Raw genomic sequence first — 48,245 nt, forward strand, 5'->3', positions numbered from 1 at the left:
AGGAGTGGTAGTTCAGCTGGTTAGAATACATGCCTGTCACGCATGGGGTCGCGGGTTCGAGTCCCGTCCATTCCGCTAAAAGAGCCTTAAAAATGCTCAAAAACGCTTAGATTTCTGGTCTAAGCGTTTTTTTTGCTCAAAAAACCGCATACTACCTCAGCATTTATGACCCATCCGGTGACCTATTCGGCGACTGGTTCAAACCTCCTAATTTAGTCACCAAATCAATGATTAACTAATTGATAGTCAAATAATTATAATCATAAATTTTGGACTCAAAACACCTCAATTTATATCAAATTTTTGGCTTCAGAAGTGATCTGAAAATTGGAAAATATCAAAAGGGCTCAAACGCACGGAAGCGTTTGCTCCGAGGGTTCCGGTTCCGGCAAAAAATGCTGTTTTTGCAGTATTTATGTCCAATTCGGTGACCTATTTAACAACCTTAAAAAAGGTCACCGAATAAGAGGTTAATTGATTGATTTTAAAGCACTTGATATTAAAAAAGAAGGTCAAGGAAAGCGAGTTTCCAAGCCATCACAGTTAAACAAGTATTTTAAAATTCATTCAAATGAAAAATGTACAGAAATTCTCGGTCCTGATCTGGGCCGACAAACGGAAAACAGATTTACAGGAAATGGCTCCCCTTTATGCACGGATCACCTATTTAGGCAAACGTTCGGAAATTTCACTTGGCAGAAAAGTCGCCCCCCAAAAGTGGGATGCAGAAAGCGGGTATTTAAAAGGGAGCGGCCAGGATGCTAAAGATGTCAATGCCACCATTTCCGAAGCGATCTACGGTATACGCAGGGCTTTCGAAGATCTAAAGAGGCTCGAAGATTTTATAACTGCCGAAAAGATCAAACGCAAGTATACCGGAGAAGAAGAAAAGCGCCGGATGCTCCTGGAGGTTTTTGATGAGCACAATAATGATCTTGAAAAGTTAGTAGACAAGGATTTCGTAAAGGCCATAATCCGTGCCATGCCTTTTCCTTAACACTAAAAAAACTGTGCTGGTCTGTTTGTTGGTTATAAAAAAGATTGTGTGCCATTTTCTTGATTTTTAAAGGTTAATAAATCTGTTCCTTTGGGTGGGGTCAGGCTGATTTGATCAGCATATTGATTTGTTCGGTGCGGAATTTCAGGCTTGCCATCGGCTCACCGTCACGGCTTACCCAGGGCTCGGCGGTCATAAACCCCGATAACTGAACGACCATGCCTTTGGTTAGATAGGGTGCGATGCCCTCGCCCCGCCAGTAGGTGCAATTCACGAACGCGGTTTCCTCTTTACGTTCGCCCTTTGATTGGTAAGTGCGGTTAACCGCAACCCTAAACCCTGTTACTTTTTTGTCCTCGCTTACTGCTCTCACGGTAGCGTCTGCTACCAGTCTTCCTGTGATTTCCATCGCTTTTAATTTTTAATTGAAAAAAACTGTTATCCAATGATCATTTCGGCGGAACCCTCATTTGGCCTTTGATAGAGGCAAAAAACTTGCGCGGGGGGTGAGCGGGGCAAGGCTGCCGCAAAAAATACGACCCGGAGCGCAGCGGAGGTGTGGAGATTTTTTAAGCGGCATTCGCATGGCCTTGCCCGCTGAAGAGGGGTAAATTTGCCTCAAGCAAAGGCTAAATGAAAAGGAATTAAAACTTGTAATAGTCCGGGAACGGCAATGGAGAAACGCTTTGGGGTATCTGCGCAATTGATCTGAACCGGCTGAAAGGAAACTGCCCTTCCGGCTACCGTTGCCGGACGAGGCACCCGGAGGGCCCGGTATTCCTTCCAGCCGGGTATTTCGTCAGGGGCGCACCTGTGCAAATCAAAAAAGGATCAATGAGGAATGCAGGCAGGCGCAGTTTTTTGGGCAGAATAGCATGAAGTGTGGCCAGCCAGCACAACCGGAATAATGCGTTAAATTACGATCCGACCTTAACGGCAAGCCTCATGCAGCAAAGCTAAAAGACAATTAAAGTATTCGGGATTACTCCCTTTGAATTTTTTAGCGAAGGTTTTGACTAATCAAAAATACTTGCCGTCCGACTCGGATAAACTCGGATAAAACCCGCTGTCTTTTGAGGCAAATTTGTGATGGCTGGTAGTTGGTATTTATGACAACCACCAAGTTGAAATTTAAAAGCTAAAGCTATGGCAGCAGAAATTATCACCAAAGAGGACTTGCAGGAATTCGGCAAAAATCTCCTTAATCAGATTAAAGGACTATTGGGGCAAAGCATTGAGGAGCCTAAGAAATGGCTAAAGTCTTACCAGGTAAAGAAGCTGTTAAAAATATCGGATAACACTTTGCAAACATTAAGGGATAACGGTACGATCCCATTTACCAAGATCGGCGGAATCCTGTATTATAGCTATGAAGATATCAGCAAGGTTTTAAGCGGGGAGGTAAAAAGTAAGTGAATTAAGGTTGGGAGGGGATCGGAAGCGGCCTGAACAACAAAGCCACTAAAACGGTATGCCGCGGGAATGGATCGGTGCCTGCCCGGACAACACGAAAAAGCTTAACCGTACCACGTTCAGCAGGCAACGCAACCGGGAACTGCTGCCTTGAAAGCGGCTGCGGGGTGCTGTGTCCAAAAGCAGAACACCTGAAAAAATGACTTTACCTGTTTTCCGATAGCATATTCACCGATCTCGACAGCTTTACCCCAAGACAACCATTTGTTTATTATTTAATATTGTAATGCATTCTTTATAACTATTAAACAATAACACGATGGGAGATATTTTCCAGTTAGACCCAAAAAAGGGCGGACCTGGTGAGTAATCCTCCGTATTAATAAAAGAAACCATGGAAAATTTAACAGAATCCTCAGAAAACCCCAAAGTGGTCATTCGTGATCAGGTCTTTGAGGTTACGTGTCCTTAATTTTTCATCTTTGTTTTTAACATCTTTCCGGGAAGTAGTTCCATCCGATTCGTACATCGTTTTACCCCAGATCAGCTTGCCAAAATACTTGCCGTTTGCTTTATAAACATCAATTTTACCCGTCTTATCTTCGCTCAGCCATACGCCTAAAATCTTATGGGCTTCGGGTGTTTGTGCAAAAGTTTTTGTTACTATAAAAAGGCATAGCACTAATATTATTCTTATCTTTTTCATCATTATGGGGGGGAGGCATTGTGTTGAACAAGCAACAACTTTATTTAATTTTAACAACAACTTTTCCTTTAGCTCTTCCGCTTTCAACATAGGCCATCGCTTCTTTGATCGATTCAAACGGAAAAACTTTGTCCACAACCGGTATTATAGTACCAGAATTTATAAGAGAAGTAATCTCTTTTAACTGCGCTCCATTTGCCTTCATAAATAGAAATGAAAAGCCCACTTTAAGTTGTTTTGCTTTTTTTCTTACTCCAGAGCTCAGCAAGCGCATAATTAATTTTACGAACCAAGGGGCTCCGATTTCTTCCGCAAAGTCCGGATCAGGTGGACCAGAGATTGAGATGAGTTTTCCATCAGGCTTTAATATGCGCAGCGACTTCTCGAGTGTCTTTCCGTCCTGGCTATTCAAAACCAGGTCGTAACCGTGCAGCACTTTCTCAAAGTCATCTTTCTTATAGTCGATAATAACATCTGCACCAAGGCTTTTTACTAACTCAATGTTGGCTGCACTTGTAGTGGTAGCTACGGTAGCACCCAAATGTTTCGCCAGTTGAATAGCAAAAGTACCTACGCCACCGGAGCCTGCCTGGATGAATACTTTTTCACCTTTCTTTAGGTTACCTTTTTCAATCAGTGCCTGCCAGGCAGTCAGGCCCACCAAGGGGATGGATGCGGCTTCTTCCATGCTCAATTTCTTTGGCTTAAGTGCAATATCGGCTTCTTTAATGGCAATGAACTCGGCAAATGTGCCAATGTGATGATCCGCTGGCCGGGCGTAAACCTCGTCTCCAACTTTAAATTGTTGAACACGTGCTCCAACTTTAGTTACAACACCTGCCACATCATGACCTAAAACAAACGGTGTCTTATACGGCAAAATGAGTTTGAACTCCCCGTTTCTGATTTTGGAATCCAGCAGGTTGATTGCAGTGGCATGTACTTCTATCAATACTTCATCCTGTTGTGGTACAGGAACGGGTATTTGCCCAATGCGCCCGCCATCCTTGCTTTTATACTTGTCTATAATGAATGCTTTCATTTTTTTATGGTTATAATGGTTTTACGAGGCTATTACTTTGTAACTTTTCTTCGGATTAACCAGACTAAAAGCCACTTTTGGAAAAAGCCGGTTGACGATGTACAATGCTTTTGTATCTCCTACACGAATGGTAAACTGATCCTTCTTGAGACCTGCGATAAGCGCTTTTACCAAACTTTCTGTAGTCATTTTTTTGCCGTCTCTATCAGTCGTCATTTCTGTAGCCACCACAGGGGGCAAAAGCTCAAATACCTTCAGATTACTGTTTAAAATTTGCAGGTGCTTTCTCAATGCTTCTGTATAAAACCGCAATGCTACCTTAGAAGCTGAGTAAGTGGCTTCCAGTAATGACGGAACATAACTGAGTATGGAAGTTGTGTTGATGATCGCGCTTTCTTTTCTTGATTTCAGCATATCAATGAAAAGGTTGTTAAGGCGGATCACCCCCAGGTAATTGACGTTCATTTCGTAAGCCGCGTCCTCAAAATGCTGATCGTTTGCTGTACCGAGGTTGATCGGGTCAGTTAATACCCCTGCGTTATTATATAAAATATCTATACCGCCCAATTGCTGTACCTGGTTAAAAAGCTTTTGCGCATCACCCGCGTCTGATACATCACTTCTGATAGCTGTAATTGCCGGATACAACTTCTTTGCTTCATCTAATTTCCCCTGGTTCCTGCCGGTGATGATCACTTTTCCACCATTGGCTAAAAATTGTTTTGCTGCTTCCAGCCCGATACCTGATGCACCACCTGTGATCAATACCGTTTTTCCTTTTAATTGCATGATTTTAATTTCTTATTGTTAATTCTATTTTGAAGCGTTAATCGATTTCAGAATGGATTTCTCGAAAAACTTATAGGCGAAATATTGAAGCAGGAGTACGATTGATGATCCTTTTCCGACAGGGTAACCAAACGTTGGATTTTTTTCCTTCACTGCCCGCAATAAAGTATCGATAACCGGCGTGGGCTCGGGTGCCTTATCAAAGGCCGTTTTGGTATACGCGATGACCTTCTGCCGGAACTGATCATAGTCCGCGATCGTTCCTTTCGCTATAGTTGCACTTTCGCCGATATTGGTTTTGAAGCTGATCGGCTCAACCATAACCACTTTGATGTTAAATTGGTTCAATTCAAACCGAAGTGCCTTAAAATAGCCTTCGAGGGCATGTTTGGAAGCCGAGTAGTAGGAAGTATTTGGAAGACTCACTAAACCCAGCAAGGAACCAAGCGTAATTATTTTTCCATGTTTTTGCCTCCTGAAATAGGGCAGCAACTCGTTAGTTATTTTGATCGTTCCCCAAAAGTTGGTCTCAAACTGCTGTTTGCCTAACTCAATGGGGGTTTCCTCGGCAAGTCCGTTTACTAAGAAACCCGCGTTATTGATCAGCACATCTAAAGTTTTGATCTCACTGAACAGCTGTTTGCCAAAAGATGCTATGGAATGGTCATCATTCAGATCCAATAGCAGTAGCTTAAATGGTAATTTTGCCTGGTGTTTTTCCGGATCCCGGCTTGTGCCGATTACCTGGTAGCCATTTTCGTGTAGCTTGCTGGCGACAAGCAGCCCGATACCCGATGAGGCACCTGTGACCAAAACTGTTTGTTTCACTTTTCTGTTTTTTTAATATTTTATAAACTATTCTTGTTCGGCCATGACCGGATAATCAATATAACCTTTTTCTCCCGGCGTGTAGAAAGTCGAAGGATCGGCCTGGCTGAGCGGCGCGTCTGCTTTAAAACGTTCAACAAGATCAGGGTTGGCAATAAAGGGAACCCCGAATGATACCAGGTCGGCATCACCGTCGTTCAATACCTGGCTGGCTGTGGCCTTGTTAAATCCGCGGTTAATGATTATCGTGCCATCATAAAGCGGGCGGTAACGTTTGGCAACTTCCTCAATAGCCCAAGGATTGCCCGACACATCGGTAAAAGGCTCGGTCAGGTGGAGGTAAGCCAGGTCGTATTCATTCAATTTAGCAACGATGTAATCATGCACCGCCACAGTTTCCTCGTCAAGCATCATACCCTGGATACCGTGAAGAGAAGGGTTTAATCTTACCCCTACCTTCCTCATATCGATTACCGTATACAGTTCATCCAGGACGTCGAATAATATGCGCGCACGGTTCTTGATGGCGCCGCCGTACTGATCCTGGCGTTTATTGGAATAAAGATTGAAAAACTGGTGCAGCAGGTAGCCATTGGCTGCATGCAGTTCAACACCGTCGAAACCTGCCTCCACCGCGTTTGCGGCAGCCTGTTTAAAATCATTAATGGTCTTTTTGATTTGCCCCAGTGTCATCTCCCTGGCATCTACCGTGTCTTTAAAACCTTCAGGTGTGAATGCCTTGGCCAGCGGATTTAATGCTGATGGTGCCAACGGAAGCTCACCGTCAAGCAGGTCAGGGTGCGATAATCGTCCTACGTGCCATAATTGGGCGAAAATTTTCCCACCTTGCTGATGCACTGCATCTGTAACCAGTTTCCAACCTTCAACTTGCGCTGCTGTATAGATTCCAGGCACATTAAGGTACCCTACGGCGTCACGGCTGACATAAGTTCCCTCGGTGATGATCAAACCGGCCGAAGCGCGCTGCTGATAATAGCGTGCTGTGAGTTCTGTAGCCACATTGCCCGGGTTAGCCGAACGGCTGCGGGTCATTGGTGCCATTACGATGCGGTTGCTCAGTGCAAGGCCATTTAAATTATATGGCTCGAAAATAATTTGGTCATTCATTGTTTTAATTTTAAATAGTATCAGGAAGCAGGTTTGCAACCTTGATTCATCATTGTTTAATTGTTATTTTATACTTTTTAGTATATTTTATTTCGTTTTGATTGTTTGTAATCTTTACTAAATAATGCCAGCGGTAGCGGGCTGAGTACGCTGTCGCAAAATAGTTCTCGTGTTTATAAAAAATACTTTTTAGTATATTTTATAGCGAAAAAAATCATATCGCATAACTTTCTAATTCCGCTTTCAGGCTCCTAAGCAAACCGGCCATCGGCTTTGCTGTATTCATCGCCCTGCACATCACAACAGCACCTTCAACGGCAGACACCGCTTTGAACGCATAGATAGCCGGATCAAGTTTTTCAGAAAATTCACCCTCGGCAATGCCTTGATTTAAAATACTAACAAATAACTCCTGTCCATGCCGGATGACTCCTGCTATTTTTTCTTTAATGGCTGGAAAGTTATCATCGGATTCAACCGCAATATTAAATACAGGACACCCACCTTTAAGGTAAGTATTTAAAGGATCTTTGTAAAAATCGAGAAAGGCAAATACTTTAGCTTTCGCTGTTTTACCCTTGCTGATAGTTAACAACATCTTCTCGCCGTTAGTATTCAGCATGTGGTCAACAACCTGCAGGGCCAGGTCTTCCTTGCCTTCAAAATGACCGTAAAGGCATCCCTTAGTCAATTTTGTGGCAGCGAGCACGTCGTCTATATTAGCACCGGATATTCCTTTCTGATTAAAGATAGGGGCTGCTGTTTCCAGGATGAATTTTTTTGTTCTTTCCGCCTTAGTAAGCATGTTCATAAATTTTCAATACAAAAATATACTAAAAAGTTTAATTAAAAAGACTTTTTAGTATATTGTATTCTTTATGATATGAAGGTGACAATCATTGTGATCCTGAAAATTAATTGAAATGGCGCTATCGGACATAGCCTGCTTAACAATAGGTTATGAAGAGATCCGTTTGCTTTTACTTATTATAATTTGCGAGAAGACGTCGTCCGTTACTGGTAATTATACCGTTTATAAATAGTTGGAGTGCTTCAAATATGTCAGCCGGAGTCTTTACGTTATTAAACAAATAAAAGTCTGTTACCGATACGTAGATGCTTGCTGTGCCCGGAACATCCAGGCCCCGCCGGTACAACCCCTTTGCTACACCATCTGATAAATTTGATTCGATAACTGCCTTCAGGTGATTGTTTTTAAACTCATGGAACGCTTTCATGGCCCTCGGGTACCTTTTCAACATCATGTCGTTAAAAAGGTACCGTAAGGCGATCAAATGTTTAAAAAGCCCTTGCTGAAGAACCAACTCCTGTACCGGGTCATCCGCGGCATCGATATTTGAACTGATGATGCTTTTAGATTGACCGATCAGCTGGTCAACAACGGCTTCGACAAGGATTCCCTTATTGGAAAAACATTGGTAAACGGTTTTCTTTGACATACCGGCAGCTTTCGCCAGTTCATCCATGGTTACACTGATGATGCCGTGATTGATAAAAAGCTGAATTGCAATACCAATTAGGCGTTTTCTTTTATCTTCCATTCCGGTTGCTTTAGTTGTTACTTCCAACGCTTCAGGGATGCTATTTTTCAAGGCAGCCTCAGGGCTGATTTTCGGTTTTCGCAGTAACATAATTATATATGGCTGCCCTTACATAAAAATCAGCAAATGCAGTAGCAACCGTGCTTGAAGCCTGCTGATAAGCGGCTTGTGCATCCAGTACTTCAGAAATGGTAGCCAAACCAGCTTTGTAATTATCCTGGTTAACCTTCAGGTTTTCGGTAGCCTGCTCCAGGTTGTCTTTTGCATAGCTGATCTGCGTAAGCTGGTCCTGCATATCATACCAATAGCGTATAATGCCTACTCTCAGCTGGTTTTGGCCGTCGCGGAAATCGTTCTGGGCTATTTGCTCATTGATCCTTTGCTTCCGCATCTTTTGCTTACCCCGGCCCCATAAACCGCCGGAGAGGGGAATACTCAAAGTAACAAAGCTGGCCGGTGCAAAATTGCTCCCGATCCCGCTGTTGATCGATCCTGTCTGTGATGCACTTAAACCAACTGCTAAACTGGGCAGGTTATCGCCATTAGCTAAACGTGTTTGTAATTTTTCACCTGCTATACGTTTGGTCAATAATTGATAATTAGCATTCCTGTCTAAAATGGTGTCCGGCTGCAAGGCTGGTAATACCGGGGTGCTGTTTTTATTCAGTGTGTCCTGCATCACCATGAGCGAATCAAAAGCTATACCTGTATACATGGAAAAATCCAGCAGGGCAACGCGGCGGCCATTTTGCAGTTTGCTTTTATTAACGAGCAGCTGACTAAGCTGAACCTTTACTTTCAGCAGGTCGTTCCGGGCTATCAGGCCGGATGCCAGCATATCTTTCTGGGTTTTCAGCACCGCATTAAGCAATGCTTCATTGACCAGTAACGTTTTCTGCTGTTCCTGTATGTTGACCAGGTTCCAGTATTTCTGCTCGGTGAGTAAAATCACAGAATCCGCTGATTGTTTTTTCCTGATCTGGCTTACCTGTAACTGCAATGCCGCCAACTGGTTACCGGTTTTAATTTTACCGCCGGCGTAAAGCGACTCGGTACCGGTTACCCCAAACAGGTAAAAATTATTAATGCCTTTCTCTAATAATGGCGGCGCGGCCGATACGAAATCTTTAAACCCGAACAAACCGAGCCCGGTCGCGCTAACCGAAGGGAGATAATCTGATTTGGCTGCAGCTACATCAGTTTTTGCTGAGCTTATCCTCAGCTCACCATTTTTTAAAGCGTAACTGTAGGCAATGGCGGCCTGCTTGCTTTCCTGCAAGGATATGATATGCTGCTGGGCTCCAGCCTGCAGACATGTAAAAGTGAATATTGATAATAGGAATGTTTTCATGATCATGGACTTATACGTTTACAGGTTCCGGTGTTGTGCTTACCGGCCTGTTTTGATCCTCTTTGCGGAAGAACAGCCAGTAAAGCGTTGGCAGGACAAACAGCGTGAGCAGCATGGAAACCAGTAAGCCGAAACAGATCACTGTACCAAGCGGTCCCCAAAGCGAAGACCTGCTGGCTACCATTGGTATTACCCCGACAGCTGCAGCTGATGAGGTTAAGAAAATTGGCCGCATCCGGCGTTCTGCGGATAGTTTTGCGGCTTCGAATACAGATTTCCCTTCGTGTATCCGCAATTCTTCGGCAAAGTCTATCAGGATGATACCGTTACGGACCACAATTCCGCAAAGGGCAAGCAAGCCGAGAAATGAAGTAAATCCGAACGGATATCCTGCAACCAGCAGGCCGAATGACGCGCCGAGTATACTTAAGGGCATTGTGGTTATGCTTAAAAGTGCATGTTTAAGATGCTTAAAATGCCAAAGCAGGATCAGGAATATCAATATGATACTTACACCCAAAGCAATGCCCATGGGCCCCTGATTTTCGCCCTGCAACTCAAATTCTCCTCCGTAATGGATCTCGACACCCTGAGGCAGCTTAATTTTTTCTATAGCCGGTTGAATATCCATTAAAACGCTATTGGCTACCGCATCCTGGGTTACGTCCATCCGGACAGTCAGTGTGCGTACGCTGTTCCTGCGGGTGATTTGCCCATCTTCCCACTCTTGGTTTACATCGGCTACCTGCCTTAATGGTATAACCGATTTTGTCTGAGGGGAAACTATATTAAGATCCCGCAAATCTGAAAGGTTGCTCCTTGCAGCTTTTGGGGATTTGATCTTTACATCCACTGCATACGTATTTTCCCAAAGCTGGGTAGCCGTGATGCCTTCCGAATGCATTGATACCGCATTGGCAATATCGTTTTTGCTCAGCCCGAGGCGCGCTGCGTCGGCCGTTTTTACATCAACCTGGAGGGTTGGCTGCATTTCATTGTAGTCTGTCCTGGCCCAGGTTATCTGCTTATGCGTTTTGCCAATGGCCAAAACCTGCCCTGCAACCTGTTTTAAGGCCGAAATGTCGTTCCCGCTGATCCTGACCTCAATCGGTGCAAGCGCATTGATCATGTTCAGCTGTTTCATCCGGACATACGCCGACGGAAACAGGTTACTGTACTTGTGCTGGTAATCTACAATGACCTCGGCCGTAGCATCCTCAGATGCTGTTTTGACTAAAATCTGGGCATAATTCTTGGCCGGAAGATTAGGGGCATATACCGAGTGAAAACGCGGAGAACTGCTGCCAATGAAACTGGTATACGTGACGATACGTTTGTCCCGCTTTAGTATCCGCTCCATGCCCTTGACAACGCTGTCTGTCTGCGACAGGTTATACCCGGAAGGCAGATAGATCTCCATTGCGAACTGGTTACGTTCCACTTTAGGGAACAGCTGCTGGGGCAATACCCCCATAATGGCAATCCCAATGACCACCGCCAGGATGCCAAAAAACACGGTCAGCTTGTAGTGTTTCATGGAGTTACCGATATGGTTGTTGAAGAAATCCTGCAGCCGGTCCAGAAATGATCTTTTTTCATCATTCTTACCATGTAATAAACCTTTTTTAATAAAGAGGGTATTGAAAAATGGCACCAGCAACATGGATATAATCAATGATAAGGTGAGCGCGATCATGATCGTTACCGGGAAAAGCCGGATGAAATCTTTGGATACGCCGGTCATGAAAAAAGCCAGCGGTACAAAAGTGGCTGAGATGGCCAGTGTAGCTGTAAATACAGAAGGGAATAATTCCTGCGCGCTGCTTTTTGCAGCATCCCAAACGGACATGCCATGATCCAGTTTTTCCACATGGTTATCGATCACCACAATCGGGTCATCTACAACAATCCCCAATACCACAATTAAAGCTGCGAGCGTTACTGTGTCGAGCTCTATACCAACCATATACATAATGGCCAGCGTTGCAGCTATGGTAATAGGAATGGTGGCTGCGGCAACAGCTGCAACCCTAAAGGGCAACAACAGCAATGCAACGCATACCACGCCGATAAGCGCGAAAGCAAACTCTTTCATAAAGTGGCTGATCGAATCATCCACAACCTGGGGTTGATCTGCCAGCTTAACCAATTGGATATCCGGTGGCAAATGCTTGCTTACTTTGTCGATGCGCTCCTCCAGTTCTTTCCCAAACTGCACAATGTTTTTACCGGTAATCATCTCCAGCGATATCACAATGGATTTGGTGCCGTTGGATGTGACATAACTGTCGGGCTCATCGTATTCACGTTTCAGCGTGGCCACATCGCGCAGTCGTACCGAGTTCCCGTTGGCATCCTGCCGGATGATCTGCTCTGCAAGTTCTGCTTCTGTTTTATAGAAAGCACTCAGATGGATCGGCTGGTCAACTACTTCGCCATCTTCCTTCCCTGTGGAATTGATAGCGCCTTCTTTTTGCAGTATCTGCATAATATTGTTCACTGATACGCCTTTTTGCAGCAGCTTATTGTTGTCCACGTAAACTGTGATCTGCTCATTCAGGTTCCCGGTATGCGAGATCTTGGCGACATCCTGCACTTGCCTGAGCTCGGCCTCGATATCTTCAACATTACGGAGTAGCTCTTTATAAGGCCTGGTTTTCGATTCAACAGCCATCAGCATGGCTGATGTATTGCCAAACTCACTGTCGATATAAAAACCTTTAACCTCTTTAGGCAACTGGCTCTGCAAAATGAGCATGCCGTTTTTGATCTTATTCCAGAATGCCTTGGTCTGGATAGCATTTAAATTGTCGGCAACTTCAACAAATACATACATTACCCCATCGCGTGAATAGGAATATGTTTTTTTCTTATTTACTTCATTATTGCTGAATAAATATTCTTCTACTTTTTTTGTCAGTTGCTCTTCTACCTGTTTTGACGAAGCACCGGGGTACTGCCCAACGATCAGTCCCTGCCTGATGGTAAAATCAGGGAATTCGTTTCGCGGCATGTTGAAAAGGGCTGCGATACCGAGTATAAAAAATATGGCAGACAGGGCAAGCGGAAATACATGGTATTCCATAGCCCATTCAATTAAATTACCTTTCTTTTTCATGATCTGCTGTTATTTATTGACGATGACAGGGGTTTGGTCGGCAAGTTTCTGATAACCGGAGGTGATCACCTGCTCGTTTCCGGCAAGTCCGGACTGGATGGCAATACCGTTACTGTAAAGCTGGCCGGTAGTTACATTTTTCCGTACTGCCTTATTTTGGGCGTTCATGATGAATAAGAAGTTGGTTCCTTTATCATCTACCTGCACAGCCTGTACGGGTACAATAATTTCCTTAACATCAGCTGTCTTAGTGCTTTTATTATCGGATACATCAAAAGATACTTTACAAAGCATGCCGGGCCTTAACTTCATCTCATTATTGGCCAGCGATATTTTAAGGTTATAATTGGCGCTGCCGCTAAGCGCTAAAACACCCACTTCGGATACCTTGCCCTGCAAAGGCTGATTCCCTAAGGCATCGATTTTTACCGTAGCCGGAGTTCCAGCTTTGTAGTGATTGATTTCACTTTCAGGCACTGCAACCAATACTTTCACCCAACGGGTATCCAGCAGCTGCAAAACCGGTTGCCCTGGGTTGGCAACGGCCCCTGCTTCAGCTTTCTTTTCACCAATATAACCGCTTACCGGTGCATAAAGATGGGTGTGGGTTATATTCTGGTAGGTTGCGCGGGCTGTAGAGGTTGCTTGCTCATAATTCGATTTGGCTTCCAGCATTTTTATTTCGGCAATGCTGCCTTTTTTAAATACATCGTTGATGCGGGTGTAATTTTCTTCGGCAAGTTTAGCCTGCGCCAGCTGTGCGTTATACTGGTTACGGTATACCGTTTCATCTATAACACCTACCAGTTGTCCTTTTTTAACAAAATCGCCGGTTAGTACCGGGAAAGACAGAATAGTTCCGGAAACCTGGAAACTTAAATCAATTGTCTTTTCAGCTTCAAGCGTTCCATCATAAACGATCCGGTCATTGTTTGGCACGGATTCCGCACTCAAATTAAATACGTTCACCGCTAAAGTGTCCGGGCCGTTCTTTTGCTCTTTTTTGCCTGAGCAGCCGGAAATCCAGATAGCAGCTATCATTACTCCTGCAAGTGTAAGTTTGGTTTTCATATAATTAAATTGAACATTATTTGTTTTTTTGTCGATTACTATTCCACAGTTTATTAATCTCTAAGAGTACCGCATAAAGCTTCAAAAAAGTTAAAATAAAGCTTAATATGTAATCTTTGTCCTTGCTTAGATATTTTCGACAATTATACATTATTTGTCTTTGTGATTTTTTAATAATTCTGTCATATTATTAATCTTGTATAATCCGGCATTCATTAATAAAAAAGACATCAACAAAATTTGTATTTTTGTCGAATAATGAAAGTAGATCAAAACGACAGCATAAGGGAGGAGATTATCGCGGCAGCCGATGCGGTATTTGAGCGTTACGGCTTTGTAAGGGTATCAATGCAGGATATATCAAATGAATGCAAAAAAGGGCGAAGTACACTTTATCATTATTTTAAGAATAAAGCGGAGGTGCTTGATGCGTTGTGTCACAAAATATTTTCCCAGTGCCTGGAGGAAAGCAAAGCCACGATAAGCAAACGACGTTCTTTTTCAGCCAATATAGAATCATTTAACGAAGTAAAGATCAAACGCCTGCGTGAAGTCGTTTTAAAATACAAGCTGGTTATAGAAGACATGAGGCAGGATCCTTCGCTGTTGATCATGCAGTCCCGCATTATGTCTGAAGAGGAGATCCTGGTGGTGAAACTCATGATCAAATGGGCATTGGAAAACAAAGAAATAGCGGAACTAAATGAAGAAGACAGCCAATTTTTGGCGGAAACCTTACAAAGTGTTTTCAAGTGCTTTGATCAGGAAATTATCCTTTTCGGAAAGTTTCCACAATTTGAAAGCAAAATAACCTGGCTGGCGCAAATATTACATAAGGGCCTGATGTAATTGGTTTGATTTTAGCTTAGGAGATATGTATCCGTTGACATGCAATTGTATATGAGTAACCTGTATACCATCAATAAGGTAATCAACGAGGTTAACGAATCAGCAGGCGGGTCGGCTGAACAAAAGGCGGTGTTGTCGGCTGAAGCGCAGGCAACTCGGGCCAGGAAACGTCATCTGTCTTGGGTTCTGTAAAAATTGCATGAATATCTTTACCGGCTTCAGCGGGGAAAATCATGTTAAGTATTTTGAAGTCTAAATGCAATACAACATTGAAATTTTCCGATGTTAGTGGTTTATAGATCCCAGGATTCGTTGAAAGTAAAAACGTTATCATTACGACTGGAAAGTAGCTGAGATCGGTTTTAGCCCGGGATTCGATGATCCAACGCACCTTAATTACTTTTTCAGAAAGCAAACCAATAGCACGCCAGTGAGTTTCAGAAATTGAAATAAATCTCCATAAACTCCTGATTGATCCGATAAAGTCTGCCTGTTTAAGGTTCTATGAGAAATGAACGAGATATAAGGTTCCCTATAATGAGAGATTGGGGCGTGTTTAATATAAAATTTAAAATCCGTTCGCCACTTTGAGTTACATGAGAAGCATACTGTCCAGCTCGGAATGTGAAGGGCGTGCAGTGAGCGCTTGTCAATTATTAAACAACCGTTGCTTTTTATTCCAAATTTCCAGGTATAGTGCCTTTTTTTCGGGGCTCAGGAATGATGCTTCAATCATCTTACCAACCTCCTTATTACCGGAGGAAAATTTGTTATAGGTATTCCGAACGGCGGTTTCAGGTATATTCATACTTCTTGCCAACACATCAAAATCAGATAATCCAATTCTTTTCTTTTTGCCGTTTATTGTCAGGGCCAATTCTTCATCGTCCTGTGGATTAACAAGATTTACATTTAAAAGGTCATAGGCAGGGCTTAGGCTTATTCCTTCGTCCGTATATAGCACAGAAAAGTTCTTCAGGTGCATATCATTGTTGCCTGTCAAAAAAGAAAATAATACCAGTTCAAAATAAGTCAGTGCATCAAAACCAGTTTGAGTACAGTATTTCAGGATAAGTTTACCGATCTTTTCATAAGAGCCCCTGTATTTGTTTTCTGTTAAAAATTCAGAAAGCTGGCAGAAATCTTCCATGTGAACTTTATGGCCTTTTACCCGGTCAAATCGTTTGGCAAGATAAACCAAACTACCGTCTGACGCCTCCATTAAAGTATGATCACAAGTTGGCATTTTAAATAGCCTTGCCAAATGCATCGTCAGATCTTCTGATTGCGGCATTTCCTGAAAATCAGGATGCTGCGGTTTAAGTATGTATTCTCCCCAAAGTCCTACTATCGTCAAACGGTTCTGCTCCTTTGCCTTTTCCAGGGTAACAGAAAGCTTTGGCTGAACTCCGGTCACAGATATCCTCTCGTTGATGGTCTGTTCGGCCAACGTTTTCAAAAGTTTATTATTCAATTCCAGCTCAGGTACTTTAGCCGTACCAAAAAATCGCCTTGAACATTTTTCATGATAAGACGATGTACCTGCATCCTGATAACAAAACCAACAATTTGCCATAGCTTAATCTATTTCGGGAATAACCGTTACAGCTCCGATTGCATCCCTGCATGTTAATAGTAATAATTCAAACCGGTCATTGCTTTTGACCTTCCAGTGTTTTGTTGCCAGATCCAGTAGCCAACCTTCCGGTATTAAGCCATCGAAAAAAGCAAACAATACTTTACTTTCATATTTCTGGGTTGACAATGGCAGCGTTAAGCTTACCGGTTTTGCGTTTTTATTCTCTAAGTAATTCGCCTGGTAAGTAAATTCGTAACCATCATCAGTTTCCGCAAGTACACCAGCCAGCGTGTCCTGAAAATACACCAAACCTTTCTTACTCATCATTTTTTACTTTTAATACCACTCCGAGTTCTGCGCCAAATAACATCAACACCTGATTCACTTTATCCATCCGCAATGTTGGTTTTCCCTGTTCCATCTCACGAACGACCCTAAGTCCGACCCCCGCTTTGGATGCCAGGTCTTCCTGTGTGAGATTTAGTGATTTCCTTTTTTTCTTCAAATACTCTGACAACATATTTATACCCTTTCGGGTACAAATATAAATAAAAGTTTATTAACTATACCCTATCGGGATTATATCCTCTGTTAATATCATAATTATACCCTATCGGGACTATATAGTAAAATTATGCTTGTTTTATACCCTATCGGGATTAGTGGTTAGTTTAAAAAAAATCCCATACTGGTACTCTCAGTACCAGTATGGGACACTCTTTTACCATTCAGATTTTCAAATAACGGGGCCTGATGAATCACCACTTTCGTTATTGATGACGAATCCATGATTAGGAACCTAGAAAATGGGGCAAAGAATTAGTATTCTCAGTCAGAAGCAACAAGCTAACACAGTCTACTACCTAATATTTGCTCTATTTACGAACCTCGGTGTTCTTAATTGAAAAGCGATTGTGGGCTATTGGTCCAAAAGCAGAACACCTGAAAAAATGACTTTACTTGTTTTCCGATAGCATATTCACCGATCTCGACAGCTTTACCCCAAGACAACCATTTGTTTATTATTTAATATTGTAATGCATTCTTTATAACTATTAAACAATAACACGATGGGAGATATTTTCCAGCTATGCCCAAAAAAGGGCGGACCTGGCGGATAATCCTCCGCATCAATAAAAGAAACCATGGAAAATTTAACAGAATCCTCAGAAAACCCCAAAGTGGTCATTCGTGATCTTACCGAACTCTTACATTTAGTTTACGATGGTAAGGAAGGCTACCAGCATGCAGCCGAAACAACCAAAACGCCGGCACTGCACATGCTTTTCCTGAAGTTGGCGCATGAAAGAGAAGCTTATGCCAATGAGTTAAAAGAACACATTGCCTTTCATGGCGGAAAAGCCCATGATCAGGAAGGGGGTGTATTGGGCGGGTTGCACCGTACCTGGATCACGATCAAGGATGCTTTAACGGGCAAAAGTGACGCTGATCTATTGGCAGCCATCGTAACAGGTGAGCAGGCTGCTATTGCTAAATTTGACGAATGTATCGCTGATCATAAGGATCACGCGGATCATTTGAAGTTGCTTGTCCGGCAAAGAGATGGGATATGGGCCGCTTTAGGTGAAATTGAAGTTTTGAAAGACAAGTATTGATAGCGCTCTGTTATTTAAGGTAAGCTTAAACGCAGGTATGACAGCCGGCGTTTTTTTGTTCGGGGCAGTTAATTCCTAAAATGATGCGCTATATGCTCCTCATCAATTGCCAGTGCCCATCATTTATTAGCCATCGAAACCAGCCGCAAAACCCTTATTTTGCATAGGTGAAAGCATTAAAACGTTTTGTTAAGTTACTGTGGGATTTTATCTGGCACATTGTGGTGGTGCTGCTATTGCTGTTGTTTGGCTTTCATTTATGGTTCATCCGTCACTCTGAAAGCGCGATCGATGAGCTGATCACGTGGAGTTCGAAGGGAAAAGTGAAGTGCACGCTTCACCGGGTAAGTATCAATTATCTCAGCAATGACCTTGATGTAAAGGATATCGTTTTTTTTAATACGGACTCTGTCCAACAGGCAACCTCCTATCGTTTCAGCACACAGGATTTTCACCTGAAGATCCACTCCAAATGGGACCTGCTGTTTCATAAACGGCTGGTGATCGACGCGGTTACCTTTAATGCGCCCGATATTACCGTCACCAGGAAGGCGAATGTTCAACAAACGGTGTCCGGCCCCAGAATCGCGCTGACCCGGGAGATCGGGAACCTGTACCGGACGATCCTCCGCTCGCTCAGGGTCCTGAATCTCCGGTTATTTGAGATCAAAGACGGACGGCTGCAGCTTAATGATGCCGGGGCAAATGCCAGCCAGCCGCTAAAGATCAGCCACATCAACTTTACGATCAACGAGCTGCAAATAGACTCCGCCAGCTTAAAGAACAAATCGCGGTTCGTTTTTTCGGAACAGGTGCGGCTGCGCATCACCGACCAGCACATTGCTTTGCCCGGTAACCACGGCAGCGTTGGTTTCAAGGAACTGCTGATCAATACCAGGGACAAGTTCATCCGGATCACTTCCCCGGATATCCAAATACTGCCTTCGAAAGGTGGCAGGAACAGGCTCGCATTTTTTGCCAATAAGATCGGCGTAACAGGCCTTGATTTTAATGCACTCTACCAGCGGCAGTTCATCAAGGCCGATTCCGTTTTCCTTGACGGGCTGACGAGCAATTACGATATTTTTGGCGATACCCCCAAAAAACAAACCGGGCTGAAGGTCGCCCCGCTGAACGGCCTGCTGACTAAGTCGCCGCTTAGTTTTAATATCAGCCATATCGTGATGTCCAAAGGCAATGCCGCCATTCACCTTCATCTTGCGGGGAAAGTAACATCATTTAGTACCCGGAATGACGACATCAGTATTTCCGGGTTTCATTTAAATGATTCCACTCAAAAGGGACTGACCATTAAAGGCTTTAATTATACCGTTCGCAATTACGTCGGCTACACGCCGGATAGCCTGCTCCGGTTTGGTTTCGACAGCCTGCAATTTGTGGATAGTAAGATCGTGCTTTACAACCTGGCCGCTGCGACCGACCGCCGCGCCGGCACCGGCCTGCAACAAACTTACACGGTCCCCCGGTTTGAAATAACCGGGATGGATTGGCTTTCGTTTATTTTCCGAAACAAATTCAAGGCAAGGTCAGCGGCCTTATATAACCCGGTGATACGCCTGATCAAAAACGATGGGGGCATTAGTGATCCTGATAGGGGTAAGACTGACGGCAGGTCGATTTACCAAAATTTATCGCTGTTGCATAAGGTACTGTCGCTGGATCAGCTGCGGATCGTGCATGGAGATCTCGCTTATCAAAATGCCGGTAAATTTCAGTTGCATGTTAAAAATTTAGGCCTGGACGTCCACGCGGGCCAATTGGAAAAAGCCGGATCACCGGATCAATTGATGAGGTCGCTGAATAGCCTGTCTTTTGAAAATGTGGCTGCTACCGTTGACGGCACCGGCATGAACGTCGACCAAGGGGCATGGAACGGCAGGGAAAAGCAATTTTCCTTCAGCAAGCTGCGGATGGCTGCGGACAGCGGGCATACAAGGGTCGCCCTCAGCGGCGTTTTACTGAATGCCGTTTCTTTTGAAAGCGACCGGCTTAAGATCAACGGCATTTCCTGGAAAGATGGGAACCTGCAGGTCAACGCAGGCCATGAATCCCGGGCAAATGACAGCAGCAGGAAAAGCCCGCCCGGGGTGTGGGTAGATCATATTTCCGGAAAGAACACCCGGCTGAGTTTTGCCAATAAAACCCTGAATGCGGAGGCCTATATCCAAACGATCTCCGGGCAGCACTTTCGGAAAGAGCCCGGCAAGCCGCTGGAACTGGAAAATCTGCTGATCGGGGGCAGCGATCTGCTGCTTAACTCCGGCGCAGGCCAGCTGAAATGCACCAATTTTTTTCTCCGGGACGGGGAAAACTCGATGCTCAAAAATGTCAGCATTCAACAGCAGCGACCCGGCGATAGCCTGCTCGTCCGTATTCCCGAACTCAGCTTCAAACCATTTATCAAACGGTCCCTGGAATCTCAAAAGATAACGATCGGTAAGATCAGTGTCAACCGGCCAGAGATCATCTACTCTTCGAAAAGTGTAAGCCGTCAAAGCGGTGAAAAATCGCCATCGGTCACTTTTCCCGGACTCCTGCTGACCGGGATCGGGATAAACGATGCTTCAGTGCGGCTGCGTCAAAATTCTTCCGTCATAAAGATCGCGGACCTGTCCTTAAAGATCAATAGGATAGCTACCCGGGCGGACGATGCTGTTTCCGTTGACCAGGTACAGATAAATACCAGGGGCCTGCTGGTTATGCCGGATAACAAGCAGGCGATAAAAGCCGCCGGTGCATTATCGGCCGGGTTTCATTCTATTTTATTTCACCCGGTTACTAAGGCCTGGGAAATACAGCTGGATAAATTCCTGACGGATAGTATGTCCTATCTTAATACCCATGCTGGCCACGGTACGGTTTCCTTATCGGCGGATCATTTACATGTTTCGGGGGTCAGGGCGACCAGCGATGACCTGAAACATTGGCTGCCCTGGCTGGCCGATCATTCCCGGGCAACGATCAGCCTGGGAGCCCTGCGCTGGCAAACCGTGGGTAACAACCTTACCGCAAGGGACATCACGTTCAGTCAAAATGAAAGACACGCCAGCATAGGTTCACTTAGCCTCGACCCGCGAAAAAACAGGGAGGAGTTTTATAAACAACTGATTTACCGGAAGGACTATATCCGCCTGGGCTCAGGGGCGATCACTTTAGACGGTCTCGGAACGACCGGCGGTCAGCTGCATATAGCGGACATGGACATCAAAAACCCGGTTCTGAGCATTTTTAGCAATAAGTTAAAAAAGCCGGGGAGCGAAAGCGAGCAGCCGCTGCCGATAGCGGCTTTGGGCAGCATACCGATGCCCTTGCAGGTGGAAAAATTACAGGTGGAAAATGCAAAGATCGGTTATACGGAATTGAACGAGGTTTCACGGGATACCGGACAAGTTTACTTCACGGCCATCAATGCACTGATCAGCAACGTGGCCACGCGGTGGGATGCGGCTACTGACAGCCTGCGGGTCGCTGTTAAAGCTAATTTCCTGGACCAGATGCCCCTGAACTTAAACATGGCCCAATCCTATCACGATGATAAGGGCGGGCTTGCCCTGCATATGCAGTTGGGGCGCGGCAAAGCGGCCTTATTGAACGGGTTTCTGGCACCACTGGTTTCGATGCAGGCAAGATCAGGCTATGTGGATACGATGTATATGAGCGCTGCGGGCAATGAATACCTGACCAGCGGAAGAATGCACCTGAATTTTCATGGCCTGCGGGCGAACATCCTGGACTCGGGTAATGTGAAACATCAGAAATTCAGCACCAAACTGGTCACCTTTTTGTTCAATACATTCGCCTTAAAAAGCCACAATCAGAACAAAGGCGCTGATTTCTATTTTGTCCGGGACCGCGACGGCTCTACCATTGATTACTTTTTGCAAATGGTCGTTGAAGGCGCGGCGGGCAGCACAGTCCCCCTGACCAGGCACATTTACCGCAAGGAATATAAAAAGGCACTGGAAGCGATGGCGCTTTCTGCAAAGAAACTCCATTGATAGTCACAACGCGGCTAGTTGCAATTGGCGAAGCGGGTAAAGCTAAATGTTTTTCAGGGACCAAATTGCCGCCGGCTGATCTTCAGCGGCAAATACAAAGCTCCCGGCAACCAGGACATTGGCGCCGGCCGCTATTAATTTTGCGGCATTTTGGGGAGAAACGCCGCCATCAACTTCGATCAGGAGCCCGGGGTTGCTTTTGTCGCTTAGGCTCTTCAGTTCGCTGATCTTCCGGTAGGTTTGTTCAATAAATTGCTGACCGCCAAAGCCGGGGTTTACCGACATGACCAGTACGATAGCCACATCGGCAATGATATCCGCTAACAGCGCGACCGGCGTATGCGGATTAATGGCCACGCCGGCAAGGCAGCCCAGCTCTTTTATCGCGTGAATAGTTCGATGCAAGTGCGTACAGGCCTCGTAATGGACAAGGATGTGGTCAGCTCCTGCAGCTTTAAACCGCTGCAGGTAACGATCAGGATCAACGATCATTAAATGCAGGTTTAGCGGTTTCCGGGCATGTTTTTTTATCGCCCCGATCACCGGAAAGCCGAGCGAGATATTAGGCACGGACAGGCCGTCCATTACATCCACATGGATCCAGTCGGCGGCACTGTTGTTGAGCATCTCTATTTGGCGTTGCAGGTTGCCAAAATCGGCTCCGAGTATAGAGGGGGCGATTAAATGAGTCATGGCAATAGTCGCTGAGCCTGTACAATTTGGTGAACCCAAACCTCTTACCAGCCTATTTCTGATCCATTTTTTCAAGTATGGCCAAAATCTTATCCAGTTTATCTACGTCGATCTTATTAAGACGTATTTGCAGATCCTCGATGTCTTTTTTTGCCTCCACGTTGGTTTTGAAATCCTCGTCAGCCTTAACGCGGTCGCGGTCACTCTGGCGATTCTGCGCCATCATGATGATCGGTGCGGCATAGGCCGCCTGGGTCGAGAAAAGCAGGTTCAGTAAAATATAGGGGTAAGGATCCCAATGATAAATAATAGCAACAACGTTAAGCGTCATCCATAGGGCGACAATGATGGTCTGAATGATGATGAACCGCCATGAGCCCATGCCCGTTGCCACGGAATCGGCCAAACGTTCGCCGAAGGTCATGGAGTCATTGTGCTTTTGAAACCAATTTTTTGTAGTGAGTGCCATTGTAAAGTAAGATTAAAGGGTTTAAATTGTAATGAATGAACTAAATATTTTAATTAGGCGGAACGTAATAAATGTTACCCCGAAAACGGGCCTTTAACGCTCCATCCGGTCAGGGCTTGGCGGTATTGTTAATCCCGTGGATAACCCCATCCGGCTTTTCTGCCTGTTTGCTTTAAATATTCAACTACCTGGCTTACGGTGTTCGCCCCTGCCAAGTTCTTCGGCCACGTTAACCAGGCCGGCAATGCTATAATAAATATATGGATCAATATTGAAAATAACATGCGATCTGCCTCCCATTTCAAATGATCTCTATTGGCCGCCATGATCATTTATCGTCACAAGAACCTCCTTAATAACAGATGAGGTGACCCTGTTAAATTTCTTCGCGTCGCAGTCTTCATGGCTTATATTGATTAAGATTTATGATAAAATTTCAGAATAACGGTAATAATTAATACCACTACTATAAACAGGGAGAACACATTTCCGAAAAAGCTACCCAGGCTGTTTGATTTTCCGTTTTTGGCCATGAACGGCCGGATCGTCATTAAGAATAACAGGCAAAAGGTGAATGTCAGAATTAAGGTAGTGATGCTTAACATAGTTTTTATGATTACAAGCCGGTAAACAGCAAAGCTTTTCCTTCTTTAAATTGCACCTCCATCTCTTATCTCCATGCCTTATATTGATTGATCAGACCGTTTGTGGACTGATCATGGCTTTTGACCTCGCCGGCAGCCTTTAGCTCGGGAAGTATTTTCCCGGCCAGCTGCTTACCGAGCTCAACGCCCCATTGATCAAAACTGTAAATATTCCAGATGATGCCCTGCACAAATATCTTATGTTCATAGATGGCGATCAGCGATCCTAATGACCTGGGCGTTATTTTCTTCAGGAGGAAGGAGTTCGTCGGCCTATTCCCGTCGAATTGCCTGAACGGCGCTATTTTTTCAATTTGCTCACCGGTAAAGCCTGCCTTTATCATTTCATTAACCACTTCAATGGTCGTTTTCCCGTTCATCAAAGCCTCCGTCTGCGCAAAGAAATTGGAAAGCAGCATTTCGTGGTGTTCTCCAATCGGGTTATGAGATTCGGCCGGTGCTATAAAATCGCAGGGTACAAGCTTCGTACCCTGGTGGATCAACTGGTAGAAAGCATGCTGGCCATTGGTTCCCGGCTCCCCCCATACTATGGGCCCTGTGGAATAGTCAACCGGCTCTCCATCACGGCTGACATGTTTGCCGTTGCTCTCCATGTCGCCTTGCTGAAAATAAGCGGCGAAACGATGGAGATATTGGTCATAAGGCAGGATCGCGATGGTCTGGGCATCAAAAAAATTATTGTACCAGATGCCGATCAGGGCAAGGATTACGGGTATATTTTCTTCAAAGTCGGCATATCTGAAATATTCGTCAATCTCGTGCGCGCCGCTCAGCAGCTCAATAAAATTATCATAGCCGATGCTCAGAACGATAGGGAGGCCGATCGCGCTCCATAACGAATAACGCCCGCCTACCCAATCCCAGAACTCAAACATATTTTTCGTATCGATCCCAAATTTCGCCACGCCGGCAGCGTTGGTCGACAATGCCGCAAAATGGCTGGCGACGTCGGTGTCTGTTGCCCCGCTTTTCAGAAACCATGCACGCGCGCTGTGGGCGTTGCTCATGGTTTCCTGCGTCGTGAAGGTTTTGGACGCGATCAGAAACAGCGTTGTTTCCGGGTCAAGTTCCTTTAGCGTTTCGACCAGGTGCGTTCCGTCTACGTTAGAAACGAAGTGCATGGACAGGTGATTTTTATAGGGCCTGAGGGCTTCGGTGACCATAACCGGTCCCAGGTCCGAGCCACCGATACCGATGTTAACGACATCCGTGATAGCCTTACCGGTAAAGCCTTTCCAGCTCCCTGAAATGATCGCTTCACTAAAGCCCTTCATTTGTTCAAGCACGCGGTTGACCTCGGGCATGACGTCCTTCCCATCCACGTAGATCGGCGTGTTGCTGCGGTTGCGTAAAGCGATATGCAGCACCGGCCTGTTTTCCGTCAGGTTTATTTTCTCGCCGGTGAACATCTCCCGGATCGCGGTGTCCAGGGAGCAATCCCGCGCGAGCTGTACCAGGAGCGTCAGGGTTTCATCATTAATGCGGTTCTTCGAGAAATCCAGTAAGATGTCGTGGAAGACCAGGGAATATTTCTGAAAGCGATCCCGGTCTGCGGCAAAGAGCTCCCTGATGTGCTTTTTTGAAATATTGTTATAATGTCTGACCAGCTTTTCATAAGCCGGGGTTTTCGTAAAATCCGTATTGGGTAGCATATTTTTTTTATTGATATCTTTTGTCTGATTTCCGATCCGAAGGATTAACCGTTAAAAATGTCACTATATCAGGCGATGGTCGCGTTCTTCTTCCAATACCCATCGGGTATGGAAAGCACCTGTTTTTCCGATCAGTTCATAAGTATGAGCGCCGAACAGGTCGCGTTGCGCCTGGATCAGATTGGCAGGCATCCGCTGGCTTCTGAAGGCATCAAAATAACTTAGCGATGCCGCATAGGCGGGTGTGGCAATGCCGGCGGTGACTGTTGCGGACACCACTTTCCTTGCACCCGTTTCCGCCTGAGCGATCAAGTGTTGTATATGTTTGTCGAGTAACAGATGCGGTAGGCCTGGTTCTGCCCGGTAGGCCTTGACGATATCGTTTAAGAATGCCGACCTGATGATGCATCCGCCGCGCCAGATCCGGGCGATTTCGCCCAGGTCAAGCTGATAGCCGTAGACATCGGAAGCTTTGTCCAGTAAATGCATGCCTTGCGCATAGGTAATGATCATACAGGCGTAGAAAGATTCCTCCAGTGCAGCCAGGAATCCGTCCCGGTCCACATCAAGCCTGGCCGGTTCATCATAAGATTCAGCGGCCTGCTTCCGTAAATTTTTATATTTGGAAAGATCGCGCATAGCTACGGCCATATCGATCGTCGGAACGGGTACTTCGAGGTCCATGGCCACCTGCGAGGTCCATTTTCCGGTCCCTTTTCCCTTGGCTTCATCTTTAATTTCATCTAAAAGATAATGTTGCTGTCCGCTTTGCTTATAGGTGAAGATGTACGTGGTGACCTCCAGTAAAAATGACCGTAGCCTGCCGGAGTTCCACTTGCCGAAGAGCGCGGCGATGGCTTCATTATCCATTTTTAAGCCTTTTTTCAGTATTTCATAGGTTTCAGCGATCAGCTGCATCAGGCCATATTCAATACCATTATGTACCATCTTGACAAAATGGCCCGAAGCACCGGGGCCGATGTAGGCCACACAGGGCGTGCGGTCAACTTTTGCGGCAATGGCCGTTAGTACGGGTTTGATCACATCAAATGCCTCTGTATCGCCGCCGGGCATCAGGCTCGGGCCCCTGCGGGCTCCCTCTTCACCGCCGGAGATGCCCATACCTATAAAATGAAAGCCTTTCGCCGACAGTTCTTTTGAGCGGCGTTCGGTATCTTTAAAATAAGAATTGCCGGCATCGATCAGGATATCCCCTTTTTCCATCAGGAAAGCCAATTCCGCGATCACATTGTCTACAATTTTGCCGGCGGGAACCAGCATGATGATAGCCCGCGGTTTTTTTAAGCTGGCTACAAATGCCGTGATATCATTAAAACCTTTGAGATGGGTGTGCTTACCTTCCTGATCCAATAATCCACACTTAGCGGGATCTGTGTCGTAGCCGGCGGCATGGATGCCGTGGTCGCCCATATTGAGGATCAGGTTCATTCCCATGGCCCCCAGGCCGATCAATCCAAAATCGTATTTTTCGTCTTTTTTATTTGTTTTGCTCATATATCATAGATTAGGCCATGTGAGGAAACAGGCTAAATAACCTCTAAAAGAGCCTTCGCCCTTCGGATAACGTTCTCCACGGTGAACCCGTATTCCCTGTAAAGATCGGCGGCCGGAGCAGACTGGCCGTAGGTCGACATCGCCAATACGTCACCCTCATCGGTCACATATTCGCGCCAGCCAAGCGGCGAACCCATTTCGACCGCCAGGCGTTTTCTAACCGCCTTCGGCAATACCTGTTCGCGGTAAGCGCTGTCCTGCTTACCGAATAACTCCCAGGAGGGCATGCTTATCACCCTCGCGGCAATGCCTTCCCTTTCCAACCGGACCTGTGCCTCCAGGATCAGCGCGACCTCGGAGCCGGAAGCCATCAGGATAATATCCGGGAAAGCCTGCGCTTCGGAAAGTATATAGGCTCCTTTTTCAAGACCATCCGCATGGCCATATTTGGCCTGGTCGATGACCGGAATATTCTGGCGGGTCAGTATCAGTGCGACCGGGCCGTCGTTACGCTGCAAAGCGACACGCCAGGCCTGGGCTGTTTCGTTGGCATCTGCCGGCCTGATCACGACCAGGTTGGGAATGGAACGCAAGGAGATCAGCTGTTCCACAGGCTGGTGCGTAGTGCCATCCTCGCCCAGGCCGATACTGTCGTGGGTAAATACATATACAGGCCGTATCTCCATAATGGCCGCCAGCCGGATCGGGGGCCGCATGTATTCGGAAAAGATCAGGAAGGTCGCGCCGTAAGGTATCAACCCCCGGGTCAGCGCCATGCCGTTGAGCGCGCTTCCCATCGCATGTTCGCGGATGCCGAAATGAAAGTTACGGCCCTCCCGGTGTTCTGCATTAAAGGAATAGTAATTCTTTAAGATCGTATCGGTGGATGGAGAAAGATCAGCAGCGCCGCCAACAAGGGCGGGTAAGCGCTCCGCGATGGCATTGAGCACCTGGCCGGAAGCGGCACGGGTGGCCATCCCTTTTTCGTCCGGCTCGAATACCGGCAGGCAGGCCTCCCATCCTTTAGGCAAGCCGCCACTGCTGAAAAGCTCATATTCCGCAGCTAACCCGGGAAAATCTTCTTTATAGGATTTAAAAAGATCATTCCATTGCTTTTCCTGCCCCATGCCCTTTGTACCGGCATCACGATAATATTTCAATACCTCCTGGGGTACGACAAAGGATTGCTCCGTGTCAAAGCCGAAGAACTGCTTGACAAGTTTTAATTCACCGGTGCCCAGCGGCGAGCCGTGTGCTGCAGCGGTATTGACCTTATTGGGGCTGCCATAGCCGATTTGGGTACGCAGTCTGATCAGGGAAGGCCGGCTGGTTTCCCCGATCGCGGTCCGTATTGCTTCGGCGATCGCCGGCAGGTCATTGCCGTCGGCTACGGTTTGTACGTGCCAGTTATAGGCTTCAAACCTTTTACCAACATCTTCAGTAAAGGCAAGATCGGTATCCCCTTCAATAGTAATATGATTGTCGTCATAAATGCAGATCATATTGCCCAATTCCAGCTGACCTGCAAGGGAGGCGGCTTCCGACGTCACCCCCTCCATCATATCACCGTCCCCGCAGATACAGAATATTCTGTAATTAAATAGCTCAAATCCCGGCTTATTGTAGCGCGCAGCCAGGTGCTTTTGACCAATCGCAAAGCCAACGCTATTGGCAAAACCCTGGCCCAATGGCCCCGTGGTGACCTCAATTCCCGGTGTCAGCCCATATTCTGGGTGTCCAGGGGTCTTACTGTTCAACTGACGGAACGCTTTGAGGTCATCGAGGGTGAGGTCATAGCCCGTCAAATAAAGCATGGCGTACTGGAGAATGCAGGCGTGCCCGTTGGACAGGATAAAACGGTCCCGGTTCGCCCACTGGGGGTTAAAGGGATCGTAATTCATGAACGATGTCCACAGGACATGGGCGACCGGGGCGAGTGCCATGGCCGTACCCGGGTGGCCGGAATTTGCTTGCTGCACGGCATCGGCTGCCAGGACCCTTACGGTATCGATCGCCAGCGTTTGAATCAGTTGACTATTTACTTTCATCTTTCTTTATGATCATATATCATATTCAGTTGATTAAAGCCTGCCGGATTAACCGGTGGCCCATTGGTCTTTTGTTTCCTGACCGTTTATTGATGGTCAGTCTTTTTTCAGGGATACTACGACCAGGTAAATGGCAATAAAAACGCCGGCCAATGACAGGATACAGGTAACCCATTGGATACGGTGACGGGCAGCCGTATCTATCCTGTAACCCCCATAGGCAAATGCGCCGATAATAACGAGCATCTGGATACCAAGTCCGCTGTATTTCGCATAGCCATAACCCGGCGATTCTTCAGGCCGGGTTTGATATTGATTATCCGTTTTATCACCTGTGCCTGTAGTTTTTTTATTATGGTTATTTTTTCTCATAAGTGCCGTGTATGCATACCGGTAATGGTATCCAGACCCATTTAAATGTCAGGTAAGCAGGCTATATTAACCTTCGCTCATACTCCCCTTTCCTGTATTACCAATATAGGTCCTAAGAAATTTGTACCCCCAGTTAATAGCTATCGCAAACCGTGAGAATAGTATCGAATACTATTTATTGCTTCATTTAAAGCATCAATGGTTTGCGTTATCAATTAAATTTGAATGGAAAGTACCCGTCGCAAATAATAGAAGGGATGCGGGCATCGGCTATGGCATCATGAAGTACAGGCGACAATAAAAAGATAAATCAATGGCGACAACAAGCACCTATCTGACATTTGACGGCCTCTGCGAAGAAGCATTTGCGGTTTACAAAGCTACATTTGGCGGTGAATTTACGCAGCTGTCCCGGTTCAATACGATCCCGCCCAGTGAAGGGTATGTGGTATCGCAGAGCGATCAGCATAAAATTCTGCACATCGCATTGCCGATCGGGAATACGGTGCTCATGGGGTGCGATGCGGGGGATGAATATGGTGATTCGCTGGTACAAGGAAATAATTTTGCAGTGTCTGTTTCGACAAACAGCAAGGCGGAGGCGCAAACTATTTTTGATAAACTTTCGCAGTACGGGCAGGTATCGCAGCCGCTTGCGGATACCTTTTGGGGCGCTTATTTTGGAGCTGTTATTGATCAGTTCGGTATCAATTGGAGGATCAGTTTCGATGAAAAAGCTGCGGCGAAAGGGGCACACTGATCCGTCCTTCCCTTTTCTGATTATATATTTTTCTTGTCTATATTTATCCTATCAAACAGTTCCGGGGATTTTCCGTGGGCCTGATTTATTTTCATCATTCATCTAATCGCACCTAATGACACCAGATTCACAGAATGTAACGGACTATACCAATAATAACACCATTTTCCTGGTGTGGAACTTCAAAGATGATATGCAGGTCAAAGATCAGTTCAACCGGCTTTGTAAGCTGGTCATTAATTTGAATAACTCCGCCAATGTCCGCTTCCCGGTATCACGGGCCAGTTGCGTACTCGGGATCGGGCATGATGCCTGGCTGCGACTCGGCCTGCCCAAGCCCCTGCCTAAAGAACTGGTCAGTTTTGCCCCGGTTACCGGCTCAAAGCATACCGCGGTAGCGACCCGCGGGGACCTGCATTTGCATATCAGAGCTGACAATGCGAGTATCTGCTATGATATGGCGGCGGCGATCTCGGAGATCCTGGTGCCGGTGGCGGACTGTGCTGAAGAGGTACATGGTTTCCGGTATTGGGACAGCCGGTCTATTTTAGGTTTTGTTGACGGGACGGAAAACCCGCATGGCCTGGACCGCGAGTTCTTCGCCATTGTGGGCGATGACGATCCGGCTTACAAGGGCGGCAGTTATCTTTTCGTGCAGAAATACATGCACAACCTGAGTGCCTGGAAAGGGTTGTCCACAGAGGACCAGGAAAAGGTAATCGGAAGATCAAAGGAAAACGACATTGAAATGGCCGATGATGTGAAGCCATCCAATTCACATAGCGCACTGGCCAACGTTGGCGACGATTTCAAAATTGTCCGGGATAACATGCCCTTCGGAAACATGTCTACCAACGATATGGGCACCTATTTTATCGCTTATGCGAGCACCTTTTCCACGGTACAGAAAATGCTGAACAGTATGTTCATCGGGATCCCGGAAGGGAACTATGACCGGATCCTCGATTTCAGTACGGCAAAAACCGGGACGATGTTTTTTGTACCGCCATTTAACATGCTGGACGATTTCTCGTCCTGACCTGCGGCGGGGCTTAGTCGATGACCGCCCCTTCCTTCATTTTTGTATCGGGCAGGTTTTCACCGATCATTTCCAGTAAGGTGGATTCGATCACGCGGCACATGGCATTCAGGGCCAGATCATTGGGTTCTTTTCCAAATGGCTGTTCGATCTCATCGGCAATAGCTTCAAAAGCAACGAATGTGTAAGCTATGAAAACGACAAGAAAAGGCGTAAGCCATTGCAGGCTGTCTACCAAACCGAAGGGCAATAAAAAACAATATAAATAGATCGTGCGGTGCAGTAATACACGGTAGGAATACGGCATGGGAGTCGACTGGATCCGTTCGCAGCCGCCTACGATATCTGACAATTTATCAAAATTCTGATCGAAGCGGGATTGCTGGATAGAATCGATTTTTTTTTCCTGACGCGCTTGCTGTACCCATTGCGCCATCAACTTCATGATCAGGATGGGTTTAAACCGGGCATTTTTTACCAATTCAAACTGCGCTTCATTTAAGCGTTTCTGCAGGTCTCCGGACGGGTTGGTATGCCTTAACTGATGCTTTAAAGCATAGGTAAAAGCGACAAGCATCAGCACGAATGGCTTAGCACTTTCCGGCTCATCCGCTTTTTCAGGCAATGTCAGCACCTGACGGGCCAGTGAGCGGGTGTCGTTGAGCAATGCCCCCCAAAGTTTGCGTCCTTCCCAAAAACGGTCGTAACTGACGTTATTGCGAAATCCCAGAAAAAGCGCCAGCACAAAACCAAACAAGGTTAACGGCGTCGGATTCAAAGGAACCTTAAATGAAAAGATAATACCGTGCAGATAAACGATAATGAGCGATAACAGAAAGAGCAGGGACAGTCGCGGCAATATCCTGGGTAGTACAGAGCCATGCCACACAAACAGCATCTTAAACCAATGTTCTTTTTTTCTGATGATCATGTATTATCTATCTATAAATATCGGGGACAAAGTTAACTTACTTTTGTATATCGTATGAGCCGGCCGGCAAATGACCGGGGGCTTTATTTGTTATATCCGGGGTTGGGTTAACCAGTACAGTACCTTGGCCACCAGTTCATCAAGACCGAAAGGCTTTGATAAGACATCGTCCACCATAAGAGATCGAAGAAGTTTTTCAGGCTGATATTCCGTAGTTGTTACGATAATGGGACAAAGTTCCGTCAGCGGATCGTCCTTAAGCCTGCGGCAAACTTCAGGATGCTCTTTAACGATCCGGTAATCGAGAAAGATCAGGTCAGCCCTCGACCTTTCGAAATCCGACAGGGATGAACCAATACTTTCTGTAACCACATCATAGCCCAGATCCTCCAGTATAGACTGCATTAAAGCTGAAACGTCGGTATCAATTTCTAATATGTATATGATCTCTGTCATGGATGTTGGCCTGAATTTATAGCGCTACTAAGTCTATCCTTTACATGCCGGGTATCTTGATACCCGCATCTTTTACGGCTTGCAACAGCATGCCCTGGATCAAAAGCTTATTCTCGTAAAAATCAGGGGCGCTGGTCCAGATACTAATGCTTAAGGCGTAGCCGTCGGGCAGCAATTCGCCTACGCCGATGCGTACCGCGGGCGATTTAAGACATTGATCGCAATTTTCGAGGGTTTGGCTGATGACCCGGGTCAGGTCGCCGGCATTGATATTATTCGGCACCTGGTAACTGATATCGAGGCGCCGGGTAAGCTGACGGCTCATATTGGTGATCACCTGATTGGAAAGCTGGCTGTTTGGGACGATCACGACCAGGTTATCGAAGGTGGTCAGGATCGTGTAAAATAGCTGGATCGAGGTCACCGTACCCTCGATGCCTTTCGTGTTGATCTGGTCGTCTACCGCAAAAGGTTTTAACAATAAGATCAGTATGCCGCTGGCAAAGTTTTGTAAAGTACCGGACAGGGCCAAACCGACCGCCACGCCGAATGTTCCGAGCAATGTGGCAAACAAGGTTGTTTGGATGCCCATGACCTGCATTACCCCAATAATAAGCATGATCCTTAAAGCGACGCCAAGCATGCTCATCAGGAAAGGTTTGAGTGTGGGGTCAATCTCTTTGGCGTGCATTTTCCGGAGCAGCTGATTCAGCAGGACCCTGATCAGCCAGAGGCCGCCAAGCAGCATGAGCATGCCGATGATAAAACGTGGGACATAGCTGATCAGCCAGCCATAAGTATGTTCGTAAAATCGTTGGAGATCCAGGTTGGTTTTCATGTAATCTTAATAAATAAAATAGCTGAGGCAGGATATGGGACACAGGATAGGTATACCTTCAGGGGTAATACAGGAGATCTATCCTGAAATAAAGGCCTCCTTGATCCGGCCGCTTTCTTCCGGGAGGGCTGGGAAAATATACAACGGGGATGTCCCGGTGTCGCCCCAAATAATACCTGACGCGATCAGCATGCCGCCGGCGGACAGCGTTTTTATACGGGTATCCATAACGGCAGATCCGAATAGGTTAGGTCATTGCTTTCAGCATTGTGATCATGTTTAGTAATAAAGCCGGTCAACAGGCTTAAGCCGAATGAACAAATGATTAAACCTTTCACGGCCGGCCGATTTCAGACAGGCATCAATTCATTTCTCCGTTCGGTTTGTTGAATTTTCTCGACCCGTTCAAAAATCTCCGGAACATGCTTCCTGATCTTGATCCTTACATATTTTGAAGCCGGCATATTGCTTTCGCCGACTACATTATTTATCGATACCAGCACATTGGTTTCCGGAAAATAAGTAACCGTATTGCGTTCGGGTATCGGGTAGGCCACAATAATGAAAAGTGGCGCGATCCGCTCAATACCCTCATCGTAATTGAACAGGTCAACTTTTTCGCCGTTCACAAATCCGCCGTCATCAATATCTTTTTGGTTCATGAAAATAACGCGCCGTTCATTTTTAATCCCGCGATAACGGTCCTCCAGGCCATAGATCGTCGTATTGAACTGATCGTGCGTACGCGTGGTCGCCATCAGGTATTCATCATTGGCAAGTGTATTGTCCGGAACGGTTGTCAATGTAAACGGAGCGCGGTCTCCATATTGGGCAGTAACAAAATTGCCGTCACGGGCAGCATTGGGCAGATAAAACCCATTGCGTTCGCGAACCCTTATATTGTAGTTCTCAAAGCCCGGTATGCATTTTTCGATAGCATCCCTGACCGCATCATAGCTATCTGCATACCGCTGCCAGTCAACTACTGATCTGGAGCCCAGTGTCGCCATCGCCATCCGGCAAGCGATCTGTGTTTCATTGATCAGGTCAGCTGATATGGGCTTTAGTATCCCTTTAGAGGACTGGACGATGCCCATGGAGCTTTCGGTGCTGATGAACTGCGCCTCGCCGTTCACGATGTCCAGGTCGCTTCGGGAATAGGTGGGCAATATCAAAGCCTCCTGACCGTGTACCAGGTGTGTCCGGTTTAATTTCGTTGAAACACATACGCTCAGATGAAGTTTTCTTATCGCATCCGCGGTATATGTAGTGTCCGGCGTTGCGGATAGAAAATTGCCGCCCATACAGAACAACACTTTTAACTTGTCCGCATGCATGGCTTTGATGGCCCTGACCACATCGTAGCCGTGTTCCCGCGGAGGTTCAAAGCCATAGAAATCCCGCAGTCGGTCCAGCTGTTCATTAGTCGGCTTTTCATTGATCAACATGGTGCGATTCCCCTGAACATTGCTATGGCCCCGCACAGGGCATACCCCTGCTCCGGGCTTGCCGATACTGCCTTTAAGCAGCAGCAGGTTAACGATCTCCTTGATCATATCTACCCCGTTGGGCTGTTGGGTAAGCCCCATGCCCCAGCAAAAGATGATGCGTTTTTTAAAGGCCAGCATTTGCGCAGCCTGGTAAATTGAGGCGGGCGATAAACCGGATTCTTCGGCAAGTTTATCCAGTTCATAGGCCTCAAACTGTTTTATAAAATCTTCGTAACCTACGGTTTTGCTATTGATGAATTCGTGGTCAAAAACCTCACCGGGGGATTTTCTTTCAAAATCCAGCAATAAAAGTTCCAGGGCTTTTAAAAGCGCCATATCCCCGTTTATTTTCACAGGCAGGTAAAGGTCAGCGAGCTCAACGCCGTGCCCGATCACGCCATTGAGTTGCTGCGGATTACGAAAACCCATGAGCCCCGCTTCCGGCAAAGGATTGATGGCAATGATCTTAGCGCCATTTTGTTTGCCCTTCTCCAACGCGCTCATCATCCGGGGGGCATTGGTGCCGGGGTTATGGCCAATGATCACGATGACATCCGTATCATAAAAATCATCCAGCTTTACAGTGCCTTTGCCGATACCGATGGTGGGTAACAACGCTGTTCCGGATGTTTCATGGCACATATTGGAGCAATCCGGCATATTATTGGTCCCAAACTCCCTGGCAAAAAGCTGGTACACGAATGATGCCTCATTACTTGTTCTTCCTGAAGTATAAAAAGCGGCCTCATCAGGGGATTCCAGGCGATTCAGGTGGTCTGCTATTTTTTTAAAAGCATCATCCCAACTGATCGGCTGATAATGTGTCCCGTTTTGCGGCATATACATAGGTTCGGCCAGCCTTCCCATACGGCCGATCTCGAAATCCGTTAGTTTAGCGAGATCGTAGACCGAATTCTTTTTAAAGAATTTGGCCGTTACCTTTTTGGTGGTCGCCTCTTCCGCCAGTGCTTTGGCCCCATTTTCACAGTATTCACCCACTGGTGACCGTTCATCGTCAGGATCGGGCCAGGCACAGCTCGGGCAGTCAAAACCGCCGCGTTGATTCATAGAGAATAAAGCCCGGGTGCCCCTGACCGGAACACCTTCTTCAAACAGGTCACTGAAAGCCGCCATGACCGCCGGTATGCCAGCAGCCCATTTTTTTATCGGTGACACCTTTAGATCCAACAGTTTGTAGGGCGGCTCTGCCGACGGTTCTTTTTTTGTCTTTTTCATGGCCTGCGTATTTGATTATTGGGTAAGTAAGGGGTTGGGGAAATTATCGCTTTGATCTTCTTCCACGTTATCCAGACAGGTAAAATCTTTTTCGACCAACAGGCTTACCGGGCCGGTACTGTCGTCAAAGCCAACCCTGGAAGTAGTTGCCAGGTCTTCGATCATTGTCCTGGGCATACTTAGCAAGATCCGGTCACCGGTATAATCGGCTGCCAGGCTATCATTGATGGTCACTTCAATACCATAGGTTAATGTTTTCCCGGCAAATTCCGTCTGTTCCTGGAGAAAACCTTCCTGGTTCAGCCGGGTTACGTCCGATTGTGTCAGCCGGTAGCGGAGTGAATTGCCTTTTATTCTAATTTTCATAAGATGTCGGTATTAAGATCCGTTCACTTGAGCTATAAATATTGAACCTGTCTTCTCTTAAAAAGCCTAAGAGCGTCATGTCGAATTCCGTGGCCAGTTCGACCGCAAGGGACGATGGTGCACCAATGGCGGCCACAATGGAGATCCCGGCCATTGCTGCCTTTTGGATCAATTCAAAACTCGCCCTGCCGCTTAGCAATAAAATATGCTGATCCAAAGGCAGCATGTCGCAAGCCAGCGCATTGCCGATCAATTTATCGAGCGCGTTGTGCCGCCCGACATCTTCCCGCAGCAAGAGCAGTTCGCCGGCCAGTGAAAACAAACCGGAGGCATGAATGCCGCCAGTAGCAGCGAACCCGCTCTGTGCAGCTTTTAATTTCCGGGGTAACTCGTAGAGTACCGGTGTAGGCAGTCTCAGTTCAGGTTTGGCCCAGCCACTGAACGGGCTAACCGTCCTTATCGATTGGATAGACCCTTTTCCGCAGACACCGCAGCTGGACGTGGTATAAAAATTCCTTTCCGATTGCATCAGCTGAGGGCTGAAGGCCTCCGTCAGTTCTACGTGAACAATGTTCTCTTTTTGGGAGGAACAGGCCATATCAACATGATAAACATTAGCTACATCGTGATAAGAGGAAATGATGCCTTCCGTAAACAGGAACCCCAGTGCCAATTCCAGATCGTTGCCGGGAGTACGCATGGTTACCGAGATATTTTTTTGCATTCTATCTGCTCCTGGTCCATAGCCTATCCCTATTTCGAGCGGTTCCTCTATCGAAAGGGTATCCAGCGAGGGTGACCCGATAAAGCCATTCACTTTCCGGATAGGCTTGTGTTTTGTTCCAACTAATGGCAGATCGGTCATAATTAATTTTGATTATTAGAATGATAATAAAATAAATCAATCGGCAATTGCTTATCCTAATCAGGCGAAAATGATAATTAATATAAAAATAGTCGTTTTAGTTCAAATGCACGCCTTTATTGATCTGGACATTAATTTAAAAATTATAAGTATTCTTCCGGTTATATCTGTTATATGACGAGGCGCTCTTACGCCCCGTCATATATAAATCAATAAAAAGATGTACAAACCGGTATCAAATGCAGACCTGTGACGATCCGTATGTTCCCTTCGATCAATTGACCTCTTCGAACTGTACATCCGTTGCGTCGTCATCCCCGCCGGCCGGTTGTCCGCCTGTTTCCGGGCCAGCGCCTGTATTATCAGCGGTTTTGTACATCTCTTCGCTGGCGGCGCTCCAGGCCGCGTTCAGATCTGCCACAGCGCGGTCGATGCCGGCGATATCCTGTTGCTCATGCGCCTGTCTTAAAGCGGACAATGCGCCATTAATCGCCTCCTTATTGGTGCCGGAGATTTTATCACCGAACTCTTTCAATTGTTTCTCGGTCTGGAATACGAGACTGTCGGCATGATTAAGTTTTTCTATCTTCTCCTTGGCCGCTTTATCAGCCGCCTCATTTGCTTTGGCGCTTTCCCGCATTTTTTCAACCTCCTCCTTGCTCAGTCCGCTGCCTGCCTCAATACGTATTTTTTGTTCTTTATTCGTGCCTTTGTCTTTAGCGCTGACATTTAATATACCATTCGCATCAATATCAAAGGTCACCTCGACCTGAGGTACGCCCCTTGGTGCCGGGGGTATCCCGTCCAGGTTAAAGATACCCAGGCTTTTATTGTCTTTTGCCAGGGCGCGGTCCCCCTGTAAAACATGCACCTGAACACCCGGCTGGTTATCACTCGCGGTGGAGAATATTTCTGATTTCTTTGCCGGAATGGTCGTGTTTGCCGGGATAAGTGCAGTCATCACGCCGCCCATGGTTTCGATCCCCAAGGAAAGCGGGGTAACGTCGAGTAAAACAACATCCTTCACATCCCCGGTCAGGACGGCGCCCTGAATAGCCGCTCCCAGAGCAACGACTTCATCCGGATTAACACTCTTATTGGGCTTCCTGCCAAAGAACTTTTCAACGAGCTCCTGTACTTTCGGGATTCGCGTACTGCCTCCGACAAGAATCACCTCCTCTATATCCGCAGGTTTCAATTTGGCATCTTTCAGGGCTGCCTCACAGGGTTTCAAACAACGGGTAAAAAGTTTATCAGACAGTTTCTCGAACGTCGCACGGGTTAGTTTTTTAACCAGGTGCTTCGGAACCCCGTCAACAGAGGTGACATAGGGCAGGTTGATCTCCGTTTCCGTGGCCGATGACAGTTCCACTTTTGCTTTTTCAGCGGCTTCTTTTAAGCGTTGTAAAGCCATCGGATCTTTACGCAGGTCTATGTTCTCCTCCTTTTTAAATTCATCAGCCAGCCAGTCCATGATCACTTTATCAAAATCGTCACCACCTAAATGGGTATCGCCATTCGTGGATTTTACTTCGAAAACGCCATCGCCTAACTCCAGAACCGAAATATCGAAGGTTCCGCCTCCAAGGTCAAATACGGCAACCCTATGGCTCCGGTCTCCTTTATCAAGCCCATAAGCCAACGCTGCTGCGGTCGGCTCATTGACGATACGCCGAACGGTTAAACCGGCAATTTCCCCGGCCTCCTTTGTCGCCTGGCGCTGAGCATCATTAAAATAGGCCGGTACGGTGATTACCGCTTCTGTTACTTCCTGCCCAAGATAATCTTCCGCGTTCTTTTTCATTTTCTGCAGGATAATAGCAGAGATTTCCTGCGGCGTATATAAGCGGCCGTCAATATCGACGCGTATCGTATCATTATCACCACGCACAACCTTATAGCTGCAGTGCTTGATCTCTTCGGTCACTTCATCAAAACGCCGCCCCATAAAGCGTTTGATGGACATGATCGTGTTCTGCGGATTGGTGATCGCCTGCCTTTTGGCGGGATCACCCACCTTACGTTCCCCATTCTTTAAAAATGCGACAACGGAAGGGGTCGTGCGGCGTCCTTCGTCATTGGCGATCACCACCGGTTCGCTGCCTTCCATTACTGCTACGCAACTATTGGTGGTTCCCAGGTCAATTCCAATAATTTTTCCCATAATATTTAAGTGATTAGTTGAACAATTAATTAAAATTCTTTTACTGCTTTGATTTTTAGGCAATTACTGTGCAAACGGAATGAAATGTACAAATTGCAGACCCAATGACCCCGGTGTTGTTTGACGAACCTTTCTAAGCCTTTTTAATTAGCCCTGAAATGCCCGCCGGCAAACGGTGAAACCCATACAGGTAATTCACCCAACTCGGATATTGCAATAATAATTAATAAAAAAAAGCCGCCTTTTGATAATGGTGTCGAAAAGAGTGAATTTGATATCGCAAATCATTCATTAGGCGACGGGCCCGGTTACTTTACATTCGTCATTTGCTACCTTCGGCATGCCGTTGGGCAAGCAAAAGCACATTTGGAACAGCTGAGCGCTATGGTTGTCAGATGATATCCATTATTAATGCAAAAGCATCGTTGATTATATGTCAGGCTTAAAGAAAAATACAGGTCAGGTTAACACTATTGCTGTTAAATCAGGCTATTAAGTCTACTTTTCCATTAGATGATCGTTTGCTGAAATTGCGGGAGAAAGACAGGTGTCAAAGGATAAGGCATTGCCAACTATAAATAAACCACACTAATAAATAAGGCTATTTTTTTGAAGCATGGAATATGTCGATTACTATAAGATCTTAGGACTGGATAAAACGGCGTCAGCTGACGATATCAAAAAGGCCTATCGAAAGCAGGCGCGCAAGCACCATCCGGATCTGAATCCGAATGATCCGGAAGCCGTGAAGCTCTTCCAGCAGATCAATGAGGCGAATGAGGTCCTGGGTGATCCTGAAAAAAGGAAGAAATATGACCAGTACGGGGCTGACTGGAAACATGGGGAGCAATTTGAAGAAGCACGCCGCCAGCAACAGTCGCAGGGGCGTTCCAGGGGAAATCCTTTCGGGCAGGGACAGGGTAGTGAGTATTATTCTTTCGACGGCGATGATCATGATTATTCCGATTTTTTTGCCTCCATGTTTGGTAACCGTGGCGGCGGGGGCGGAGGTCGCCAGACCCGCTTTAAGGGGCAGGACTACCGCGCATCGGTTCAGCTGAACTTGTCAGATATTTTCAAAACCCATAAACAAACCTTTACTATTAACGACAAGAATATCCGTGTGACCGTCCCTGCGGGCATTGAGGATGGACAGGAAATAAAGATCGCCGGTTACGGCGCACCGGGTCAGCATGGCGGTCCGAACGGCGACCTGTATATCACTTTCAGCATTCACAACAATACCGGGTTTACCCGGAAAGGCAATGATCTGTATGCCGACCAGCCGCTGGATCTTTTTACGGCAGTATTAGGCGGCGAGGAAATGATCGATACCGTGAGTGGAAAAGTCAAACTAAAAGTGGCACCAGAAACCCAAAATGGCACCAAGGTCCGTTTGAAAGGTAAGGGTGTTCCCGTTTATAAAAAGGAAGGTGTTTATGGTGACCTTTATGTTACGTATCAGGTACAAGTCCCTAAAAACCTTTCTGAAAAGGAAAAAGAATTGTTTCATAAACTGGCCGAGGAGCGTCAAAAGAAGTAATTATGGCTACGCATAAAAAAATATCAGTTGACCAATTTTGTGTTTATTATCAGGTTGAGACAACATTTGTGTATTCGTTGAGAGAGCACGGTTTAATAGAGCTGATGCGTTCAGATCAGGGTGATATGATCGGCTTTGAGCAGCTTGCCGATCTTGAAAAATATATCCGTCTCCATTACGAGCTGGAGATCAATATGGAGGGTCTGGAGGCGATAACGCACTTGTTGAAAAGGGTTCAGCAGCTGCAGTACGAGCTGCGACGGCTGCAACAGGGCAATGCCCAGCAGTAAGCGAAAGGTATAGGAATATTTGTAATTTGCCGGTTTGTTATTCCTGTTCCGGGCAGTCAGGCCGTCATGAATGGTATGCGGAGCGACAGCGGCAGGTTTTAAAATAATTATTGTTTAATTTAGCTACAGTTCTAATTCAAAACTGGTGTTCGGGCAACCATGATGCCGTATGGTATCCGTTACCCCTGGTGATTATCTTATTTTAATGAGGAAAAAAATCAAAAGCTATCTTCCGGCGATCAAAGATGCGGGGTTTGAAAGGAAAGATTATGTTATTTACCACGAATTTGAAAGCGGGACAAACGTTGAATTCCCCAAAGATGATTCATTCGTATTGCTTTTGTTTGAGAGTGGCAGCGGTATTCACCGTATTGACAATACGGATCACGAGATAAAACCCAGGCAGGTCCAAATGGTTTCGCCCGGGCAGGTTCATCATTGGGAGTTCGGCCCGGAAATTAAAGGAAAAGAGCTCATTATCAACAGGGCGCTAACGGAAACTTTTTCCTCAAAACTGCAATTTTCCTTTACTCAATTTATTCAGCATGCCGTATTAAACCTTGATCCAAAAACATTCAAGCAATTAAACAACGAGTTCTTATCCATTAAGACAGAATTAGGCTCAACTTCCGTATTTACGGAGCTGATCAATGCCAGATGCAGGTTAATTACGCTGATGATCACCTTATGGGCAAAAGATAAATTTGGGGATGTGGTCACTTACCAGTCCAATCCTTTATCTTTTAAGTTCCACTCTTTGGTGGAACACCATTACAGGACACAGAAATCCGTTTCCTTTTATGCCAGTCACCTTTGTATTACGCCCAATTATCTGGGAATTATCTGCAGAAAGCAATTCCACATGTCGGCACTGGAAATGATCCAGGAGAGAGTTTTGCTGGAGGCGAAAAGATTATTACACAGTTCGGCGATGTCTATCAAAGAGATCGCATTTCACCTGGGGTTCAAAAACCTGGTCTATTTCTCCTATTTCTTTAAAACTAAAACGACGCTGACACCAAGTGAATACCGGGCGCTGATGCAAAATTGCTAAACCTGAATCCTGTTGTACTGCCATTTTTTCATTTCTCCGAGCCTAATGTTTAGCATTTCACGGCATTGTGCTCAACCGGGGCTTGTCCATCTTTCCGGGGTTTATATTATTGATTAAATCAATTATGGTTTTACGACGGACGGTGCAGTAAACTTTGTAATCGTTCATCAGTAAGAATGATTTATGGCAGAGTTTTCACCATTTTCGATAGTTTTTGACTGAATCTGCTCATTGATATTAGCTAATATTGTGTTGCACTGTATATCTATTGGAGCTTTTGCCGGAACACTATTGGATCTATTGCGGTTTGCTAACAAATTTCAACGAAGAACTATTTTTTTATTGCTGATTACTATCATCTTGTTATCTACTGCTTCAACGGATATATACGGCCTTCCTATTGTCTCCAGGGTGGGTAAAGTTCAATTCGGACTTTCTCACCGGGGCAATGGATGTCATTTTTCCTCCTCATTTTCCAACATTGTTTTGGCGTTTGCTGCCACCACACCACCCTGCCCTGCACGGTTAAAGAATCGCTGAAAGAAATGATCCAGGGACTGCATCATATAACAACCGTCGCGGGAAGTGCGCAAGGCAACCTGGACTTTTATACCGGGGTATTGGGCCTGGACCTGGTTAAACGGACCGTTCATTTTAATAACCCCAATGTTTATCATCTTTATTATGGTAATCAAACAGGTTCGCCCGGTTCATTGCTGAGTTTCTTCCTGCTGCCGGCAGTACTTCGCGGGCGGCGCGGCGCGCGGCAGGTCAATGAAGTAGGTCTTGCTGTTCCACAGGATAGTCTGGGCAACTGGTTAGACCGCCTGGAAACCTATCGGATATCCCATCACCCGGTAGCGGAAAAGTTTGGCGAACCTTATCTTACGCTATATGATCCGGATGGGTTAAAACTGGAACTGACCGCTGTCAGCACTTCGGCTGTGCCGGATAACGAAACCCGGCCTGAAATCAATGGCCTGCACCAGGTTACCATTGCAACGAACCACCTTCAGGCGACAGCAGATACGTTGACGGATATCTTAGGCTACCAGCTGCTTGGACAAGAGGGCGACCGTTACCGGTTTATTACGCCCGATTCGTCTGGCGCCAATATCATCGACCTCCTGGATGCACAGGACGAAGCAGCCGGCCAAAAAGGGCGCGGCGTAGTTCATCACATTGTCTTTCAGGTGGGGAACAACGAAGCACTATTGGCTTACCACCAGACAATCTCAGCTTTGGGATGGGAGGTCGGCGCAAAATTTGACCGTCCTTATTTCAATTCGTTCTATTTCCGGGAACCTGGCGGTATGTTGTTTGGCATCGCTACGGATCAGCCCGGCTTTACGGTCGATGAACCGCTGGACAGGTTAGGTAAGAAATTGCTGCTGCCGCCGGAGTTTGAGGACCGGTGGTTTGCTATACAGCAGCATTTGCCACAGTTAAATGTTCATCGCGGTGGCAGCTCATGGTTTTTCAGCAAGGATTTGCCTGCTGACTGCCTAAAGCAAAATGACAGGTAGTTTACTAATAACAATAATTAACAGATACATTAAACACTAACAAACTAAAAAATGGCTATTGTAAAAGAATTCAAGGAATTTGCCATGCGTGGCAACGTTGTCGATCTGGCGGTCGGTGTCATTATCGGCGCGGCTTTTGGTAAGATCGTGACCTCATTGGTCAATGATATCCTGATGCCGCCCATTGGTTACTTTACCGGCGGCATCGATTTCAAGGACCTGAAATATGTGCTCAAACCGGCAGCGGGAAAGACACCGGAAACGGCCATCAATTACGGCACGTTCATCAATAATGTCATCGATTTTTTAATTGTTGCCTTCTGTATTTTTATTATTGTTAAAGGCATCATGGCGCTTAAGAAGAAAGAAGTGGCTGCTCCTGCCCCGGCGCCGGTTCCAAGCAAAGAAGAAACTTTGCTTACCGAGATCAGGGATATATTGTCAAAGAGATAGACGCTGTGGCCAACGGCAGCGTGTACAGCAAAGATGGATCGGGCAGGAAAATAAACTGATTTTGGACCGGTAGACCACGCAGCTTTATCAAGCTGATTTTCAGAAGTGTAATAAGTAATTATCGATATTGTTGTCACGAATTTCAATACACTTAGCTTAAACGCCTGCACCGATTATTAGCTACTATTGTATAGTCACTGACAATGCCGGCGTTAACAAGCCTCGACCATTGCATAATTTAATATGATCCGCTAATTTTTAATAACATGAAAAATTTTAATGATTATAATACGGAAAAGATGAAAGAGCTTAAGGAACAGATGGCCATCGCTGAAGCTGAAGCAGACCAATATTTTAGCGGGAATGATGCCGCGGGCATACGGTTGAGCAAGGCGCTGGAACAAATGGAAACCACTGCGCAGCTACTGCGTAATGAAATAAGCAACAAAAAGAACGCCCGGTAATGCACTTGCTTTTTTCACCTGCTTTGTTATTTTTATGAAATAAAGAGGAGGCAATTTATTGTTTCAGGGGAGATGGACATTTCAAAAGGGATAGCATCATGAGCATTATACGGCAAACCAGCGGCATCATCCGCAACACATTTATCAACGGGATCATTTTTTTAATTCCGCTTGTTGCGCTTGGCTGGGTTTTCAGCGGGGCAATAAGCGGAATTTTGACGTTTGTTGGTAATGCGCAAAATAATCCATGGGTAAAAGCGCATGGGGGCTTGCTCCTGTTGCTTCCGGTCGTCCTCCTCGTCCTGATCGCCTTTGTTTTTGCATTAGGTATCCTTGTTCATATTACCTTATTAAGCCGCGCAAAAAACTGGCTTGAACATCAGGTACTGGATATGATGCCTGGCTACGATTTCCTCAAATCAATGATGGAGGAAAAACTGCATGTTAAGCAAAATGACGGTGTGCCTGTCCTGGTCCAATGGCAGGACTCGCAGCAATTGGGCATCCTGGTCGATGAAAAGGGAGGCCGGAATGTTGTTTTTTTTCCCAACAGCAGCATACTTGGGGGTGGGGCGATCCATATTGTAGACACAACGCAAGTCACCCGGACAACCTTATCGCTTACTGACCTGGATAATGTTCTGATCCGGTCCGGGGGTGGGTTATTGGGGCAACTTGATATTAAAGATGCGGGGAATGCGGTTTGATGAATGATCCGGTAAAACCACCCGCTGCATACTGCCGGAAATGCCGGGAGAGGTTCCGCTACGAACTACCCGCTGGCTGGTTGTTGCAGAAGATCTTCTTTTTTCTACCCGTCAGGCGTTATTTCTGCGTGAGCTGCCTCAAGACCCGGTACCGGATAGTCAGGTAGCGCTTATTAAATGCGGGCTCCTTGCTTTTTGAAAGATTCGCTGCCCCGTACATTATCTACGTCGGACTGATGCCGAAGAAGAATTTGACCGTTCCATGTCTTACCATCTTTCTAAATTTCTGCTCCTCCGGCTGCCGGTCTTTTCCACTGCATTTTACCGGCAGGGCATCAGATCGGTCCTGTCAAACCCGCTTTTTCAGGCCGGGCTTTTTTTGGCAAGCCCGACCTTTTACAACCGGCTGCGCGGGGTTAAATTCAACACAGAAAAACTAAGCGATAAGGAGCTGAACACCTTAAAAAAGTATGTCAACCGCAGTTGCTTCAGGCCGACTCCTTTTGGGCTGTTCTCCTCTTTCTCTTTATGTGACTGGGAAGAAAACGGGCAGATAATAATGGCCGAAGAGGATCCGTTCGGCGCCTATATCGCACCTGACCAGTTATTTTCGCAACAAGCTGGCGAATATCTGCTGCGTGTTTCAAAGAACCGGTTACGATTCGAAGGAAACGCCACCATTTACCGGGTTCACAAAGATTACCGTTTTATCAGGAACATGGTGGATGCGGCGGGACGAAGGACTTATCATCTTCAGTCGACCGACTATTCGCTGATCCTAAAAAACCTGCTTCATTTTTGACCGGAAATAACCGAATTGCTGAACAGGTAATTTTTATGGATGCCTTTATCCCCTACCCAGAAATAATTGCCATTGGCAACGATGTTATCGTGAAAGGTAAAAGGCAGGTCTGCATCAGCTCCATATCCCAGCCATATGGCTGCTTCGTAAGCGCCGTAAATAATAGAGTGCGTAATGAACATTGAGGAATGATAAGACGGCATTCTTGCAGTTGTAAAATATACAGTGATCAATATGGATACCTTCGCCCTGGGCAAAGATGCCTCCTTGGATGGGCGCCGAATTTTTTTCTCCGATAAAATAGCACTGTGAGATTTCCAGATCTTTTAAAGCATTATTCCTTCGCTCAATAGCATAAAAGTATACCGATACCGGGTTGGGGTTCCCTAAGAACTTTAATCATTTCAGCGCCACATGATTTCGTTCCACCTGAAAGGCGACGCTTGCATGCGAAAGCTTCCCAAACCTGTTGGAATCTACTATTACCTGGATGACTGGCATTTTAGTAGGTGTCCAATCCGGATCATCCGGCATCACCAACGCCCCGATGGTGAATTTACCTGAAACAGCCTGCGTATTGGATTCAATTTTCAATGACTGCGTGACTACGTATAAACCGGGAGCAAGCTTAATATCAATGTTGCTATTTCCGGTAAAATCTTTTGCGAGGCTTACCGCTTTATTCAGGCTCGCCAGCGGCTCAGTTGATGTGCCTTTTGCCTGGTCATTTCCTTTCAAAGGGTCTACGTAAAGGGATTGTGCCTTCGCGGAACAGACTAAAAAAAGGAATAGTATCGCGAAGAAATAGTTGTACACTATTTTTTTTGCAATGGGTCTGAAATAAGCTACATACATTGGATGACTTTTTTAGGGAAATATCGGGTTAATTTTTGTGCATTTTTTTCTTGAATGTATTTGAATATACTTGAATACCTGCAATCCGCGTGTTAGTCTTATACTTTTTCGGCTTTTAATGATGTTCTTAAAGGATAAAGGTAAAAGGCTGTTATTGCCAGCCCCATGACGACCAGGTAGCAAATTAAAATGATTTGTTCGTTACTTTCTTCAAATCCCTTACTGACTGAAACCTGCCAAATCCCCGGTATGTTTTTAAGTCCGAAACACCATTGCCCAAAATTCCAGGCGGCATGAAGTCCAATAGGCAGCGCTATGCCTTTGGTGCGCAAGGCTGCCAGGCCAAATAGTACGGAGCCTGCACCGGAACCAAAAAAGGCCTGCTGCCAGGTAAAGCCTCCAGCCGAGTGTTCCAGCGCAAAAATGAAGGCAATAATGATCTGCGCTTTCCAGGGGCCGATCTTATAGGACAGGCTGCGAAGGGCATAACCGCGAAATGCAATTTCTTCCCTTGTCGCCAATACCAAATAGAGCAGGAAAGATAAAGCGACCGCGTAAAATGACGGGGTTGCACGTATCAAACTGATATGCCCAAAAATCAGTACTAAAGCCAAATGCAGCCCGGCAATAAGCAGACCGATTAAAAAGCCGGTAACCAGTTTGCCTAAAGTTGCCTTTCCCGGAATCAAGCCAAGTTGCCTGAGAGATACAACCCTGGCAGCAGGAGCCGGAACTCCAGGCATGGGAAGCCATTACCCGGATTCGCATCCACGAAAATGAACTGGAATTTACCAGCAGCCGCGATGTAACTGCCACTCTTGTTCGCTTTCTGGTTGGAAAAGGCTAAGATGTGATCGGTGTCAATCAAAAAAATTATGGACTCGACGATATTTACCAGAAATATTTTGAATCAAATAGTACTAA

At 46.1% G+C, this 48,245-nt stretch carries 48 protein-coding genes and 1 tRNA gene; 17 read left to right on the top strand and 32 right to left on the bottom strand.

Annotated features, from left to right (window positions below; genetic code table 11):
- Position 1: 1 nt before the first annotated feature.
- Both AC59JO_RS29105 and AC59JO_RS29110 read left to right on the top strand, forming a co-directional pair.
- A tRNA-Asp gene (locus AC59JO_RS29105) sits at positions 2-75 on the top strand.
- A 496-nt stretch (positions 76-571) separates the two neighbouring features.
- Positions 572-997 carry an Arm DNA-binding domain-containing protein gene (locus tag AC59JO_RS29110; protein WP_497309874.1) on the top strand — a complete coding sequence of 142 codons (426 nt, stop codon included), beginning with the start codon at positions 572-574 and terminating at the stop codon, positions 995-997.
- A gap of 100 nt (positions 998-1,097) precedes the next feature.
- Here AC59JO_RS29110 and AC59JO_RS29115 read toward each other — a convergent pair whose 3' ends face one another.
- Positions 1,098-1,406: a single-stranded DNA-binding protein gene (locus tag AC59JO_RS29115; protein WP_497309876.1), complete on the bottom strand. Its 309-nt coding sequence runs from the start codon at positions 1,404-1,406 to the stop codon at positions 1,098-1,100.
- Positions 1,407-2,143: 737 nt separating this feature from the next.
- On the opposite strand from AC59JO_RS29115, the gene AC59JO_RS29120 reads away from it, so the two are divergent.
- A complete protein-coding gene (locus tag AC59JO_RS29120; RefSeq protein WP_497309878.1) occupies positions 2,144-2,413 on the top strand; it encodes a helix-turn-helix domain-containing protein in 270 nt (89 codons plus the stop codon).
- 412 nt (positions 2,414-2,825) lie between these two features.
- Here the strand turns inward: AC59JO_RS29120 and AC59JO_RS29125 are convergent, their stop codons facing one another.
- The 10 genes from AC59JO_RS29125 to AC59JO_RS29170 all read right to left on the bottom strand — a co-directional run bounded on the left by AC59JO_RS29125 (position 2,826) and on the right by AC59JO_RS29170 (position 14,005).
- A complete protein-coding gene (locus tag AC59JO_RS29125; protein ID WP_497309880.1) occupies positions 2,826-3,116 on the bottom strand; it encodes a DUF2147 domain-containing protein in 291 nt (96 codons plus the stop codon).
- 40 nt (positions 3,117-3,156) lie between these two features.
- Positions 3,157-4,158 carry an NADP-dependent oxidoreductase gene (locus AC59JO_RS29130; protein WP_497309882.1) on the bottom strand — a complete coding sequence of 334 codons (1,002 nt, stop codon included), beginning with the start codon at positions 4,156-4,158 and terminating at the stop codon, positions 3,157-3,159.
- A gap of 21 nt (positions 4,159-4,179) precedes the next feature.
- Entirely contained in the window at positions 4,180-4,947 is a 768-nt protein-coding gene (locus tag AC59JO_RS29135) for an SDR family oxidoreductase (protein ID WP_497309884.1), read from the bottom strand.
- A 24-nt stretch (positions 4,948-4,971) separates the two neighbouring features.
- The gene (locus tag AC59JO_RS29140) at positions 4,972-5,775 is read right to left on the bottom strand and encodes an SDR family NAD(P)-dependent oxidoreductase (protein ID WP_413670150.1); all 804 of its coding nucleotides are present in this window, start codon (positions 5,773-5,775) and stop codon (positions 4,972-4,974) included.
- A 27-nt stretch (positions 5,776-5,802) separates the two neighbouring features.
- Entirely contained in the window at positions 5,803-6,903 is a 1,101-nt protein-coding gene (locus AC59JO_RS29145) for an alkene reductase (protein WP_497309886.1), read from the bottom strand.
- Positions 6,904-7,117: 214 nt separating this feature from the next.
- On the bottom strand, positions 7,118-7,708 hold the full coding sequence (locus AC59JO_RS29150; RefSeq protein ID WP_497309888.1) for a TetR/AcrR family transcriptional regulator: 591 nt from the start codon (positions 7,706-7,708) through the stop codon (positions 7,118-7,120).
- Between the two features lie 175 nt (positions 7,709-7,883).
- Positions 7,884-8,516: a TetR/AcrR family transcriptional regulator gene (locus AC59JO_RS29155; RefSeq protein WP_413670153.1), complete on the bottom strand. Its 633-nt coding sequence runs from the start codon at positions 8,514-8,516 to the stop codon at positions 7,884-7,886.
- A 7-nt stretch (positions 8,517-8,523) separates the two neighbouring features.
- On the bottom strand, positions 8,524-9,816 hold the full coding sequence (locus tag AC59JO_RS29160) for a TolC family protein (RefSeq protein ID WP_497309890.1): 1,293 nt from the start codon (positions 9,814-9,816) through the stop codon (positions 8,524-8,526).
- A gap of 10 nt (positions 9,817-9,826) precedes the next feature.
- A complete protein-coding gene (locus tag AC59JO_RS29165) occupies positions 9,827-12,934 on the bottom strand; it encodes an efflux RND transporter permease subunit (protein ID WP_497309892.1) in 3,108 nt (1,035 codons plus the stop codon).
- 9 nt (positions 12,935-12,943) lie between these two features.
- Positions 12,944-14,005 carry an efflux RND transporter periplasmic adaptor subunit gene (locus tag AC59JO_RS29170; RefSeq protein WP_497309894.1) on the bottom strand — a complete coding sequence of 354 codons (1,062 nt, stop codon included), beginning with the start codon at positions 14,003-14,005 and terminating at the stop codon, positions 12,944-12,946.
- Positions 14,006-14,263: 258 nt separating this feature from the next.
- On the opposite strand from AC59JO_RS29170, the gene AC59JO_RS29175 reads away from it, so the two are divergent.
- The gene (locus tag AC59JO_RS29175; RefSeq protein WP_497309896.1) at positions 14,264-14,854 is read left to right on the top strand and encodes a TetR/AcrR family transcriptional regulator; all 591 of its coding nucleotides are present in this window, start codon (positions 14,264-14,266) and stop codon (positions 14,852-14,854) included.
- Between the two features lie 91 nt (positions 14,855-14,945).
- Here the strand turns inward: AC59JO_RS29175 and AC59JO_RS29180 are convergent, their stop codons facing one another.
- On the bottom strand, positions 14,946-15,245 hold the full coding sequence (locus AC59JO_RS29180; protein WP_413670158.1) for a hypothetical protein: 300 nt from the start codon (positions 15,243-15,245) through the stop codon (positions 14,946-14,948).
- On the opposite strand from AC59JO_RS29180, the gene AC59JO_RS29185 reads away from it, so the two are divergent.
- On the top strand, positions 15,210-15,302 hold the full coding sequence (locus tag AC59JO_RS29185) for a hypothetical protein (protein ID WP_413671127.1): 93 nt from the start codon (positions 15,210-15,212) through the stop codon (positions 15,300-15,302). The genes AC59JO_RS29180 and AC59JO_RS29185 overlap by 36 nt on opposite strands.
- Before the next feature lie 201 nt (positions 15,303-15,503).
- On the opposite strand, the gene AC59JO_RS29190 is transcribed toward AC59JO_RS29185, so the two are convergent.
- The 3 genes from AC59JO_RS29190 to AC59JO_RS29200 are packed head-to-tail and all read right to left on the bottom strand — an operon-like array spanning position 15,504 to position 16,953.
- Complete coding sequence (locus AC59JO_RS29190) at positions 15,504-16,430, bottom strand: HipA domain-containing protein (RefSeq protein WP_497309898.1); 927 nt, start codon at positions 16,428-16,430, stop codon at positions 15,504-15,506.
- Positions 16,431-16,433: 3 nt separating this feature from the next.
- Positions 16,434-16,757 carry a HipA N-terminal domain-containing protein gene (locus tag AC59JO_RS29195; RefSeq protein WP_497309900.1) on the bottom strand — a complete coding sequence of 108 codons (324 nt, stop codon included), beginning with the start codon at positions 16,755-16,757 and terminating at the stop codon, positions 16,434-16,436.
- Complete coding sequence (locus tag AC59JO_RS29200) at positions 16,750-16,953, bottom strand: helix-turn-helix transcriptional regulator (protein WP_090463249.1); 204 nt, start codon at positions 16,951-16,953, stop codon at positions 16,750-16,752. The genes AC59JO_RS29195 and AC59JO_RS29200 overlap by 8 nt, the downstream gene beginning before the upstream one ends.
- Positions 16,954-17,578: 625 nt before the next feature.
- On the opposite strand from AC59JO_RS29200, the gene AC59JO_RS29205 reads away from it, so the two are divergent.
- On the top strand, positions 17,579-18,049 hold the full coding sequence (locus AC59JO_RS29205) for a ferritin-like domain-containing protein (RefSeq protein WP_413670161.1): 471 nt from the start codon (positions 17,579-17,581) through the stop codon (positions 18,047-18,049).
- A gap of 167 nt (positions 18,050-18,216) precedes the next feature.
- Positions 18,217-22,068: an AsmA family protein gene (locus AC59JO_RS29210; RefSeq protein WP_413670162.1), complete on the top strand. Its 3,852-nt coding sequence runs from the start codon at positions 18,217-18,219 to the stop codon at positions 22,066-22,068.
- Positions 22,069-22,110: 42 nt separating this feature from the next.
- Here the strand turns inward: AC59JO_RS29210 and rpe are convergent, their stop codons facing one another.
- The 6 genes from rpe to AC59JO_RS29240 all read right to left on the bottom strand — a co-directional run bounded on the left by rpe (position 22,111) and on the right by AC59JO_RS29240 (position 29,482).
- Entirely contained in the window at positions 22,111-22,761 is a 651-nt protein-coding gene (rpe, locus tag AC59JO_RS29215) for a ribulose-phosphate 3-epimerase (RefSeq protein WP_497309903.1), read from the bottom strand.
- Between the two features lie 52 nt (positions 22,762-22,813).
- Entirely contained in the window at positions 22,814-23,230 is a 417-nt protein-coding gene (locus AC59JO_RS29220) for a DUF1003 domain-containing protein (protein WP_413670164.1), read from the bottom strand.
- A gap of 670 nt (positions 23,231-23,900) precedes the next feature.
- Complete coding sequence (gene pgi / locus AC59JO_RS29225) at positions 23,901-25,547, bottom strand: glucose-6-phosphate isomerase (protein ID WP_497309905.1); 1,647 nt, start codon at positions 25,545-25,547, stop codon at positions 23,901-23,903.
- Between the two features lie 63 nt (positions 25,548-25,610).
- On the bottom strand, positions 25,611-27,062 hold the full coding sequence (gene gnd, locus AC59JO_RS29230; RefSeq protein ID WP_497309907.1) for an NADP-dependent phosphogluconate dehydrogenase: 1,452 nt from the start codon (positions 27,060-27,062) through the stop codon (positions 25,611-25,613).
- A gap of 32 nt (positions 27,063-27,094) precedes the next feature.
- Positions 27,095-29,110, bottom strand: coding sequence for a transketolase (gene tkt, locus AC59JO_RS29235; RefSeq protein ID WP_497309909.1), 2,016 nt, complete (start codon positions 29,108-29,110; stop codon positions 27,095-27,097).
- A gap of 96 nt (positions 29,111-29,206) precedes the next feature.
- A complete protein-coding gene (locus AC59JO_RS29240; protein WP_413670168.1) occupies positions 29,207-29,482 on the bottom strand; it encodes an AtpZ/AtpI family protein in 276 nt (91 codons plus the stop codon).
- Positions 29,483-29,795: 313 nt separating this feature from the next.
- On the opposite strand from AC59JO_RS29240, the gene AC59JO_RS29245 reads away from it, so the two are divergent.
- Both AC59JO_RS29245 and AC59JO_RS29250 read left to right on the top strand, forming a co-directional pair.
- Positions 29,796-30,242 (top strand): VOC family protein, encoded by a 447-nt coding sequence (locus tag AC59JO_RS29245; RefSeq protein ID WP_413670169.1) that lies wholly within the window; start codon positions 29,796-29,798, stop codon positions 30,240-30,242.
- 115 nt (positions 30,243-30,357) lie between these two features.
- Entirely contained in the window at positions 30,358-31,281 is a 924-nt protein-coding gene (locus AC59JO_RS29250) for a Dyp-type peroxidase (protein WP_413670170.1), read from the top strand.
- A 13-nt stretch (positions 31,282-31,294) separates the two neighbouring features.
- Here the strand turns inward: AC59JO_RS29250 and AC59JO_RS29255 are convergent, their stop codons facing one another.
- From AC59JO_RS29255 to dnaK, 8 genes are all read right to left on the bottom strand, one after another.
- Positions 31,295-32,212 (bottom strand): bestrophin family protein, encoded by a 918-nt coding sequence (locus tag AC59JO_RS29255; protein ID WP_413670171.1) that lies wholly within the window; start codon positions 32,210-32,212, stop codon positions 31,295-31,297.
- 90 nt (positions 32,213-32,302) lie between these two features.
- Positions 32,303-32,668 (bottom strand): response regulator, encoded by a 366-nt coding sequence (locus AC59JO_RS29260; RefSeq protein ID WP_497309912.1) that lies wholly within the window; start codon positions 32,666-32,668, stop codon positions 32,303-32,305.
- Between the two features lie 40 nt (positions 32,669-32,708).
- Positions 32,709-33,506, bottom strand: coding sequence for a mechanosensitive ion channel family protein (locus AC59JO_RS29265; protein WP_497309914.1), 798 nt, complete (start codon positions 33,504-33,506; stop codon positions 32,709-32,711).
- 78 nt (positions 33,507-33,584) lie between these two features.
- Positions 33,585-33,734, bottom strand: coding sequence for a hypothetical protein (locus AC59JO_RS29270; RefSeq protein ID WP_497309916.1), 150 nt, complete (start codon positions 33,732-33,734; stop codon positions 33,585-33,587).
- A gap of 122 nt (positions 33,735-33,856) precedes the next feature.
- Complete coding sequence (locus AC59JO_RS29275; RefSeq protein ID WP_497309918.1) at positions 33,857-36,232, bottom strand: FdhF/YdeP family oxidoreductase; 2,376 nt, start codon at positions 36,230-36,232, stop codon at positions 33,857-33,859.
- Between the two features lie 15 nt (positions 36,233-36,247).
- Complete coding sequence (locus AC59JO_RS29280; RefSeq protein ID WP_497309920.1) at positions 36,248-36,598, bottom strand: DUF7009 family protein; 351 nt, start codon at positions 36,596-36,598, stop codon at positions 36,248-36,250.
- A complete protein-coding gene (fdhD, locus tag AC59JO_RS29285) occupies positions 36,588-37,463 on the bottom strand; it encodes a formate dehydrogenase accessory sulfurtransferase FdhD (protein ID WP_497309922.1) in 876 nt (291 codons plus the stop codon). Before fdhD ends, AC59JO_RS29280 begins: the two co-directional genes overlap by 11 nt.
- Before the next feature lie 274 nt (positions 37,464-37,737).
- The gene (dnaK, locus tag AC59JO_RS29290) at positions 37,738-39,627 is read right to left on the bottom strand and encodes a molecular chaperone DnaK (RefSeq protein ID WP_497309924.1); all 1,890 of its coding nucleotides are present in this window, start codon (positions 39,625-39,627) and stop codon (positions 37,738-37,740) included.
- Between the two features lie 616 nt (positions 39,628-40,243).
- Between dnaK and AC59JO_RS29295 the strand changes: the two genes are divergently transcribed.
- From AC59JO_RS29295 to AC59JO_RS29330, 8 genes are all read left to right on the top strand, one after another.
- On the top strand, positions 40,244-41,170 hold the full coding sequence (locus AC59JO_RS29295) for a DnaJ C-terminal domain-containing protein (RefSeq protein WP_413670179.1): 927 nt from the start codon (positions 40,244-40,246) through the stop codon (positions 41,168-41,170).
- Between the two features lie 2 nt (positions 41,171-41,172).
- The gene (locus tag AC59JO_RS29300) at positions 41,173-41,460 is read left to right on the top strand and encodes a chaperone modulator CbpM (RefSeq protein ID WP_413670180.1); all 288 of its coding nucleotides are present in this window, start codon (positions 41,173-41,175) and stop codon (positions 41,458-41,460) included.
- A 205-nt stretch (positions 41,461-41,665) separates the two neighbouring features.
- Positions 41,666-42,514 (top strand): helix-turn-helix domain-containing protein, encoded by an 849-nt coding sequence (locus tag AC59JO_RS29305; protein WP_497309926.1) that lies wholly within the window; start codon positions 41,666-41,668, stop codon positions 42,512-42,514.
- A gap of 452 nt (positions 42,515-42,966) precedes the next feature.
- The gene (locus tag AC59JO_RS29310; RefSeq protein ID WP_497309928.1) at positions 42,967-44,040 is read left to right on the top strand and encodes a VOC family protein; all 1,074 of its coding nucleotides are present in this window, start codon (positions 42,967-42,969) and stop codon (positions 44,038-44,040) included.
- A gap of 51 nt (positions 44,041-44,091) precedes the next feature.
- Positions 44,092-44,493, top strand: a complete 402-nt coding sequence (mscL, locus tag AC59JO_RS29315; RefSeq protein ID WP_497309930.1) for a large-conductance mechanosensitive channel protein MscL — start codon at positions 44,092-44,094, stop codon at positions 44,491-44,493.
- Positions 44,494-44,759: 266 nt separating this feature from the next.
- Positions 44,760-44,957, top strand: coding sequence for an Hc1-related histone H1-like protein (locus AC59JO_RS29320; protein WP_413670184.1), 198 nt, complete (start codon positions 44,760-44,762; stop codon positions 44,955-44,957).
- Between the two features lie 98 nt (positions 44,958-45,055).
- Positions 45,056-45,664 carry a DUF502 domain-containing protein gene (locus AC59JO_RS29325; RefSeq protein WP_497309932.1) on the top strand — a complete coding sequence of 203 codons (609 nt, stop codon included), beginning with the start codon at positions 45,056-45,058 and terminating at the stop codon, positions 45,662-45,664.
- A gap of 262 nt (positions 45,665-45,926) precedes the next feature.
- Positions 45,927-46,466, top strand: a complete 540-nt coding sequence (locus tag AC59JO_RS29330) for a lantibiotic dehydratase (protein ID WP_497309934.1) — start codon at positions 45,927-45,929, stop codon at positions 46,464-46,466.
- On the opposite strand, the gene AC59JO_RS29335 is transcribed toward AC59JO_RS29330, so the two are convergent.
- The 3 genes from AC59JO_RS29335 to AC59JO_RS29345 all read right to left on the bottom strand — a co-directional run bounded on the left by AC59JO_RS29335 (position 46,457) and on the right by AC59JO_RS29345 (position 48,064).
- Complete coding sequence (locus AC59JO_RS29335; RefSeq protein WP_497309936.1) at positions 46,457-46,669, bottom strand: hypothetical protein; 213 nt, start codon at positions 46,667-46,669, stop codon at positions 46,457-46,459. The genes AC59JO_RS29330 and AC59JO_RS29335 overlap by 10 nt on opposite strands.
- A 196-nt stretch (positions 46,670-46,865) precedes the next feature.
- A complete protein-coding gene (locus AC59JO_RS29340) occupies positions 46,866-47,204 on the bottom strand; it encodes a hypothetical protein (protein ID WP_497309938.1) in 339 nt (112 codons plus the stop codon).
- Positions 47,205-47,419: 215 nt separating this feature from the next.
- On the bottom strand, positions 47,420-48,064 hold the full coding sequence (locus tag AC59JO_RS29345) for a CPBP family intramembrane glutamic endopeptidase (protein WP_413670188.1): 645 nt from the start codon (positions 48,062-48,064) through the stop codon (positions 47,420-47,422).
- Positions 48,065-48,245 lie beyond the last annotated feature (181 nt).

The sequence above is a fragment of the Mucilaginibacter sp. A5337 genome, from assembly GCF_059690695.1.

Excerpts from the sequence above, each read along its gene's own strand:
- pgi (WP_497309905.1), bottom strand. The coding sequence starts at position 25,547 with ATGCTACCCAATACGGATTTTACGAAAACCCCGGCTTATGAAAAGCTG.
- AC59JO_RS29240 (WP_413670168.1), bottom strand. The coding sequence starts at position 29,482 with ATGAGAAAAAATAACCATAATAAAAAAACTACAGGCACAGGTGATAAA.
- AC59JO_RS29260 (WP_497309912.1), bottom strand. The coding sequence starts at position 32,668 with ATGACAGAGATCATATACATATTAGAAATTGATACCGACGTTTCAGCT.
- AC59JO_RS29120 (WP_497309878.1), top strand. The coding sequence starts at position 2,144 with ATGGCAGCAGAAATTATCACCAAAGAGGACTTGCAGGAATTCGGCAAA.
- AC59JO_RS29130 (WP_497309882.1), bottom strand. The coding sequence starts at position 4,158 with ATGAAAGCATTCATTATAGACAAGTATAAAAGCAAGGATGGCGGGCGC.
- AC59JO_RS29270 (WP_497309916.1), bottom strand. The coding sequence starts at position 33,734 with ATGGATACCCGTATAAAAACGCTGTCCGCCGGCGGCATGCTGATCGCG.
- AC59JO_RS29190 (WP_497309898.1), bottom strand. The coding sequence starts at position 16,430 with ATGGCAAATTGTTGGTTTTGTTATCAGGATGCAGGTACATCGTCTTAT.
- AC59JO_RS29250 (WP_413670170.1), top strand. The coding sequence starts at position 30,358 with ATGACACCAGATTCACAGAATGTAACGGACTATACCAATAATAACACC.
- AC59JO_RS29320 (WP_413670184.1), top strand. The coding sequence starts at position 44,760 with ATGAAAAATTTTAATGATTATAATACGGAAAAGATGAAAGAGCTTAAG.
- AC59JO_RS29220 (WP_413670164.1), bottom strand. The coding sequence starts at position 23,230 with ATGGCACTCACTACAAAAAATTGGTTTCAAAAGCACAATGACTCCATG.
- AC59JO_RS29195 (WP_497309900.1), bottom strand. The coding sequence starts at position 16,757 with ATGAGTAAGAAAGGTTTGGTGTATTTTCAGGACACGCTGGCTGGTGTA.
- AC59JO_RS29330 (WP_497309934.1), top strand. The coding sequence starts at position 45,927 with ATGTCTTACCATCTTTCTAAATTTCTGCTCCTCCGGCTGCCGGTCTTT.
- AC59JO_RS29245 (WP_413670169.1), top strand. The coding sequence starts at position 29,796 with ATGGCGACAACAAGCACCTATCTGACATTTGACGGCCTCTGCGAAGAA.
- tkt (WP_497309909.1), bottom strand. The coding sequence starts at position 29,110 with ATGAAAGTAAATAGTCAACTGATTCAAACGCTGGCGATCGATACCGTA.
- AC59JO_RS29145 (WP_497309886.1), bottom strand. The coding sequence starts at position 6,903 with ATGAATGACCAAATTATTTTCGAGCCATATAATTTAAATGGCCTTGCA.
- AC59JO_RS29205 (WP_413670161.1), top strand. The coding sequence starts at position 17,579 with ATGGAAAATTTAACAGAATCCTCAGAAAACCCCAAAGTGGTCATTCGT.
- AC59JO_RS29125 (WP_497309880.1), bottom strand. The coding sequence starts at position 3,116 with ATGAAAAAGATAAGAATAATATTAGTGCTATGCCTTTTTATAGTAACA.
- AC59JO_RS29200 (WP_090463249.1), bottom strand. The coding sequence starts at position 16,953 with ATGTTGTCAGAGTATTTGAAGAAAAAAAGGAAATCACTAAATCTCACA.
- fdhD (WP_497309922.1), bottom strand. The coding sequence starts at position 37,463 with ATGACCGATCTGCCATTAGTTGGAACAAAACACAAGCCTATCCGGAAA.
- AC59JO_RS29135 (WP_497309884.1), bottom strand. The coding sequence starts at position 4,947 with ATGCAATTAAAAGGAAAAACGGTATTGATCACAGGTGGTGCATCAGGT.
- gnd (WP_497309907.1), bottom strand. The coding sequence starts at position 27,062 with ATGAGCAAAACAAATAAAAAAGACGAAAAATACGATTTTGGATTGATC.
- AC59JO_RS29280 (WP_497309920.1), bottom strand. The coding sequence starts at position 36,598 with ATGAAAATTAGAATAAAAGGCAATTCACTCCGCTACCGGCTGACACAA.
- AC59JO_RS29305 (WP_497309926.1), top strand. The coding sequence starts at position 41,666 with ATGAGGAAAAAAATCAAAAGCTATCTTCCGGCGATCAAAGATGCGGGG.
- AC59JO_RS29110 (WP_497309874.1), top strand. The coding sequence starts at position 572 with ATGAAAAATGTACAGAAATTCTCGGTCCTGATCTGGGCCGACAAACGG.
- AC59JO_RS29255 (WP_413670171.1), bottom strand. The coding sequence starts at position 32,212 with ATGATCATCAGAAAAAAAGAACATTGGTTTAAGATGCTGTTTGTGTGG.
- AC59JO_RS29170 (WP_497309894.1), bottom strand. The coding sequence starts at position 14,005 with ATGAAAACCAAACTTACACTTGCAGGAGTAATGATAGCTGCTATCTGG.
- AC59JO_RS29150 (WP_497309888.1), bottom strand. The coding sequence starts at position 7,708 with ATGCTTACTAAGGCGGAAAGAACAAAAAAATTCATCCTGGAAACAGCA.
- AC59JO_RS29115 (WP_497309876.1), bottom strand. The coding sequence starts at position 1,406 with ATGGAAATCACAGGAAGACTGGTAGCAGACGCTACCGTGAGAGCAGTA.
- AC59JO_RS29310 (WP_497309928.1), top strand. The coding sequence starts at position 42,967 with ATGTCATTTTTCCTCCTCATTTTCCAACATTGTTTTGGCGTTTGCTGC.
- AC59JO_RS29165 (WP_497309892.1), bottom strand. The coding sequence starts at position 12,934 with ATGAAAAAGAAAGGTAATTTAATTGAATGGGCTATGGAATACCATGTA.
- AC59JO_RS29160 (WP_497309890.1), bottom strand. The coding sequence starts at position 9,816 with ATGAAAACATTCCTATTATCAATATTCACTTTTACATGTCTGCAGGCT.
- rpe (WP_497309903.1), bottom strand. The coding sequence starts at position 22,761 with ATGACTCATTTAATCGCCCCCTCTATACTCGGAGCCGATTTTGGCAAC.
- dnaK (WP_497309924.1), bottom strand. The coding sequence starts at position 39,627 with ATGGGAAAAATTATTGGAATTGACCTGGGAACCACCAATAGTTGCGTA.
- AC59JO_RS29265 (WP_497309914.1), bottom strand. The coding sequence starts at position 33,506 with ATGAAAACCAACCTGGATCTCCAACGATTTTACGAACATACTTATGGC.
- AC59JO_RS29295 (WP_413670179.1), top strand. The coding sequence starts at position 40,244 with ATGGAATATGTCGATTACTATAAGATCTTAGGACTGGATAAAACGGCG.
- AC59JO_RS29175 (WP_497309896.1), top strand. The coding sequence starts at position 14,264 with ATGAAAGTAGATCAAAACGACAGCATAAGGGAGGAGATTATCGCGGCA.
- AC59JO_RS29325 (WP_497309932.1), top strand. The coding sequence starts at position 45,056 with ATGAGCATTATACGGCAAACCAGCGGCATCATCCGCAACACATTTATC.
- AC59JO_RS29300 (WP_413670180.1), top strand. The coding sequence starts at position 41,173 with ATGGCTACGCATAAAAAAATATCAGTTGACCAATTTTGTGTTTATTAT.
- mscL (WP_497309930.1), top strand. The coding sequence starts at position 44,092 with ATGGCTATTGTAAAAGAATTCAAGGAATTTGCCATGCGTGGCAACGTT.
- AC59JO_RS29275 (WP_497309918.1), bottom strand. The coding sequence starts at position 36,232 with ATGAAAAAGACAAAAAAAGAACCGTCGGCAGAGCCGCCCTACAAACTG.
- AC59JO_RS29345 (WP_413670188.1), bottom strand. The coding sequence starts at position 48,064 with ATGCCTGGAGTTCCGGCTCCTGCTGCCAGGGTTGTATCTCTCAGGCAA.
- AC59JO_RS29335 (WP_497309936.1), bottom strand. The coding sequence starts at position 46,669 with ATGCCGTCTTATCATTCCTCAATGTTCATTACGCACTCTATTATTTAC.